General features: G+C 67.7%; 48 protein-coding genes and 1 pseudogene. 30 read left to right on the top strand and 19 right to left on the bottom strand.

Features of this window, described 5'->3' with window-relative positions; all coding sequences use genetic code 11:
- Nucleotides 1-790: acyl-CoA thioesterase (locus ACFU53_RS16310; RefSeq protein ID WP_383991827.1), on the bottom strand; the 790-nt coding region annotated here is incomplete at its 3' end.
- A gap of 19 nt (nt 791-809) precedes the next feature.
- Entirely contained in the window at nt 810-3,323 is a 2,514-nt protein-coding gene (locus ACFU53_RS16305) for a DEAD/DEAH box helicase (protein ID WP_383991825.1), read from the bottom strand.
- A 166-nt stretch (nt 3,324-3,489) separates the two neighbouring features.
- Here ACFU53_RS16305 and ACFU53_RS16300 point away from each other — a divergent pair, with 166 nt between their 5' ends.
- Nucleotides 3,490-4,284 carry a metal-dependent hydrolase gene (locus tag ACFU53_RS16300; RefSeq protein ID WP_383991822.1) on the top strand — a complete coding sequence of 265 codons (795 nt, stop codon included), beginning with the start codon at nt 3,490-3,492 and terminating at the stop codon, nt 4,282-4,284.
- Nucleotides 4,285-4,322: 38 nt separating this feature from the next.
- On the opposite strand, the gene ACFU53_RS16295 is transcribed toward ACFU53_RS16300, so the two are convergent.
- From ACFU53_RS16295 to ACFU53_RS16285, 3 genes are all read right to left on the bottom strand, one after another.
- On the bottom strand, nt 4,323-4,793 hold the full coding sequence (locus ACFU53_RS16295; protein WP_383991819.1) for a DUF5709 domain-containing protein: 471 nt from the start codon (nt 4,791-4,793) through the stop codon (nt 4,323-4,325).
- Between the two features lie 442 nt (nt 4,794-5,235).
- Nucleotides 5,236-7,017 carry an ABC transporter ATP-binding protein gene (locus tag ACFU53_RS16290; RefSeq protein WP_383991817.1) on the bottom strand — a complete coding sequence of 594 codons (1,782 nt, stop codon included), beginning with the start codon at nt 7,015-7,017 and terminating at the stop codon, nt 5,236-5,238.
- A complete protein-coding gene (locus ACFU53_RS16285) occupies nt 7,014-9,059 on the bottom strand; it encodes an ABC transporter transmembrane domain-containing protein (RefSeq protein WP_383991813.1) in 2,046 nt (681 codons plus the stop codon). The genes ACFU53_RS16290 and ACFU53_RS16285 overlap by 4 nt, the downstream gene beginning before the upstream one ends.
- 297 nt (nt 9,060-9,356) lie before the next feature.
- Between ACFU53_RS16285 and ACFU53_RS16280 the strand changes: the two genes are divergently transcribed.
- The 3 genes from ACFU53_RS16280 to ACFU53_RS16270 all read left to right on the top strand — a co-directional run bounded on the left by ACFU53_RS16280 (nt 9,357) and on the right by ACFU53_RS16270 (nt 13,494).
- Nucleotides 9,357-10,106 carry a hypothetical protein gene (locus ACFU53_RS16280; RefSeq protein WP_383991834.1) on the top strand — a complete coding sequence of 250 codons (750 nt, stop codon included), beginning with the start codon at nt 9,357-9,359 and terminating at the stop codon, nt 10,104-10,106.
- A gap of 100 nt (nt 10,107-10,206) precedes the next feature.
- Nucleotides 10,207-11,898 (top strand): peptide-N4-asparagine amidase, encoded by a 1,692-nt coding sequence (locus ACFU53_RS16275; protein ID WP_383991811.1) that lies wholly within the window; start codon nt 10,207-10,209, stop codon nt 11,896-11,898.
- 144 nt (nt 11,899-12,042) lie between these two features.
- On the top strand, nt 12,043-13,494 hold the full coding sequence (locus ACFU53_RS16270) for a cation:dicarboxylate symporter family transporter (protein ID WP_383991808.1): 1,452 nt from the start codon (nt 12,043-12,045) through the stop codon (nt 13,492-13,494).
- A 130-nt stretch (nt 13,495-13,624) separates the two neighbouring features.
- Here ACFU53_RS16270 and ACFU53_RS16265 read toward each other — a convergent pair whose 3' ends face one another.
- The gene (locus ACFU53_RS16265) at nt 13,625-14,080 is read right to left on the bottom strand and encodes a MarR family winged helix-turn-helix transcriptional regulator (RefSeq protein WP_383991805.1); all 456 of its coding nucleotides are present in this window, start codon (nt 14,078-14,080) and stop codon (nt 13,625-13,627) included.
- 113 nt (nt 14,081-14,193) lie between these two features.
- Here ACFU53_RS16265 and ACFU53_RS16260 point away from each other — a divergent pair, with 113 nt between their 5' ends.
- Entirely contained in the window at nt 14,194-16,059 is a 1,866-nt protein-coding gene (locus ACFU53_RS16260; RefSeq protein WP_383991803.1) for an ABC transporter ATP-binding protein, read from the top strand.
- A gap of 43 nt (nt 16,060-16,102) precedes the next feature.
- On the top strand, nt 16,103-16,984 hold the full coding sequence (gene mltG / locus ACFU53_RS16255; RefSeq protein ID WP_383991800.1) for an endolytic transglycosylase MltG: 882 nt from the start codon (nt 16,103-16,105) through the stop codon (nt 16,982-16,984).
- A gap of 26 nt (nt 16,985-17,010) precedes the next feature.
- On the opposite strand, the gene ACFU53_RS16250 is transcribed toward mltG, so the two are convergent.
- From ACFU53_RS16250 to ACFU53_RS16225, 6 genes and pseudogenes are all read right to left on the bottom strand, one after another.
- On the bottom strand, nt 17,011-18,087 hold the full coding sequence (locus tag ACFU53_RS16250) for an NAD(P)-binding domain-containing protein (RefSeq protein WP_383991798.1): 1,077 nt from the start codon (nt 18,085-18,087) through the stop codon (nt 17,011-17,013).
- A 59-nt stretch (nt 18,088-18,146) separates the two neighbouring features.
- Nucleotides 18,147-18,749, bottom strand: a pseudogene (locus ACFU53_RS16245) (LLM class flavin-dependent oxidoreductase); the annotation flags it as partial.
- 36 nt (nt 18,750-18,785) lie between these two features.
- Nucleotides 18,786-19,817: an ABC transporter substrate-binding protein gene (locus ACFU53_RS16240; RefSeq protein WP_383991795.1), complete on the bottom strand. Its 1,032-nt coding sequence runs from the start codon at nt 19,815-19,817 to the stop codon at nt 18,786-18,788.
- 45 nt (nt 19,818-19,862) lie between these two features.
- The gene (locus tag ACFU53_RS16235; protein ID WP_383991792.1) at nt 19,863-20,648 is read right to left on the bottom strand and encodes an ABC transporter ATP-binding protein; all 786 of its coding nucleotides are present in this window, start codon (nt 20,646-20,648) and stop codon (nt 19,863-19,865) included.
- A complete protein-coding gene (locus ACFU53_RS16230; RefSeq protein ID WP_383991789.1) occupies nt 20,621-21,535 on the bottom strand; it encodes an ABC transporter permease in 915 nt (304 codons plus the stop codon). The genes ACFU53_RS16235 and ACFU53_RS16230 overlap by 28 nt, the downstream gene beginning before the upstream one ends.
- A 153-nt stretch (nt 21,536-21,688) precedes the next feature.
- Nucleotides 21,689-21,772, bottom strand: a complete 84-nt coding sequence (locus tag ACFU53_RS16225) for a putative leader peptide (RefSeq protein ID WP_383991831.1) — start codon at nt 21,770-21,772, stop codon at nt 21,689-21,691.
- A gap of 137 nt (nt 21,773-21,909) precedes the next feature.
- On the opposite strand from ACFU53_RS16225, the gene ACFU53_RS16220 reads away from it, so the two are divergent.
- From ACFU53_RS16220 to ACFU53_RS16175, 10 genes are all read left to right on the top strand, one after another.
- Nucleotides 21,910-22,332, top strand: coding sequence for a secondary thiamine-phosphate synthase enzyme YjbQ (locus tag ACFU53_RS16220; protein WP_383991786.1), 423 nt, complete (start codon nt 21,910-21,912; stop codon nt 22,330-22,332).
- A gap of 84 nt (nt 22,333-22,416) precedes the next feature.
- On the top strand, nt 22,417-23,940 hold the full coding sequence (locus tag ACFU53_RS16215) for a recombinase family protein (RefSeq protein ID WP_383991783.1): 1,524 nt from the start codon (nt 22,417-22,419) through the stop codon (nt 23,938-23,940).
- Nucleotides 23,941-24,080: 140 nt separating this feature from the next.
- Entirely contained in the window at nt 24,081-24,743 is a 663-nt protein-coding gene (locus tag ACFU53_RS16210) for a hypothetical protein (RefSeq protein ID WP_383991780.1), read from the top strand.
- Between the two features lie 962 nt (nt 24,744-25,705).
- Complete coding sequence (locus tag ACFU53_RS16205; protein WP_383991777.1) at nt 25,706-26,095, top strand: DUF6507 family protein; 390 nt, start codon at nt 25,706-25,708, stop codon at nt 26,093-26,095.
- Entirely contained in the window at nt 26,095-26,763 is a 669-nt protein-coding gene (locus ACFU53_RS16200) for a hypothetical protein (RefSeq protein ID WP_383991775.1), read from the top strand. Before ACFU53_RS16205 ends, ACFU53_RS16200 begins: the two co-directional genes overlap by 1 nt.
- Before the next feature lie 353 nt (nt 26,764-27,116).
- Complete coding sequence (locus ACFU53_RS16195; protein ID WP_383991772.1) at nt 27,117-28,601, top strand: hypothetical protein; 1,485 nt, start codon at nt 27,117-27,119, stop codon at nt 28,599-28,601.
- 13 nt (nt 28,602-28,614) lie between these two features.
- A complete protein-coding gene (locus tag ACFU53_RS16190; RefSeq protein ID WP_383991769.1) occupies nt 28,615-29,481 on the top strand; it encodes an immunity 49 family protein in 867 nt (288 codons plus the stop codon).
- Entirely contained in the window at nt 29,478-30,923 is a 1,446-nt protein-coding gene (locus ACFU53_RS16185; protein WP_383991766.1) for a DUF6177 family protein, read from the top strand. Before ACFU53_RS16190 ends, ACFU53_RS16185 begins: the two co-directional genes overlap by 4 nt.
- A gap of 288 nt (nt 30,924-31,211) precedes the next feature.
- A complete protein-coding gene (locus ACFU53_RS16180) occupies nt 31,212-31,778 on the top strand; it encodes an ATP-binding protein (protein WP_383991763.1) in 567 nt (188 codons plus the stop codon).
- 675 nt (nt 31,779-32,453) lie between these two features.
- Nucleotides 32,454-33,047, top strand: coding sequence for a non-canonical purine NTP pyrophosphatase (locus ACFU53_RS16175; RefSeq protein WP_383991760.1), 594 nt, complete (start codon nt 32,454-32,456; stop codon nt 33,045-33,047).
- Between the two features lie 96 nt (nt 33,048-33,143).
- Here the strand turns inward: ACFU53_RS16175 and ACFU53_RS16170 are convergent, their stop codons facing one another.
- From ACFU53_RS16170 to ACFU53_RS16145, 6 genes are all read right to left on the bottom strand, one after another.
- Nucleotides 33,144-33,845 carry a class I SAM-dependent methyltransferase gene (locus ACFU53_RS16170; protein WP_383991828.1) on the bottom strand — a complete coding sequence of 234 codons (702 nt, stop codon included), beginning with the start codon at nt 33,843-33,845 and terminating at the stop codon, nt 33,144-33,146.
- A 96-nt stretch (nt 33,846-33,941) separates the two neighbouring features.
- Nucleotides 33,942-35,336, bottom strand: coding sequence for a hypothetical protein (locus tag ACFU53_RS16165; RefSeq protein ID WP_319263240.1), 1,395 nt, complete (start codon nt 35,334-35,336; stop codon nt 33,942-33,944).
- Complete coding sequence (locus tag ACFU53_RS16160) at nt 35,336-36,103, bottom strand: hypothetical protein (protein WP_383991755.1); 768 nt, start codon at nt 36,101-36,103, stop codon at nt 35,336-35,338. Before ACFU53_RS16160 ends, ACFU53_RS16165 begins: the two co-directional genes overlap by 1 nt.
- A gap of 40 nt (nt 36,104-36,143) precedes the next feature.
- The gene (locus ACFU53_RS16155) at nt 36,144-36,725 is read right to left on the bottom strand and encodes a hypothetical protein (protein WP_383991752.1); all 582 of its coding nucleotides are present in this window, start codon (nt 36,723-36,725) and stop codon (nt 36,144-36,146) included.
- Between the two features lie 152 nt (nt 36,726-36,877).
- A complete protein-coding gene (locus ACFU53_RS16150; RefSeq protein WP_319263235.1) occupies nt 36,878-37,177 on the bottom strand; it encodes a hypothetical protein in 300 nt (99 codons plus the stop codon).
- Nucleotides 37,178-37,251: 74 nt separating this feature from the next.
- Nucleotides 37,252-37,761 carry a nucleoside-diphosphate kinase gene (locus ACFU53_RS16145; protein WP_319104645.1) on the bottom strand — a complete coding sequence of 170 codons (510 nt, stop codon included), beginning with the start codon at nt 37,759-37,761 and terminating at the stop codon, nt 37,252-37,254.
- 805 nt (nt 37,762-38,566) lie between these two features.
- Between ACFU53_RS16145 and ACFU53_RS16140 the strand changes: the two genes are divergently transcribed.
- The 4 genes from ACFU53_RS16140 (at nt 38,567) to ACFU53_RS16125 (ending at nt 40,709) form a co-directional block, all read left to right on the top strand.
- Nucleotides 38,567-39,244, top strand: coding sequence for an NUDIX domain-containing protein (locus tag ACFU53_RS16140; RefSeq protein WP_383991748.1), 678 nt, complete (start codon nt 38,567-38,569; stop codon nt 39,242-39,244).
- On the top strand, nt 39,222-39,635 hold the full coding sequence (locus ACFU53_RS16135) for an NUDIX hydrolase (RefSeq protein ID WP_383991745.1): 414 nt from the start codon (nt 39,222-39,224) through the stop codon (nt 39,633-39,635). Before ACFU53_RS16140 ends, ACFU53_RS16135 begins: the two co-directional genes overlap by 23 nt.
- A 59-nt stretch (nt 39,636-39,694) precedes the next feature.
- Nucleotides 39,695-40,171 (top strand): hypothetical protein, encoded by a 477-nt coding sequence (locus ACFU53_RS16130; protein ID WP_383991742.1) that lies wholly within the window; start codon nt 39,695-39,697, stop codon nt 40,169-40,171.
- 64 nt (nt 40,172-40,235) lie between these two features.
- Complete coding sequence (locus ACFU53_RS16125) at nt 40,236-40,709, top strand: hypothetical protein (RefSeq protein WP_383991739.1); 474 nt, start codon at nt 40,236-40,238, stop codon at nt 40,707-40,709.
- Between the two features lie 52 nt (nt 40,710-40,761).
- Here ACFU53_RS16125 and ACFU53_RS16120 read toward each other — a convergent pair whose 3' ends face one another.
- Nucleotides 40,762-42,114 carry a hypothetical protein gene (locus ACFU53_RS16120; RefSeq protein WP_383991736.1) on the bottom strand — a complete coding sequence of 451 codons (1,353 nt, stop codon included), beginning with the start codon at nt 42,112-42,114 and terminating at the stop codon, nt 40,762-40,764.
- A gap of 510 nt (nt 42,115-42,624) precedes the next feature.
- On the opposite strand from ACFU53_RS16120, the gene ACFU53_RS16115 reads away from it, so the two are divergent.
- The 10 genes from ACFU53_RS16115 to ACFU53_RS16070 all read left to right on the top strand — a co-directional run bounded on the left by ACFU53_RS16115 (nt 42,625) and on the right by ACFU53_RS16070 (nt 52,298).
- Nucleotides 42,625-43,254: a class I SAM-dependent methyltransferase gene (locus tag ACFU53_RS16115; RefSeq protein ID WP_383991734.1), complete on the top strand. Its 630-nt coding sequence runs from the start codon at nt 42,625-42,627 to the stop codon at nt 43,252-43,254.
- A gap of 836 nt (nt 43,255-44,090) precedes the next feature.
- Nucleotides 44,091-45,329: a helix-turn-helix domain-containing protein gene (locus ACFU53_RS16110; RefSeq protein ID WP_383991731.1), complete on the top strand. Its 1,239-nt coding sequence runs from the start codon at nt 44,091-44,093 to the stop codon at nt 45,327-45,329.
- Nucleotides 45,330-45,438: 109 nt separating this feature from the next.
- On the top strand, nt 45,439-45,879 hold the full coding sequence (locus ACFU53_RS16105) for a hypothetical protein (RefSeq protein ID WP_383991728.1): 441 nt from the start codon (nt 45,439-45,441) through the stop codon (nt 45,877-45,879).
- On the top strand, nt 45,879-46,073 hold the full coding sequence (locus tag ACFU53_RS16100; RefSeq protein WP_383991725.1) for a hypothetical protein: 195 nt from the start codon (nt 45,879-45,881) through the stop codon (nt 46,071-46,073). Before ACFU53_RS16105 ends, ACFU53_RS16100 begins: the two co-directional genes overlap by 1 nt.
- A 209-nt stretch (nt 46,074-46,282) precedes the next feature.
- The gene (locus ACFU53_RS16095) at nt 46,283-47,287 is read left to right on the top strand and encodes a hypothetical protein (RefSeq protein WP_383991722.1); all 1,005 of its coding nucleotides are present in this window, start codon (nt 46,283-46,285) and stop codon (nt 47,285-47,287) included.
- Nucleotides 47,288-47,362: 75 nt separating this feature from the next.
- Nucleotides 47,363-48,892, top strand: a complete 1,530-nt coding sequence (locus ACFU53_RS16090) for an amino acid permease (protein ID WP_383991719.1) — start codon at nt 47,363-47,365, stop codon at nt 48,890-48,892.
- Entirely contained in the window at nt 48,892-50,322 is a 1,431-nt protein-coding gene (locus ACFU53_RS16085) for a glutamine synthetase family protein (RefSeq protein WP_383991716.1), read from the top strand. The genes ACFU53_RS16090 and ACFU53_RS16085 overlap by 1 nt, the downstream gene beginning before the upstream one ends.
- 31 nt (nt 50,323-50,353) lie before the next feature.
- The gene (locus ACFU53_RS16080) at nt 50,354-50,851 is read left to right on the top strand and encodes a LuxR C-terminal-related transcriptional regulator (protein WP_383991714.1); all 498 of its coding nucleotides are present in this window, start codon (nt 50,354-50,356) and stop codon (nt 50,849-50,851) included.
- Nucleotides 50,852-50,984: 133 nt separating this feature from the next.
- Nucleotides 50,985-51,869, top strand: coding sequence for a phosphotransferase enzyme family protein (locus tag ACFU53_RS16075; protein ID WP_383991711.1), 885 nt, complete (start codon nt 50,985-50,987; stop codon nt 51,867-51,869).
- A gap of 201 nt (nt 51,870-52,070) precedes the next feature.
- Nucleotides 52,071-52,298 carry a hypothetical protein gene (locus ACFU53_RS16070; protein ID WP_383991708.1) on the top strand — a complete coding sequence of 76 codons (228 nt, stop codon included), beginning with the start codon at nt 52,071-52,073 and terminating at the stop codon, nt 52,296-52,298.
- Nucleotides 52,299-52,348: the final 50 nt, after the last annotated feature.

Raw genomic sequence — 52,348 nt, 5'->3', positions numbered from 1 at the left:
GCCCGCGGCCGCCCACCGCGATCGGGGACTCCTGGTCGTACAGGAACCACTCGTCCGCGCGGAACGGCCGGTGGAACCACATGGCGTGGTCCAGCGACGCCATGTCGAAGCCACGGGGCCCCCAGAGAGGCTCGACCGGGATGCGGACAGCGTCCAGAAGGGTCATGTCGCTGGCGTACGTCAGCGCGCAGGTGTGCACGAGCGGGTCGTCCCCCAGGGGTCCCACGGCCCGCATCCACACCGCGCTGCGCGGCTCGGCGTTCTCGACCTCCTCGGGCGTCCAGCGCAGCCGGTCGACATACCGGATGTCGAAGGGCTGACGCCGGGCCATGCGCTCCAACTGCTCTGGAAGCGCGCCCAGATGCTCGGTGATCTCCTGCGACACCGTCGGCAGCGACTCGGGATCCGGCACCTTCCGGGACGGCGGCAGCTGGTGCTCGAAGCTCCCCTCTTCAGGCTTGTGAAAGGAGGCGGTCAGATTGAAGATCGTGCGGCCCTGCTGCACGGCGGTGACCCGGCGTGTGGTGAACGACCGCCCGTCGCGGACCCGCTCGACCTGGTACACGATCGGCACCCCCGGACGGCCCGGGCGCAGGAAGTACGCGTGCAGCGAGTGCACCGGCCGGTCGCCTTCCGTGGTGCGTCCGGCGGCGACCAGCGCCTGGCCGGCGACCTGGCCGCCGAAGACCCGCTGCAGGGACTCCTGCGGACTGCGCCCACGGAAGATGTTGACCTCGATCTGCTCCAGGTCGAGCAGGTCGACGAGCCGCTCGGCGGGGTTGGTCGTCATGTACTGGCCTCTCCTGTGCTCACAGCTGACCGACGTCGGTGACCTTGACGACGGCGCGTCCCTCGGCGTCGGAGGCCGCGAGGTCGATCTCCGCGCTGATGCCCCAGTCATGATCGCCGTTCGGGTCGGCGAAGGTCTGCCGGACGCGCCACAGCCCGTTCTGCGGCTCCTCCTCGATCATCAGCAGCCGGGGGCCACGGGCGTCGGGACCGGTGCCGAGGTCTTCGTACTCGTCCCAGTACTTGTCCATCGCCTCGCCCCACCGCTCGGCGTCCCAGCCGGACTCGGCGTCCATCTCACCCAGCTCGCCCACCTGGTCGAGGGCGGCGAGCTCGACACGGCGGAACAGGGCGTTGCGGACGAGGACACGGAAGGCGCGTGCGTTGGCGGTGACCGGCTTGACCTGATCGGCCCTCTCCTGGGCCTCCTCGGCCGTCATCTCCTCGGGGTTGGCCAGCTTCTCCCACTCGTCGAGAAGGCTGGAGTCGACCTGGCGCACCATCTCGCCGAGCCAGGCGATCAGGTCCTCCAGGTCGTCCGACTTGAGATCGTCGGGGACTGTGTGGTCGAGGGCCTTGTAGGCGCCGGCGAGGTAGCGCAGCACGATGCCCTCGGTGCGTGCCAGTTCGTAGTGAGACACCAACTCCGTGAAGGACATGGCCCGTTCGTACATGTCCCGGATCACCGACTTCGGCGACAGCGGATGGTCGCCGACCCAGGGGTGGCTCTTGCGGTAGGTGTTGTACGCGTGGAAGAGCAGCTCCTCCAGCGGCTTGGGGTAGCTGACGTCCTGGAGCCGCTCCATGCGCTCCTCGTACTCGACACCGTCCGCCTTCATCGTGGCCACGGCCTCACCGCGCGCCTTGTTCTGCTGGGCGGCGAGGATCTGCCGCGGATCGTCCAGCGTCGACTCGACGACGGACACCATGTCCAGGGCGTAGGACGGCGACTCCGGGTCCAGCAGTTCGAACGAGGCCAGCGCGAAGGTGGACAGTGGCTGGTTGAGCGCGAAGTCCTGCTGAAGATCGACCGTCAGCCGGACGATGCGTCCCTCGGCGTCCGGCTGGTCGAGCTTCTCGACGATGCCGCCGTCGAGGAGCGACCGGTAGATCGCGATCGCGCGGCGGATGTGACGCAGCTGCTGTTTGCGCGGCTCGTGGTTGTCCTCCAGCAGATGGCGCATCGCCTCGAAGGCGTTGCCCGGCCGGGCGATCACGGACAACAGCATCGTGTGGGTGACCCGGAAGCGGGAGGTGAGCGGTTCAGGGTCGGAGGTGATGAGCTTCTGGAAGGTGCTGTCCGTCCAGCCGACGAACCCCTCGGGCGCCTTCTTGCGGACCACCTTGCGGCGCTTCTTCGGGTCGTCACCCGCCTTGGCGAGCGCCTTCTCGTTCTCGATGACGTGCTCGGGCGCCTGCCCCACCACGTAGCCCGCCGTGTCGAAGCCGGCCCGCCCGGCGCGGCCCGCGATCTGGTGGAACTCACGGGCCCGCAGCGTCCGCACCCGGTTGCCGTCGTACTTCGTGAGGGCGGTGAACAGCACGGTGCGGATGGGGACGTTGACACCGACGCCGAGCGTGTCCGTGCCGCAGATGACCTTCAGCAGACCGGCCTGGGCGAGCTTCTCCACCAGCCGCCGGTACTTGGGCAGCATGCCGGCGTGATGGACACCGATGCCGTGGCGCACGTAACGGGAGAGGTTGCGGCCGAACTTGGTGGTGAAGCGGAAGTTGCCGATCAGCTCGGCGATCCGGTCCTTCTCCTCCCGCGTGCACATGTTGATGCTCATCAGCGCCTGCGCCCGCTCCACGGCCTGCGCCTGAGTGAAGTGCACGATGTAGACGGGAGCCTGCTTGGTGGCGAGCAACTCCGTGAGTGTCTCCGTCATCGGGGTCAGTACGTACTCGTAGGAGAGCGGCACCGGGCGGATCGCCGAGCGGACCACCGAGGTGGGGCGGCCGGTTCGCCGGGTGAGGTCCTTCTCGAACATCGAGACGTCGCCGAGCGTCGCCGACATCAGGATGAACTGGGCCTGCGGCAGCTCCAGAATCGGGATCTGCCAGGCCCAGCCGCGGTCGGCCTCTGCGTAGAAGTGGAACTCGTCCATCACGACCTGGCCGACGTCGGCGTGCTTGCCGTCTCGCAGCGCGATGGACGCCAGCACCTCGGCGGTACAGCAGATGACGGGGGCGTCGGCGTTCACGGAGGCGTCGCCGGTGAGCATGCCGACGTTATCGGTGCCGAAGATCTTGCACAGCTCGAAGAACTTCTCCGAGACGAGTGCCTTGATCGGGGCTGTGTAGAAGGTGACCTCGTCCCGGGCGAGGGCCGCGAAGTGCGCTCCCGCCGCGATCATGCTCTTGCCGGAGCCGGTGGGCGTCGACACGATCACGTTCGCGCCGGAGACCACCTCGATGAGCGCCTCCTCCTGATGCGGATAGAGGGTGAGACCGCGCTCCTGGGCCCACGACTCGAAGGCTTCGTAGAGGGCGTCGGGGTCGGCGGTCCGCGGCAGCTGATCGATGAGGGTCACGTCCCCATCTTGCCTGCCCGCGCACCCGATGGGGGAATCGGATGCCGGACCGAAGATCGCGAACGCTACGCTGTGGCACCGACGGAACGTCAGCGCACCTGGACAACTGGACAGCGGCACAAGGCGCCTGGACAGCGGCACGAACGGAATGGGACGGGGCACGGCCATGATGGGACCAGCACACTCACTGTCGGGAGCCGCGGCCTGGCTCGGCGTAGGGGCGGCAGCGGCCGCCGCCGGGCACATGATGCCTTGGCCGGTCCTCCTGGTCGGTGCGCTGATCTGCGCGGGTGCCGCGCTCGCCCCCGACCTGGACCACAAGGCGGCCACGATCTCGCGGTCCTTCGGTCCGCTGTCACGCTGGGTGTGCGAGATCGTCGACAAGCTCTCCTACGCCGTCTACAAGGCGACGAAGAAGCAGGGCGACCCGCGCCGCTCGGGTGGGCATCGCACGCTCACGCACACCTGGCTGTGGGCGGCACTGCTCGGTGCCGGTGCCTCCGTCACCGCCATCACGGGCGGACGCTGGGCGGTGCTGGCCATCCTCTTCGTTCACATGGTGCTGGCGATCGAAGGGCTGCTGTGGCGGGCGGCCCGGGGCTCCAGCAGCGATGTGCTGGTGTGGCTGCTGGCGGCGACCAGCGCCTGGATCCTCGCGGGTGTCCTGGACAAGCCGGGCAACGGGGCGGACTGGCTGTTCACACAGCCGGGCCAGGAGTACCTGTGGCTCGGGCTGCCGATCGTGCTCGGTGCGCTGGTGCACGACATCGGGGACTCGCTGACCGTGTCGGGCTGCCCGATCCTGTGGCCGATACCGATAGGGCGCAGGCGCTGGTACCCCCTGGGCCCGCCGAAGGCCATGCGGTTCCGGGCCGGCAGCTGGGTGGAGCTGCGGGTGCTGATGCCGGTGTTCATGGTGCTCGGGGGAGTGGGCGCGGCGGCAGCGCTGAACTTCATCTGACGCGCTGTTCGACCTCGGCCGACGTCTTCGAAACCGGGTCAGCCCGAAGGGGAATCCTCGTCCACGATGTGCATCGCCGCCTCCTCGGCGGAGGCGGCCGCCCCGTCGATGCCCACGTCGGTGGCGATCAGCCCGCTCTCCTCGTCCTCGTGTGCGCCCTCGTCGGGAGCGACGAGACGGCCGGAGCGGAGGTCTCCCACCTCGTTGTCCAGGGGCTCGCCGTCGGTGTCCTGGGAGTCGCCGATGCCGTCCCCGTCGGGGGAGGCGATGTCCGGGAGCTCCTCGGCGAGGCGTTGCTCCAGGGTCTCGCCGCGCAGCCGCTCCGCCGCCGTCACTCCGGTGTGCTCCACCGCCCATGGCCGATCCGGTGGGGACCAGCCCCGATCGAGGGGGTCGGCCACACCGTCGGCGACCAGGGTGTCCTCGGCGTCCAGCAGCCCCGCGTCGTCCTGGATCTCGGATCCGTCTGGCTGGTAGACGTCGTCTCCCCATCCGCCGGCTCTGTCCACGGGTACCTCCAGTGGTGGGACGGGCCCGGTGCCACCGCTCGGCGACGATGGGCCCGCGGACCGCTGGGCGACGGCCCGAACCCCGCGAACCGGGCGGCTCACGGGCGTCCCCCGAATCAGTGCCCACCACCAGCCTTCCACTCGCGTTCGCCACCGCGCAACGGCAGGGGACCGGCAGCCGCAGGACGACCCGACCGCTGCTCGTCCGGGCCGCGTCCGATCCGGGGCCGGCGCCAGGGCGCGGCGCGTGGCCCCGCAACCGCCCGTGGCCCGGGTGTGGGCTGCGGTGCCCCTGCCGAAAGCCACCGCACGCGCGAGGGCTGCGGCGCCGCGCCGACCGACCACGCCCGGGACTATGACGGCTCCGGGCAGGTTCACCGGGCACGAGCCGGTAGCCCCGCGTCCGCCGGCCGCACCCGCGACGGTCCCGGCCCCGCCCCGGTCAGCCGTGCCACGACCTCCACAGGGCGGCGTACGCGCCGTCCGCCTCGACCAGTTGGTCGTGGCTGCCCAGTTCGCTGATGCGGCCGTTCTCGACAACGGCGATGACGTCGGCGTCGTGGGCGGTGTGCAGCCGGTGGGCGATGGCGACGACGGTGCGGCCGTCGAGGACGCGGGCGAGGGAGCGTTCCAGATGGCGGGCCGCGCGCGGGTCGAGGAGCGAGGTCGCCTCGTCCAGGACAAGCGTGTGCGGGTCGGCGAGAACCAGCCGGGCGAGCGCGATCTGCTGGGCCTGCGCCGGGGTGAGCGCGACCCCGCCGGAGCCGACCTCGGTGTCCAGCCCCTCGTCCAGTGCCTGTGCCCAGGTGTCGGCGTCGACCGCGCCCAGCGCCGCCCACAGCTCGGTGTCCTGCGCACTCGTGCGGGCGAGGAGCAGGTTGTCGCGCAGGGAGCCGACGAACACATGGTGCTCCTGGTTGACCAGCGCCACGTGGGAGCGGACGTCCTCGGCGGGCATCCGGGACAGCTCGGCGCCACCCAGGGTGATGCGGCCGTCGCGGGGGGCGTAGATCCCGGCGAGGAGCCTGCCCAGGGTCGATTTGCCAGCGCCGGACGGGCCGACGAGAGCGAGTCGGGTGCCGGGCGAGACCTCCAGGGACACCTTGCGCAGGACGTCGACGCCTTCGCGGTACCCGAAGCGCACCCGGTCGGCGTGGACATGGCGTCCCTCGGGGGTTACGCCCCGGTCTCCCGCGTCCGGCTCGATGTCCCGCACCCCGACCAGACGGGCCAGCGACACCTCGGCGACCTGCAGTTCGTCGTACCAGCGGAGGATCAGGTTGATCGGGTCGACGAGCATCTGGGCGATGAGCGCGCCCGTGGTCAGCTGGCCGAGCCCGATCCAGCCCTGCAGGACGAACACCCCGCCGATGATCAGGACCGAGCCGAGGACCGTGGTGTGCGTGAGGTTGATGACCGGGAAGAGCACCGACCGCAGCCACAGCGTGTACCGCTCCCAGGCGGTCCACTCGCGGACACGCTGGTTCGACAGATCGATGCGGCGCGTGCCGAGGCGGTGGGCCTCGACCGTGCGGCCGGCGTCCACGGTCTCCGCGAGCACGGCGGCGACGGCGGCGTACCCGGCGGACTCCGAGCGGTAGGCGGAGGGGGCGCGCTTGAAGTACCAGCGGCAGCCGAGCACCAGCAGAGGCAGGGCCAGCAGTACGGCGAGGGCCAGTGGGGGTGCGGTCACGGCGAGCCCGCCGAGGAGCAGCGCCACCCACACAACGCCGATCGCCAGCTGGGGCACGGCCTCGCGCATGGCGTTGGCGAGCCGGTCGATGTCCGTGGTGATGCGGGAGAGCAGGTCACCCGTGCCGGCGCGTTCCAGGACGCCCGGCGGCAGTCCGACCGACCGTACGAGGAAGTCCTCGCGGAGGTCGGCCAGCATCCGCTCGCCGAGCATGGCGCCGCGCAGTCGCACCTCTCGTACGAAGACGGCCTGGATGACGAGAGCGACGACGAACACCGTCGCCGTGAGTTCCATATGGAGCTCACGCGCACCGTCGGAGACCCGTTCGACGAGTGCGCCGAGCAGGTAGGGGCCCGCCATCGAGGCCACCACCGCGACCGTGTTGACGGTGATGAGCACGACGAAAGCCCGGCGGTGCCGGCGGAACAGTTCGGCCACGTAGGCGCGTACGGTCGCGGGGGCGCCGACGGGCAGGGTGTTCGCCGTCGTCGGGGCGGCAGGGTCGTAGGCCGGTGGCGCCACGCCGATCATGCGGTTTCCTCGATTTCTTCAAGCTCGTCCAGCACGTCGTTGAAAGCGGCCTTGTGGTCTTGCGGTCGGCCGGCGAAGGCAGCCTTCTTGGCGGGTCCGGTGGCCGGGACCGCGTTCTCGTCCGGCCTGCCGGCCGACGCGGCATTCGCGTCCGGCCCACCAGCAGTCGCTGCCGCCTTCGCCTCTGGCCTCGCCTCCGGTCCACCAGGCACAACGGCCTCAGCCCCCGCCCCGTCCGTCATTGCCGCCTGCGCCTCCGCCTCGTCGGTCATTGCCGCCTGCGCCTCCGGCCCGTTGGCCCGGGCGGCCTTCTCGTCGGTCTCGCGGGTGACGACGGCCCGGTACCGGGGTTCGTTGTGCACCAGGTCGCGGTGCAGGCCGACCGCCGCTACCTCGCCCTCGTGCACCAGGACGACGCGTTCGGCGAGGTCCAGGAGGAGGGGCGAGGAGGTGAAGACGACCGTCGTGCTGCCGGCCCTCAGCGACCGGATGCCGTCGGCGACCCGGGCCTCGGTGTGCGAGTCGACGGCGGAGGTCGGCTCGTCCAGGACCAGTACACCTGGGTCCGTGATCAGGGACCGGGCCAGTGCGAGCCGCTGGCGTTGGCCGCCGGACAGGGACCGGCCGCGCTCGGTGATCCGCGCGTCCATCGGGTCCTCGGCGTCCAGAGACCCCTGGACCAGGGCTTCCAGCACGTCACCGCACTGCGCGGCGGCCAGCGCCTCCTCGGCGGTGACCGCGCCCGAGGCGGGGACGTCGAGGAGTTCGCGCAGCGTCCCGGAGAGCAGCACCGGGTCCTTGTCCTGGACGAGGACGGCCGTGCGGGCGGAGTCGAGGGGCAGTTCGTCGAGCGGTACGCCGTCGAGGAGCACGGAGGTGCCCTCCTCCGAGGCGTGGCCGCCCAGTCGTTCCGCCAGTCGTCCGGCCGCGTCCGGGTCGCCGCACACCACTGCGGTGAGACACCCGGCGGGCGCGAGCAGTCCGGTTGCCGGGTCGTACAGGTCCCCGGTGGGCACGACGGCCTCGCGGGACCCTTCGATGTCCGTGGCCCGCTCCAGCGACAGCACCCCGGCGGCCCGCTTGGCGGACGGACGGGAGAAGGAGTACGCCATCGCGATCTCCTCGAAGTGCCTGAGCGGATACGCCAGCAGCATGACCGCGCTGTACACGGTGACCAGCTGGCCGACCGTGATCCGGCCCTCCTGGGCGAGACCCACGCCGTGCCAGACGACCGCGATCATCAGCAGCCCGGGCAGCAGGACCTGGATGCCGGAGATCAGGGCCCACATACGGGCGCTGCGGACGGCGGCGTGGCGGACCTCTTGGGAGGCCCGGCGGTAGCGGTCCAGGAAGAGGTCCTCACCGCCGATGCCGCGCAGGACACGCAGGCCCGCGACGGTGTCGGAGGCCAGCTCGGTGGCGCGGCCCGCCTTCTCGCGCTGGAAGTCGGCACGCCGGGTCGCGCGGGGCAGCAGTGGCAGGACGGACAGGGCGAGGACGGGAACACCCACGGCGACGACGATGCCGAGCGCGGGCTGGTAGACGACCAGGCCGACACAGACCAGCATCACGGATAGGGCGGCGGCGGCGAACCGGGAGACGGCCTCGACGAACCAGCCGATCCTCTCGACGTCGCCCGTGGAGACCGCGACGACCTCACCGGCCGCCACCCGCCGCGTCAGCGCCGAGCCGAGCTGGGCCGTCTTGCGGGCCAGCAGCTGCTGGACGCGCGCGGCCGCCGTGATCCAGTTGGTGACAGCAGACCGGTGCAGAAAGGTGTCGCCCAGCGCGATGGTGAACCCGCACAGCACCAGCAGCCCGCCCGCGACGGCGAGTCGGGAGCCGGAGCGGTCGACCACGGCCTCGATGGCGAAGCCGACGCAGAACGGCAGCCCGGCCACGGAGGTGAAGTGCAGCAACCCCCATGCCAGCGCCTTGAACTGCCCGCCGAGCTGATTCCGGCCGAGCCACCACAGGAATCGGGGACCCGAGCGTACGTCCGGCACGCCCGGGTCTTTATACGGAAGGTCTTGAATCTGCATGACGTCCCAGAGGCTCGTGTCAGGGTGGGGGGAGAAGTGGGGAGAAAAGGGGCGGTGAGGTCCAGCGACCGGCCGTGAAAGGTTCGCGTCGCAGCCTGGTCGGAAGCAAACGGTTTTCCGGTGCCGGGCAAAGTTTCGGCCTTGACCACCCGTGTGAGGCCCGGCGAGCGGGACGGCGGGCGCATGCGTCCGGTGCGCGGTGCGACGATGGAGCGCATGCGAATAGGCGGTACGAGGCGGGAACGAACCGGCGTGGCGAGCGATGTGGACGCGGGCGGTGCGCACAACGGCGGTGCGATGAGGGGGGCGGCTCGTGTCGGGCTCGCGGCGGTGGTCTGCGGTGCGCTGGTGATGTCCGTGGCGGCGTGCGGCGGTTCGGGCGACATGACCGACGGAGCCAAGGCCGACACGAACGCCACGAAGTCCGGGGACAAGGCCGACCGTGCCGAGGCGCGGACCGTGGACCTGACCCGTGTCCCGGACGTCGGTGACCGGCTCCAGAAGCAGATCCCCGCCGAGTCCCGCCAGGTCGTCGCGGTCTACGGGGAAGGCGAGAATGACGCGGACGCCACGGTCGTCCTGTACACGAAGAGCGGTTCCACCTGGAAGAAGACCCGCAGCTGGGAGGGCCACAACGGCAAGAAGGGCTGGAGCACCGACCATCGGGAGGGCGACCGGCGCAGCCCCGTCGGTGTGTTCACGCTCAGCGACGCGGGAGGCGTCCTCGCCGACCCGGGTGCCAAGCTCCCGTACAGCCGGTCGGCGTCGTTCCAGGCCCCGCACTACTGGGCCAAGTCGCACTGGCACGACTTCGACTACGTGATCGCCATCGACTACAACCGCGTCAAGGGCACCTCGCCGATCGACCCGACGCGCCCCGAGGGCCAGACGAAGGGCGGCAGCATCTGGCTGCACATGGACCACGGCAGCGGCACCTCGGCCTGTGTCAGCCTGTCCAAGTCGGGCATGGAGTACCTGTTGCGCACCCTCGACCCGGCCCAGCACCCGGTGATCGTCATGGGGGACAGGGCGGAGCTGAAGGCCTGAGACGCAGGGCCCTGTCGCTCGCTCGCCAGGCGCTTCCGCGCACTCTTGTGGCCGGAGATCTCATTGTGGCGGGGTGCCGACTCCCCGTAGAACTCCGACCATGAGAAGTCGGATCATCATGTCCATGCTCGCCGGAGCGGCCCTCCTGGCGAGCACCTTCCTCGGGGCCACCCCCGCCCAATCCGCTGCCACCCCCACCCAAGGCGCCACCCTCCGGACTGCTCAGTCCGCTCAGTCCACTCAGTCCGCCCAGTCCGCCGAATCCCTCGACGTCTCCGCCGAGTTCGGCACCGACTGGCACGACCCGATCACCGCCGCCCCGCCCGTCACCAGACCCGAGAACACGAAGTCGTGCGAAGTGACGGTCGCCGAGGCGCAGTTCAAGGACTTCACGCCGTACCGGGGGACCTATACGCCACCGGGGGACTGCGGGAAGAGGTGGAGCAAGGTGGTCCTGCGTCTCGACGGCAAGGTGAAGGGCCGCCAGTTCGATCGCCTCGGCTATCTGCACATCGGCGGTGTCGAGGTGTTCCGGACGTCCACCCCGCAGCCGTCGCCCGACGGCATCGAGTGGTCCGTGGAGAAGGACGTCACGCGCTACGCCGACACCCTGCGCACCGCGCAGCCCGTGGAGATGCTCATCGGGAACGTCGTCGACGACACGTACACCGGAATCCTTGACGTCAAGGTCACACTGACCTTCTACGCGGGCAGGCCCGACGCGAAGGCGGCGAGGACCATCCCCGACCGCGTCCTCACCCTCCAGGACGGCGACACCCTCACCACCCCGCGCAACAGCGAGCGCGTCATCGCCGAGGTGTACGCGACCGGGTCCGGCGGCGGTTGCGAGGAGTACTGGTACCTGACGGTGCCCGATGAGGCGCCGTACTCCTGCAAGGCGGACGAGGGACCGTACCGCGAGGTGCAGATCGCGGTGGACGGGCAACCGGCCGGAATCGCCGCGCCGTTCCCGACCGTATGGACCGGCGGCTGGTCGAACCCCTTCCTCTGGTACGTCGTCCCGGGGCCCCGCGCCTTCGACATCCAGCCCCTCCGCTTCGACCTCACCCCCTTCGCGGGCCTCCTCAACGACGGCCGCCCGCATCGGATCGAGGTCTCCGTCGTCGGCGTGCCCGAGGGGCAGACCGGCTGGAGCACCCCGGTCAACGTCCTCGTCTGGCAGGACGCGAAGAGCGAGCACGTCACCGGCGCCCTGACGAAGGTCCGGGCGGGCGACCTCGCCGCCTCGTCCACGTACACGCCCGGCGCGGAGCACCGTCTCGACACCGAGGGCGGCCACCGGCTTACCGTCGCCGGGTACGTCGACACCTCGCACGGCCGGGTGACGACGACCGTCCGCCGGAGCCTCGCCAACACTTCCACGCACACCTGGTCGGACGGCGAGAACCCCGACGCGCTCGACGCGGGATGGAGCGATGACGAGACGGTCACCGTCGACGGACGCGGACCGGCACTGGCGACGCGCACACAGCGGTCGTACACGATGGACGGAACCACGACGCTCGGTGCGGGCGACCGGCTGCGGACCGTGCTCACGCTCGGCGACCGGGCGACGGTCACCGAGACGCGGGACGGGCGGCGCGCGGCCTGGTCCCGGCTCGACGACACCTACACGGGGGACGCCACGTACACGGCGTTCGTGCCACGTGACCAGCGGCATGCGGTCGGGACGACGAGTGAGCGCTACCGAACGTACGGAACGGGCGGATGCTACGACCGTTCGCTGGTCTCCGTACAGGGAGTGCTGACGGAGGACCGAATGGGCTGTTGATGCCGAATGGGTGCGATGTGACGTCTGTTCGATGATTTACATCAACGAAACGCGGCGGTCTTCCCCGCGAGCGGCAACTCCTCGATAGTGATCGACGCGGAAGTGCTTTTCCGCATACCAGAAAGTTCCTTCGGAGGAGTGCCCGTGCCGCAGTCCGTACCGTCCCTGCCGCGACGCGTCGCACGCATGCTGCGTACCTCACTGTTCGCACAAGTCGGAGTCGCGCTTGTGCTCGGAATCGTCGTCGGAAGGTTGTGGCCGGACACGGCCACGACCTTCCAACCGCTCGGCGACGGTTTCATCCGCCTCATCAAGACGGTCATCTCGCCCCTGGTGTTCTGCGTGGTCGTCGTCGGCATCGCCAAGGCCGGCAATCTGAAGGCCTTCGGGCGGATCGGGCTCAAGGCCCTGATCTGGTTCGAGGTCGCCTCGACGGCCGCGCTGCTCATCGGTCTGATCGCCGCCAACGTCTTCGGTCCCGGTTCGGGCATGAACGTCGACCCCTCGAAGCTCGACACCTCGGCGGTCGACGCGAAGACCGCCGGCGGCGAACTGCCGACGACCGGCGAGTTCATCCTGAACGCGCTGCCGCAGAGCGCGATCGGAGCGTTCGCCGAGAATTCGCTGCTCCAGGTGCTCGTGCTCGCCTGCCTCACCGGCGCCGCGCTGCTCCACCTGGGTCACACCAAGGTGCCCAAGATCCTTCCCGCCATCGAGCAGGCCCAGGAGGTCATCTTCGCGATCGTCGGCTTCGTCATGAAGCTCGCCCCGCTCGCCGTGTTCGGCGCGATGGTCCACCTGGTGGGCGAGTACGGCCTCGGCGTGATGAAGACCTACGCCAAGCTGATCATCCTCTGCTACGCCGTCGCCCTCGTCTTCCTCGTGCTGCTGAGTGTCGCGCTGAAGCTGGTGACCGGGCTGAGCCTGTGGAAGTTCGTCCGCTACACCCGCGCGGAGATGCTGCTCGCGCTGGGCACCGCCTCCAGCGAGAGCGTCATGCCCCGCATGATGCAGAAGCTGCGGCAGGCCGGCGCCCGTGATGACGCCGTGGGTCTGGTGCTGCCCACCGGCTACTCCTTCAACCTCGACGGCGCGTCCATCTACCTCTCCATCGGCACGCTGTTCATCGCGCAGGCCGTGGGTGTCGACCTCAGCCTCAGCCAGCAGATCACCGTCATCCTGGTCCTCATGCTGACCAGCAAGGGCATGGCCGGCATCCCCGGCTCGGCGTTCCTCGCCCTGTCGGCGACCGCCTCCTCGCTCGGCGCCATCCCCGCCGGAGCCGTCGCCCTCCTCCTCGGCGTCGACCGCATCATGGACTCGATGCGCGTCGTCACCAACCTCCTCGGCAACTGCGTCGCCGTCTTCGCGGTGTCGAAGTGGGAGGGTGCGCTGGACACCGACCGGGCGAAGAAGATGCTCGACGGGGAGATTCAGTTCGTGGAGGAAGAGGACGAGCCCGCCGCCGAAGACGAAGGCGAAGACGGGGCCCGGACCGCCGAGACCCCCGCGAAGACCGCCGAGGCCCCTGCGAAGGCAGAGGTTCCCGCGCTCTCCAAGGTTGAGGCGAAAGAGCCTGTACCTGAAGTGAGTTGACCGCTCCCTTTCCGATCTCCCGGATACGAGGGGCCCGGGCGCAGCACTCTGCGCCGGGCCCTTTCGTACGCCCTCCGGCCGGGCCCTTTTCGTGCGCCCTCCGACGCGCCCTCCGGCTCAGCAGTACCGCTCAGCAGCGCCGCTCCGCCGCCGGCGCCCCGTCGAACAGCGTGTCGAGCAGCCCGCCGAGCACCCCCCGCTGATCGTCCGAAAGCGGTGCCAGGATCTCCTCCGCCGCCGACCGTCGCGCATGGTGCAGCTCCCGCAGGACCTTGCGGCCCTCGTCCGTGACCTCTATCCGGATCACTCGCCGGTTGGTGGGGTCGGGCGCCCGGCGCACCCGGCCGCTCTCCTCCAGCGCGTCGACCAGGGTTGTCACGGCCCGGGGCACGACCTCCAGCCGCTCCGCCAGATCGGCCATGCGAGGCGGCGTGTCGTAGTGCGCGAGGGCACGCAGCAGTCGTGACTGCGCCGGGGTGATCTCCAACCCGCTCTGCTGGAGGTGGCGCTTCTGGATGCGGTGCACACGGCGGGTGAGCCGCAGCAACTGCTCGGCGAGCAGCCCGTCGGCGTCGGGGTTGGTCATACGGGAACAATATCAGGACCATGTTCATTGTGAGCATAGGTAACAATGAGCTAAGCTCCGTAAGTCCGTTTCGGCGCACCCTTCCCCATCCGCCTCACCTCCCGTAGGAGCCCATGCATCCCGACCACGAACCCGCCTGGGGACCGTCCGGCGACTCGCAGGAACAGCCCCGCCAGGTACGCCGCATCCTGAAGCTCTTCCGCCCCTACCGCGGCCGGCTCGTGATCGTCGGCCTGCTCGTCGGCGCCGCGTCGCTCGCGTCGGTCGCCACGCCCTTCCTGCTCAAGGAGATCCTCGACACCGCGATCCCCGAGGGCCGCACCGGCCTGCTGAGCCTGCTCGCGCTCGGCATGATCGTGAGCGCGGTCCTCACCAGCATCTTCGGCGTTCTGCAGACGCTGATCTCCACGACCGTCGGCCAGCGCGTCATGCACGATCTGCGCACCGCCGTCTACGGCCGGCTGCAGCGCATGTCGCTCGCCTTCTTCACCCGGACCCGCACCGGCGAGGTCCAGTCCCGCATCGCCAACGACATCGGCGGCATGCAGGCGACCGTCACCTCCACGGCGACCTCCCTGGTCTCCAACACCACCAGTGTGGTCGCCACGGTCGTCGCCATGGTCGCCCTGGACTGGCGGCTCACGGTGGTCACCCTCCTGCTGCTGCCGCTGTTCGTGTGGATAAGCCGCCGGGTCGGCGACGAGCGCAAGAAGATCACCACCCAGCGCCAGAAGCAGATGGCCGCCATGGCCGCGACGGTCACCGAGTCGCTCTCCGTCAGCGGCATCCTGCTCGGCCGCACGATGGGCCGCGCCGACTCGCTCACCAAGTCCTTCGCCGAGGAGTCCGAAGGGCTCGTCGACCTGGAGGTCAGGGTCAACATGGCCGGGCGCTGGCGCATGGCCATCATCACCGTCGTCATGGCGGCCATGCCCGCCGTCATCTACTGGACCGCCGGCATCGCGCTCCAGCTCGGCGGCCCGTCCGTCTCGGTCGGCACGCTCGTGGCCTTCGTCTCGCTCCAGCAGAACCTGTTCCGGCCGACCGTGAGCCTGCTCTCCACCGGCGTCCAGATCCAGGCCTCGCTCGCCCTCTTCCAGCGCATCTTCGAGTACCTCGACCTGCCCATCGACATCACCGAGCCCGAGCGCCCGGTCCACCTCGACCAGGTCAAGGGCGAAGTCCGCTTCGAGAACGTCGAGTTCCGCTACGACGGAGACGCCGACCACCAGAGCGGCGACAGCGCGGCGCGCCCGATCCTCGACGGCATCGACCTCGCCGTCCCGGCCGGCGGCAGCCTGGCCGTCGTCGGGCCGACCGGCGCCGGCAAGTCCACGCTCGGCTGCCTCGTGCCGAGGCTGTACGACGTCACGGGCGGCCGGGTCACCCTCGACGGGCACGACGTACGCGACCTGGACTTCGACACGCTGGCCCGGGGCATCGGAGTCGTTTCCCAGGAGACATACCTCTTCCACGCCTCGGTCGCCGACAACCTGCGCTTCGCCAAGCCGGACGCCACCGACGAGGAACTGCACGCGGCGGCGCGGGCGGCCCAGATCCACGACCACATCGCGGCCCTGCCCGACGGCTACGACACGGTCGTCGGCGAACGCGGCCACCGCTTCTCCGGCGGTGAGAAGCAGCGGCTGGCCATCGCCCGCACCATCCTGCGCGATCCGCCGGTCCTCATCCTCGACGAGGCGACCAGCGCCCTCGACACCCGTACCGAGCACACGGTGCAGCAGGCCATCGACGCGCTCTCCGCCAACCGCACCACCATCACCATCGCCCACCGGCTGTCCACCGTCCGGGAAGCCGACCAGATCGTCGTACTCGACTCAGGCCGCGTGGTGGAACGCGGTACGCACGAGGAACTGCTGGAGAGTGGTGGGCGGTACGCGGCGCTCGTACGGCGGGACGCGCGGCTGAAGCCGGGTCGAGAGGTGGTTGAGGCGCCGAAACTGGAACCGACAAGATGAAGATATGCCGGGTTTGAGGTGATATGCGGGTTACCGTGCCCGCATGCAGATGAACACTCCGCCACGGAGCAAGATGCGACTGACGCGCCGGGGCCGGGCCGCCCTCATCGCGACCGGGGCCGTCGTGGCGGCCACCGCCGTGGCGGTGCCGCTGCTGAGCGTGGAGATCGTTGACGGCGAGGCCGGGCGCCCGACGTCCCTGGTGATCCCGGAGGGCTGGCGCTCCGGCCAGGTCTACGCAGCCGTCGACAAGGCCCTCGCCCTGCCCGCCGGGTCCACCAAGAAGTCCCTGGTCAAGGCCAAGCTGATGCTCCCGGCCGACGCCGAGGGCAACCCGGAGGGCTACCTCTTCCCGGCGACGTACCCCCTGCGGGAGAAGTCGACCCCCGAGTCCCTGCTGACGTTCATGGTCGAGACCGCCAACAAGAGGTTCAACGGCGGTCAGGTCACGGCCGGGGCCCAGCGCAACGCGATGAACGTCTACCAGGCGGTCACCATCGCGAGCATCATCCAGGCCGAGGCGGCCACCGAGGAGGACATGGGCCGGGTGGCCCGGGTCGTCTTCAACCGCCTGGAGCGTGGCATGCCGCTACAGATGGACTCCACCATCAACTACGCGTTGAACCGCTCCACGCTGGACACCACCGTCGACGACACGAAGATCGACAGCCCCTACAACTCGTACCGGCGCATGGGCCTGCCGCCCACGCCGATCGCCAACCCGGGGGAGGCGGCGATGCGCGCCGCCGTCAATCCGACGCAGGGCGACTGGCTGTACTTCGTCACGGTCAAGCCGGGCGACACCCGCTTCACGGCCGACTACCAGGAACACCTGCGCAATGTCGCCGAGTTCAACCAGAACCGGAAGAGGCCGTCGCCGACCGCCGGGGCGAGTACCGTGCCTCCCTCGCAGGCGGTCGGCTGAGGGCCCTGCCGAGTCGGCGCGGAACGTCAGGCGGCGGCCGGCTCGTTCGCCAGCAGTCGCCTGATGTCCCGCACCGCCGCGCGGCCGGCGCGGTTGGCGCCGATGGTGCTCGCCGAGGGGCCGTAGCCGACCAGGTGGATCCGTGGGTCGGCGACCGCTCGGGTGCCGTCGACGCGGATGCCGCCGCCGGGCTCGCGCAGCCGCAGCGGGGCCAGGTGGTCGACGGCGGCGCGGAAGCCGGTCGCCCAGAGGATGACGTCGGCGTCCACGCGGCGGCGGTCGTCCCACTCCACGCCGTCGGGCGTGATCCGGTCGAACATCGGCAGCCGGTCCAGGACGCCGTCCGCGATGCCCTGCCGGATCGCGTCGTTGAGCGGCAGCCCCGTCACCGACACGACACTCTTCGGCGGCAGCCCCTGGCGCACCCGCTCCTCCACCAGGGCGACGGCCGCCCGCCCCACCCCCTCGTCGAACGGCCCCTCGCGGAAGACGGGCGGACGCCTCGTCACCCATGTCGTCGCGGAGGCGTACGGCGCGATCTCCAGCAGATGCTGCGTCCCGGACGCGCCCCCGCCCACCACGACCACCCGCAGTCCCGCGAACTCCTCGGGCCCCGGGTACTGGGCGGTGTGCAACTGCCGCCCCCGGAACGTCTCCTGACCGGGATAGCGCGGCCAGAACGGCCGGTCCCACGTACCCGTCGCGTTGATCAGCGCCCGTGTCGACCACACACCGTCCGAGGTCTCCACGAGCAGCCGCCCGCCCTCGCCCTCTCGCACTGCGCGGACGTCCACCGGACGCCGTACCGGCAGATCGAAGGTGTGTTCGTACGTGGCGAAGTACTCCCTGATGACCTCGGCGGACGGCCGCGAAGGATCGGCCTCCGCCAGTTCCATGCCCGGCAGCGCGTGCATCCCGTGCACCTTGCCGTACGTCAGCGACGGCCAGCGGAACTGCCAGGCGCCGCCCGGGCCGGGGGAGTGGTCCAGCACCACGAAGTCGCGCTCCGGCTCGAAACCGGTCCGGCGCAGGTGATAGGCGCCGGCCAGACCTGCCTGACCGGCGCCTATGACGACTACCTCGACCTCGCGCGTGTTGTTCACGCTTCTACTAACGGGGAGAAGGTCGGGGATCTTCCCGGACGTCGGACGTCCTCTGGAGGTCAGCGCCCGCCGGCCACGAGAAGCGGAGCCCCGGCCGTCATGGCGGCGTTCGCCAGCAGGCCGCGCGCCGCCAGCTCCGGGATCACGCCCTCCCCGAACCAGTACGCCTCCTCCAGATGCGAATAGCCGGAGAGCACGAAGTGCTCGACGCCCAGCGAGTGGTACTCCTCGATCAGGTTCGCGACCCTCGGCAGGGCTGCCGACGAGCGCGGTGCCGGCGCCGCCACGGACGAGACCGACCCCCGCCCAGAGATCGGGGTGGATCTCCAGTTCACCCCGGGAGCCGCCGTGCAGGGCGAGCATCCGCCGCTGACCCACCGACTCACTGCGCCCGAGCGCGGACTGCGGCCGCAACCGTGTCGGCGTCGAGGTCGTCGAGCAGCCGGTTCGCCGTCGACCAGGCCTCCGCCGACGAGTCCCGCGAGATGGTGTGCAGCCGGATGCCGAACCGGACCGTACGCCCCTCCCACTGGGCCAGCGACCGGATCCCAGTCGATTTTCTCCTTGACCTTCGCCAGAGGCTCGCCCCGCGTCAGATACATATCCGCGTGCCGTGCCGTGCCGCGACCGGCCGCCGCCGACGAGCCGCCGAAGAAGAGCTGCTCGTCGGCAGGAATGAGTGGAGACGGACGGTCATGTCACGACCCTTCCGAGGGACGGGGAGCGGTGGTCGACGCCGGGAGGTCGCCGTTGAACCGCGTGTCGGTGAAGTCGCCGAAGTCGACGTTGTTCGGGATGAGCTTCAGCTCGGTGAAGGTGTCGGCGATCTGCTGCTCGGAGGCGATGACCGGCTCGTCCACGGCGACCGGGACCCGGGTGGTGTAGGTGCGCTTCACCGCGGCCAGCGCCACGTCCTCGGGCAGCCCGGTGTCCTTCGCCCAGACCTTCGCCCACTCCTCCTCATGGGAGTACACCCACGTGTAGGCGCGCCGCAGCCGCTCCAGGTAGTCCTTGATGGCGGCGGACTTCTTCTTCTCCGCGAGCGCGGTGGGCGCCGCCACCTGGAAGGTGAGTCCGTTGGTGATCCCGTCCCCCGTGGTCAGAACGCGCCCCTGCTGCGCCTTGAGCACCTGTGAGGTGTACGGGTCCCACACCGCCCACGCGTCGACCTTGCCGGAGGTGAACGCGGCGAGCGCGTCGGCGGGCTGGAGGTACTTGACCTTGACGTCGCTGAACTTCAGCCCGGCCTTCTCCAGGGACGCAACCAGTTGGTAGTGCGCGGACGAACCCTGCGCCACGGCGACGGACCTGCCCTTGAGCTGCGCGGTCTTCGTCAGCTTCGAGTCGTTCGGTACGAGGACGGCGTCGCCCTTGGACGTGCCGTGCCAGGCGGCCACGACCGTGATCCTGGACTTGGCCCCGGCCGCGAAGACCGGCGGTGTGTTGCCGACGCCGCCGATGTCCACGGCCTTGGCGTTGACGGCCTCCAGCAGGGGTGGCCCCGAGGTGAACGTCGACCATTTGATCTTGTAGTCGAGATCGTCCAGCTCTCCGGCGGCCCGCAGGATCGCCTCCGAACCGCCCTTCTGGTCACCGACGTTGAGCGTGAGGGAGCCCTTGCCGTCGGTCCCGTCGCCGGTCGAGGTCCTCGCGGAGGAGTTCCCGCCGCAGGCGGAGAGCAGCAGGGCCAGGGGGAGGAACAGGGCGGGGGCGAGAAGGCGTCGTCGCATGGGGGATCCGTTCGGTTGGTTCAGATGAGGCGAATTCAGGTGAACTCAGGCGGCTTCGGCGGTGGTGTCGACGCCCAGCCGTTCGAGCAGCAGGCCACGCAGCTCGGCGAAGCGGGGGTCGGTGATGTCGCGGGGCCGGTCCAGGTCGACCGGCGTCTCGTACGCGATGACGCCGTCGTCCATCACCAGGACACGGTCGGCGAGCAGCACCGCCTCCTCGACGTCGTGCGTGACGAGCAGCACCGCGCAGCCGCGCCGCTGCCACAACTCACCCACCAGACGCTGTGCCTTGATACGGGTGAGCGCGTCGAGGGCGCCGAACGGCTCGTCGAGCAGCAGCAGATCAGGTTCGCGGACCAACGCTCGGGCCAGGGAGGCGCGTTGGGCCTCGCCGCCGGAGAGCGTCTTGGGCCAGGCGCCGGAGCGATGCTCCAGGCCGACCTCCGTGAGCGCCCGCTCCGCGAGGGGGCGTTCGGGCCTGCCCGGCAGACCGAGCAGCACGTTCCGCCACACCTTCTTCCACGGCATCAACCGCGGTGCCTGGAACGCGACGGCCTTGCGGCGTGGCACCAGGACGGTGCCCTCGATGTCGCGGTCGAGCCCGGCGAGGATACGCAGCAGGGTCGACTTGCCGCAGCCGCTGCGGCCGAGCAGGGCCACGAACTCGCCCGGCCGGACGTCGAGCCGGAGGTCGTCGATGACGGCGCGGCCGTCGAAGGAGCGGGTGAGTCCTTCGACGTGCACGGCGTGGGCGGGGGCAGGAACCGCGGTGGTTACGGGGGCCGGGTGGGCCTCCTTCGTGGTCACCGGCCGGTGAACGTCGGTCGCCATTGCAGCAGCAGCCTTTCGAGGGAGCGGACGATGAAGTCGGCGAGCAGGCCGAGGAAGGCGTAGACGATCAGGCAGACCACGATCACGTCGGTCCGCAGGAAGTCCCGGGCCTGCACCATGAGGAAGCCGATGCCGGCGTCCGCGTTGATCTGTTCGGCGAAGACGAGTGCGAGCCAGGCGATGCCGAGGGAGTACCGCAGGCCGGTCATGGCGCCCGGCAGAGCGCCCGGGAGCACGACATGCCGTACGAGCCCCCAGCGCGACAGCCCGAGCGACTCCCCGGCCTCGATCAACTGGGAGTCGACGCCGCGGATACCGGCGTACACGTTCAGATAGAGCGGGAACGACACACCGAGAGTGATGATCGCGATCTTCGGGGCCTCGCCGATGCCGAACCAGATGATGAACAGAGGGATCAGACCGACAAACGGCACGGTACGCAGCATCTGCACACTGGCGTCCACGAGGTCTTCCCCGACCCGGAACAGACCTGACACCAGGGCGAGTCCGGTGCCCACGACCGTCCCGAACAGCAACCCGAACGCGACCCGCTGCAACGACGTTCCCATCGCCGAGGGCAGCGAGCCGTCGGCGATCAGATCCCCCGCCACCTGCGCGATCCGCCCCGGAGAGGCGAGCACGTCGGCCGTCAACACGGCGGTGGTGCTGAGGAGTTGCCAGAGCGCAAGCAGCAGGAGGGGCCCGGAGGTGCGTCGCAGCCAGCGGGGGACCCGGGTGCGGCGGGCGGAACTGGGGACGACGGGTTCGAGGTCGAGTCCGAGTCCGGGGCGCAGGCAGCCGGGAGAGCCGGAAGAGCCGTTGCCGGTATCGGCTATAACCGGAATATCCGCCTCATTGGAATCGGGTGGGGCATGGCTGATGCTCATGAGAGCTCCGCGTGGAGGAGAGCGCCGGTGGGCGGGGCGGCCGTGCGGTGCCACCGCGTCGGACACCGGTCGACCGATCGCTCAGTGGACCCGGCTGGTCAGACTTGCGGTGCGGCGGCTCGCAGGCCGAGGGGAAAGAGAGGTGAAGAGGCGTCAGCAGCCGCGACGACACGCGGCGGAGGCCACCCGCAGCAGGTCGATGTGACCGCGCGAAGTGAGCAGGGCTGAACGCAACATGCGGCGAAATTAGCCAGCCGGTCTGTGCACGGTCAATGGTGTCTCGCCAAGTGGACGCCGTGTATCACCGAGTGGGCCGCTACCGGCCCGGACGGTCGCTCGCGCGTGGCGCCCACGGGGTGCGCGAGGATGGAGCCATGTCCGATGCCTTCACCACCCGAGTCCTGAACGTCGCCTCCGGCTCCCGCGAACGGGTCGTCGACCTCACCCACGACTGCGAGGCGTTCCTCCGCGAGGCGGCCGCCGGCCGGGACGGTCTCCTCAACGTCTTCGTCCCGCACGCCACGGCCGGCATTGCCATCATCGAAACAGGCGCCGGCAGCGACGACGACCTCCTCGCCGCCCTCCACACCCTCCTCCCCGCCGACGACCGTTGGCAGCACCGCCACGGCACCCCCGGCCACGGCCGCGACCACGTCCTCCCCGCCATCGTCCCGCCCCACGCCACACTGCCGGTCATCGCCGGGAGGCTGGAACTGGGGACCTGGCAGTCGGTGTGCCTGGTGGACACCAACATCTCTAATGTCAACCGTCAGGTTCGACTGAGCTTCCTGGGGTGAGCAAGATCATCCTGGGTGTGGCCGCCAAATCTCCGTACCTTGCGTGTTCGAAACGGAGAAGTCTTGCGCGGTACGGACCTGAACATGATCGAACGCCCCTACGACGGATGCGGTAAGTGCCTGCTCGGCGTGCGGCGGCTGTCGCGGATGAAGCTTGCGACGTCGTCCCCGGAGCGCCAGCGTGAGGACGTCCTCACCGCGGCCGGCTCCGTTGGCGGCCACATCATCGGCTGGGCCGATGACTGGGAGGTCTCAGGCGCCACCGACCCGATGACCAGGCCACAGCTGGGCCCCTGGCTCCGCGATGAGAGGGGTTCATACAACGGCCTGGTGGCCGCGGCTGTCGACCGCCTCGGCCGCAACGTCGTGGATTGTCTGAACACCGGCTACAAGATGAGGGACGAGGGAAAGCTTCTCGTCACTTACGGCCATGAGAGCCCGTGGGACCTGGACGACCAGGTCGACGAGAACCGCTTCACCATGGAGGCGTGGGGCGCGCAGATGGAACTGCGCGCCATCCAGCGCCGCAATCGCAGCGCCACGGAGAAGATGAGGGCGGCGGGGCGTCCGAAGGGAAAGCCCTCCTACGGATTCCAGTACGTACGGACTGTAATGGGTGGCAAGATCGATCACGTCGAACTGCACCCGCACGCCTCGTCTGTGATCCGTACCGTCGCTCGCCGCATCCTTGCTGATCCCGAGCGTGTGACCCCGAGCAGCGAGGCCGCCCGTCTGTCTCGTGCGGGAGAGCTCTCACCCGCTGACCACCTGGCGGTCATGTATGGCAAGCCGGCGGGAGGCCACCCTTGGCAGCCTACGAGCGTGAAGAACATCCTTCTTTCCGAGGCCACCCTCGGCTACCTCATGCACGCAGGCAAGCCCGTCATCGGCAAGGACGGAAATCCTGTACGCCTGTGTGAGGGCTTGTGGGACCGCCAGACGCATGAGGCCCTGAAGCAGGCTCTGATCCCTCGGAAGACGCCCTGGGTCGGCCGTCGTTCGAACCGGGCGTACATGCTCACGGAAATGGCCCTGTGCGGGCAGTGCCACAACCGGCTGTACACCCAGACTTCGGCCGATGCGCCGCCGAGGTACGTGTGCAACGCGCGGAACAAGGGCTGGCTGAGCGCGCAGGAGTGCAGGCCCGCACCGCTCATATACGCGAACATCCTCGACGCGTACGTCGAAGAATGGTTCCTGCAGGAGTTCGGCGATGGAATGATCTTCGAGACGGTCTACGACGAGGGCAACGGCGTGGCTGAACGTATGGCCGAACTCCGTGCCAGCCGGGAACGGTTGCGCGCTGACCGTGAGGCCGGGCTGTACGACGATGCTGACGATGCGGCCTGGTTCCGAGAGCGGTACGCCGCCATGGGGCAAGAGCTGGAGAAGCTCGGGCTCGAGCCGCAACGCGCCCCGGGCATGGTGCGTCGGGCGACCGGAGAGACCGTCCGAGACCGCTGGGACAAGGCGTTGGATGTCCAGGCCCGCAAGGAGATGCTCACGGACTTCGGCGTGAGGGTCACGCTCTTCCCGGTTGCTGCGCCGGTGCGCTGGGTGGCTGGAGTGGTGCACGGGCCCGAACGCGGTCTGACGGGAGTCGTGTAGGAGGCGTAGGGCGGCGATCGGTTAGAAATTTCGGCCGAGCGCGTTCTCTGGAGGCCTACCTGAGAATGGCGGCGCGGCCAAACTCACCATCCGCCGGATTCTGAGACTCTCGAATCTTCAAGGGGTCGGAGGGGCCGGGTATGGAGCAGATGTCCAGGCGCGAAAACGTTGTCGGCGGACTTGTGGCGGATGAGTGGCATAGCGGTCGGCGAGTAGGGCTTCCTGGCTGGCTCTTGATCACCAAGAGCAGGGACGTTGCCGAGATGGTGGCCGAGTTGTATCAGGGAACGGTGTCGCGAGCAGGTTCTGATGGGCACCTCAATGTCCAGATGCCGCACACAGAAAGCTTCGTGGTCGATGTTGCCGACAGTGCTCATATAGAGAACCGTCTGATTCTGGTAAATAAGCTGGGCCTGGCACACGTCTGCAATGGCTCGACGTTTCTTGCCCCGGGCCGGGGAGCGGGGGACCTCTGTGGGTGCCCCGATGATCTTTTCGAACGTAAGGCAGCTGCACGGGTCGGGACTGGACCAAGGCCCGATGCCTCTCTTGTGTTTCGCCTGGCAGTTGCTCCGAAGGTAGGTGATCTCTCGTTCGCCTCATCGGCGTGGCAGCTCTATGAATCGCTGGAAGCAGTGTCAACCGAGACGGAAGGGGCTGAAGGAGTCGTGCGGATGGTGTTGAGTCTTCGAGAACGGCGATTGGTGACCAGGTCCGGGGCGGATGTCGCCTTTACGTATCCCGAGGCGCATTCCGTGAAGTTGATTCCCCGAATGCCAGCTGATCTTCATCTGGCAGCTTGATGGATGTACGCAGTGCGGCCGGCAGAGACCGTACTGTCAGTCTGTCTCGAGCTGATCCTCGTCCTTGACGTTCATGCTGGTTCCGAAATCCTCACCTCCCAGGGCGAAATCTTCCTCCTGGCGTTGCTTGAGGTCGACCGCGAACTTGTAGCAGATTCGGAGGCGCCGACGGATCGCGTCGTCCGCGGACCGAGTCCAGATTTTCGACTGCCGCCCCTACACCTTTGAATGACCCAGCCCCACCTATCTCTAAGGGTCAGCAAGACGTTCAGGAGGCGTGAGTAGTTGGGGGTGAAACTTGTGATCGGAAATGGCGCGTTCCTGTCGGTGGAGGATGTCGGCTGGATCCCAGGTCGGACTGAATCCGGCGTACAGCCCGACTCGTCTGCCGCTACCTGCCGCTTTGCCTTGGAAAGGGCCTCTGATCTGCGACGGAGGCCCTTTCTGATCTTTCAGGAGCTTGCCGTGTTAGGCGGCGAAAAGTCCCTCGGAAGTCCCTCGGACAGAGCTGAAAGTCCCTGAAAAGTCCCTGGGACGGGGGCGCGCACAAGGCCTCTGGGATGGGCCTTTGCGAGGGCCTCCCGTCGGGTGCATGGTGCTTGAGCCGCAGCCATCGGGGCGGTCTTGGCTCGGCGGGACTACGCGGTCTCGGGGTTGACGGTTGTGTCGGGCCGCGTTACCCGTTCGGCACGAGCTGCGGCCGAAAGGGGCGGGGCGGCTTGCAGGCATCCCGGTGTCGGCCAACTGCTGGATGCGGCTTCGGCTGAAGGGGGGCGAGTCGCGCTCGAAGTGACTGGTTCCAGCCTCTTGCCGTGGTGCGATGTTGTGTTTGCAGTGGTGCACGCGAGAGCATGTTCGATGATCGATAGGGCGTAGGTCTTGTCGGGACACTCGGTGCGGTGGCAAGAATCGGCGCCCTGCATCGGGTGGCTCTTGGCGTGTACGGGGGTTGGGGGAGCGGTGTGACGGGGTGGGACATAGACCCGGTCGGGGTGCGCGGTGTTCTGGAGACGTCGGGTACGCATGGGAAGAACCTGTCGGAGGCGGGTTCGGCGATGCAGGGGAACCTGGAGGAGGCGGCCTCGGCCGCGGGGATGATCACCAGTCAGTACGGCCCCTACAGCAGCACCGTAGGAGTTGTGGGCGCGGCGCTGGGTGAGTTCCTGCAGCAGTGGAGCCATGACCTGCTCTATATCGCCGAGCGGGCGTCCAAGTCGCTGAGCGGCGCGGCGGAGGCCACCGGGCATTATGTCGAGGGCGACCTGACTCTGGCGGCCAACGCGCAGCGTGAAGCGGCCAAGGAGCCGAAGGTCGAGCTGCCTGGTGTCGATGTGCCGGCAGAAGGTCAGTGATGGCCGACGAGGCGAACCTGATCGACCCCTCCGGGATACCGCAGTTCCTCGGGGATCTGCCCACGCTGGGCGTCGACGTGATGCTGCTGTACGCCAACGCGGGCCAGTTCCGGGCTTCGGGCGCGGATCTGCACACCGCCTTCCAGGGCTTGTCGGCCTTCTACCGCGCCCCGGAGGCCCATGACCTGTTCTCGTCCACGCAGCCGGTGAAGGCGAAGGCGGACGCGTTCGCGGACGATCTGGAGAAGGTCGCCGGGGCGCTGGACGAGTACGGCGTCGAAGTCAGGCCGCTGGTGGAGAAGTTAGCGACGCTCAAGGCGGACGCGCGGACGTTCGTGGACTCGTTGGCCGGGGACGACGACTGGCGCAAGGACAAGGACAAGGTCGGCACCAACAACGGCCTGTGGCGTGACGTGAATTCCACGGTCGCCGCCTTCCAGGCTGCTGAACGTGCCTGCCACAACAAGATCACCGCTCTGGTTGGCGGTACCGCGCTCACCGTCGATGACGGTTCGCACGGCGAGAACATGTACGGCTATCGCGCCGAGGACCTCGATCACGCCGGGGAGACCCGTGGGGCGCGGCTGTCGAGCAGGAGTACGAGGGCTGGGACTGGTTCACGCACACGTCCGGGCAGGTCTGGGACGGTTTCTGGACCGACGGTGTGATGGGCACGGTCCATGGCGTGGGCACCCTGTTCGGCGCGGACGGCTCGGACGCGGCGGGCGAGGCGTGGACGGGCCTGGCCAAGCTCGGCACTGCCTCTTTCCTGACCAGCGCCACCCTCGGCACCTGGTGGCTGGTGCCCGACGACAAACTCCCCTCGTGGCTGCGCGATTCCCGCACCACCTACAAGCAGACCGTCAAGGGATTTGTCGCCTGGGACACGTGGGAGAGCAACCCGGCCCGGGCTGCTGGCGCCGTCAGCTTCAACGTCCTGGGCCTGCTGGGAACCGAAGGGGCGGGCGCGGCGGCCACCGGTGCCGGCCGGACCGGAGCGGCCGCTCGTGCCGTGTCGGCCGTGGGCAAGGTCGGCCGGGCCGTCGACCCGTTCACGTATGTCGGCAAGGCGGGCAAGTTCGCCTACGTCAAAGTCGGTGACGCCTTCAGCACATTGAAGAGACTGGACTCCGGGGCAACACTGGACCTGCTCGAGCGAGGCGATGCCCTCCGGTCGCCCAAGGTTCCCGACAACGCGATCCCGTACGTCGACGACGCGACCGGAAGAGTCGTCTACCTCACCGACAAGGGCCACCTCCTCAACGCCGACGGCACCCTTCACCAGCACGCCTCCCAGGCCAAGGCCGAGCCCTCGGCCGCCGCCCGCGCCGGGGACAACCCCACGTCCCGCGCCCCGGTGACAGGAGCCCGGGAGCCAGAACTCGTCGGCGCTCACGCGGGGACGAATTCCGTCGCCGACGTGGGCCGGACGGGTGAGCGCGCTCCGGGCAACGGTGTCGGGCATGGTTCGGGAGACGGTCCGGGAACGGGCAGGGGGACCCCAACCGGTTCCGGTCCTGGACATGGCGGGCCGCATGACCGCGCCACACGGTCGGCAGGGCCCGATGAGCATCGGGCGGATCGGGCGGACGGCGACGGCTCCCGTGACGAAGGACAGCGGAAGCTGACTCCTGCCGAGCGCAAGGCCATTCAGGACGAGCATGTCCGGAGGGCCAACGAAGACCCGGAGTGGCGCAAGAAGCACTACGACACCCTCGGACGCAGGAGACCCCATATCGGACTGGTGGACGGCGTCGAACTTCCCCAGCTCGCGAAGGATGCGCAAGGGCGCTTCGTGGCCAAGCACGACCTGCCGAGTGGTCCGTCCGAAACCCGGTTCGGTGCGAAGCCGCTGCCGCGGAGTACCGCCCCCGACGACGTTCTTCCGAGGCTCGACAGAAGGACCGCTGACCGTCGCGCCTATATGGACCTCATGAACGCGCAGAAGGTTTTCGACGAGACGCCCTCGACATCGAACCGCGAGGCCCTTGCCGCTGCTCAAAAGGCCTATGGAAAACAGCTCGGAGACGTGCCTCCGAACAGCAAGATCTCCGAGAAGCTGGGTGAGGACGCCTCCAGGCTCCACGCCGTTCGACGCGAGTTCCCGGACGCTCAGGAGATCGACCTCCCCAAGACGCCCACCGGGGCCCACATGTTCGACGGCGCATACAGGCTTGAGGACGACAAGATCCTGATCGTTGAGGACAAGGCGCCGGGAAACGATCTCCAATGGCGACAGGGACGAGCCGACCCCGAGGATCCTGGGCGACCGCACGTCAGCGACGACGGCGGGGCGGCCGGTATGCGAGTGAAGCAGGGAACGTATCTGTACCTGCGGACCATCCTGGGCGAGATGACGAAACGTGGCGGTCGGGACGCCGAACTCGCGCGAGAGTTCAGACAGGCGCTGAAGGACAGGAAGTTGCAGTACGTCCTGGTCAAGGTCCAGGAGCCAGACGGCACCCTCTATGCTGGCGTCGTGATCGAACACATGAAAATCAACTGAGAAAGGGAGGGGCGTGGTCATCCATATTTCCCGTCACGACTTCCCCGTGGACAACGTGGCCGAAGCCATGGCGCCGATCGTCCAAAGCAACGACGAAGCACTTGCTGAACTTGAAACGTCAGAGTTTGACCGCTTCGATGCCTTGGACTATTCACTGACTGTCGCCAAATGGAACTGCCTGACGGATCCCTCGGGTGAGGAATTTTCGACGTGGGAGGCATGGGTCACCGCGATGCAGGTCGGTTCGGGCCTGTTCATCTCTGGAGCGGCTGCGGAAGGCCCTGTCCCATGCCGAATCGGAGGAAAAGGTGAGATCAAGAACCTTCCGGCAACCGGCCCGCAGGAATATCTGCACGCCGGCAACTGGCTCACCACGTACTACTTGGCGGTGATCTGCCGGGAGAACGAGCGTCTCGACCAACTCGCCCGTGTGCCCGTCTCGTTCCTGCGCGCATCAGGTGTGGAGTTCGACGAGTACATCTACGCCTGGGTGGAGACCCTGCAGAATGCCTGGTTCGGCCGCCCGGAAACCTGGAGTACCCTGGTCGCCGCGATTGATGGGACGGACCCCGCCGCTCCCCACATCGCCAGTGCCGAACTGATGCTGAAAATCCTCTACCCGCCGCTGGAGATCTTCCACCGCTACCAGCGGCAGGAGCCGGAGCCGTTCAACACAGCTCTGGCGGAAGCACTCACCTGGCATCGCGAGTACTGGACCGACAACGCGACACGGTCGAAGAGCAGCGAGGGCCTGGTGGCTCTGGCCCCATTGGCCGTCGCCTGCATGGCGTTCGACGCGGACATCCCGGTCGACGTCGAATCCGAGTACCTGCCCAAGCACCTCCTCGAACGTTCCTGGGTGGGCGAGTTCCCGACGTGACCAAAGCCGTCATAGCTCTCACCCCGAAGATGCCGGACGCCCGCTCCTTGATCGCCGGCCTCTCCGCAGGCGGCCCCGACCTGGGACTGACCTCCACCGGTGACGGCGGCGTCCTTCAGCTGTGCACAAGCGTTGGCCGTCCGCTGGTCTCCGTCGAGGCACCGCTCCTGATCCACATACCCGGCGAAGCGGAACGCCTCCTCGGCCCCGATGTGTCAGCGCCCCCGCCGCCGTACTGGTGGACCGAGGCCCGCGCCTCGACCTCGGTACCCGAGGCAGAAGCTCTCGCTGAATCGTTGTGCGGACGCCTGACCACGCTGCTCGGCGGGACAGCGTGGCCGCGCGCCGCAGGTACGACACGCGTGGTGGCCATCCCGCAGAAGCAGCCGCCCGAAGACGCACAGGACGTCGTCGCTTCGTCCGCTCCCGCCGTTCCCTCGGTCGACGTCCTGACCGACTCCACGGCGGTCGTCATCTCCGACCGTCCCGTCCTCGCCTTCACCACCTGGCTCTCCGAAGTACTCCGCACTACGAGCGCCACCAACCGAGCGCTGCACCTGGTCACCCCGCCCCAGGCCCGGCTCACTCTCCCCCTGCGCACGGCGCTGCGGGGCGCCCCCAACCGGTGGGTAGTCCAGGACCCGGCCGGCGGTTACTACGACGGCCTGTCCGGTGTCCCCCTCGCCTGGCAGCAGGGCACATTTCTCCCGACCGGCACCACGGTCGCCGACGCGTTCACCCAGCTCACCGAGCCCACCCCGGAACGCCAGCTGACCCTCACGTTCCGCACGCTCCACGCCCCCACCGCCGACCTGGTCCTCGGCCGCGGTCTGGAGACCGCCTGGCGCCATCTGACGGGCTCGGCGCCGGTGGGGTGGAGTACATCGGAGCCCGTCAACCTGCCCTGGTCACCGCGCCAGTTGACGGATCTCGCCCGCGAACGGTCACCTGCTCCGACCCACCTGGTCGCGATCGGCGCAGCGGATCATCCGTCCATCGCCACACTCCGCACAGCGCGTACGAAGGCCAGCGTTGCCCAGGACATCACGCTCACCCTCGGATACACGTCCGCTGCGGACGTCCCTCTGGACGCCGTCGAATCCCTTGCCGCCGCGTTGGTCGACGAGCACGGCCTGGTGTCGATGCTGACCACGCTCCGGGCAGCCCTCGCGGACCTGACGCTGACCCCGCGTCTGGAAGCCCCGCCCATCCCGGTGTCCTTCACCCTCGGCGCCCGGGACGTCAACGCCATCGGCCTCACCCACGCCCGAAGACCACCCCTCGCCCCGCGCCCGCGACAACTCGGCACACACACGCACCCAGCCCTCTACTACCGCTTGGGCGACGGAACCGACGCCGACGCATGGACTGTGCTCCAACATCTCACCACCCACCTCAAGGCCACTCCTGGAGCGGAGCGAATCGGCCTGATGCTGAAATGAGTGAGCGTGACCGAGCGCAATGTAGGCAGTGACGGGACCGAAAAATCTACTTCGGACGGAATACCCCTGTTGTTCCAGCGACGGTCGGGGAGAACTGAGTGGCCGTTGACACGAAGGGGTACGGTTCACTCGACGGACAACACCTCGGCTAGGCCGGACACGTATCACAACTCGCCGAAGCGTCAAGGTGTCTTGCATTAGGAGCTATGGACAGACTGTCCTCACACGGCTCTTGCCGGGTGGAAGGCTTCTGCTCACTGAGGCCGCTACCAAGGTGAGGTTGTCGTCATGGCACGTCGCGATCCCGAACGTACGAAGTACGGATTCACGGTTGCGGCGGCTGTCGACGCTGTTCCGGCCGCGCGCCGCCAAGTCATCGTGCTCGCCCAGGACTTGGGTTTCCTTTTGTCGGACCAAACGCTGGAGAACGTCGAGCTGTTGGCGAGCGAGGTGATCGCCAACGCAGTCCTGCACTCAGATGCTCCGTGCGACGTCGCTGTGACGCGGACTGATGAGCGGCTCCGCGTCGAAGTCACGGATGCTGCTGCCTGCTTGCCGAGTGTTGTTGCGGCTGGGCCGGACGACGAGAGTGGTCGGGGCCTGCTGCTCGTGAATGCCTTGGCTGACGCGTGGGGGACGCGATCGGAAGCGACGGGCAAGACGACATGGTTTGAGATCGCTCCGGAGTCCTCGGTTGAGCGCGCGGGGAACAAGGGTGTGGATGTGCCGCCTTCACCTCACACGGATGACGCTGACGTGCGACGGCCTGAGTGCCATGCCCGCCCCAGCTCGTCGGCCGACTCGCGGTTGTCGCTCGGCGCAGCAAGTGTTGGGAAGCGACACCAGGCTGCCTGACAGCCCCGTTGCCCACCGACAGTCCCGTCGACCGCTTGGTTCGGAGGCGTCGTCTGGAATGACGTAGCTGAGACGGCGTGGCGCGCCGATGAGACTTGGCTTCTCCCCGGGGCTCCGTGAAACCGGGTACTGCATTGACTCCTTCGGATGAGTGGTGGGCGGTGCTGAACACCTCACTGGATGTGCTTGCCGCCCACCACACGACGCGCTTCGCTACGCCGGACACCGAGACCGTCACCCAAGCACGGGTCACGGAGTCCATCCAGCCTGTGTTTCCGGGCGCCCTCGACACGACGATCCGGAACCGGGCGCCGACGCACGCGGATCTCACCTGGGCGAACGTGACAGGCCCGCAGTTCTGCCTGTTCGACTGGGAGACTGGGCAATGGCTCCTCTCGGACTGGACGCTGCCTGGCTGTGGGGGAACTCGTTCGCCATCCCCGGGTCGGCCGCGCGAGTGCGCCGTGAGCGGTTCCTTCGTCGCTTCGAGCTCATTTCGGCCTTGTCCACAGGGCCACGAGGCCTCTCGCCTTCAGGAAGTCGCTGCGGTGGATCGTCGGCCGGGTCCACAATGATCACTTCCACGTCATGTCCCCGAGCGCAGCGCTGGCGTTCGCAGCGTCAACTAGCCCCCTGGGACGTGGATGCTGCTCTCCGAGAAAGGGTCTACTGCTCATGTCGGGTATCAAGGTGGCGATGTGTACGGGGAATCCGGGCAAGTTCCGTACGGCTCAGGAGCATCTCGCGCCTTGGGGCATTGAGGTGGAGCAGGTGGCGTTGGAGCTGGACGAGATCCAGACCACGTCCGTCGCGGAAATCGCCCAGCACAAGGCCCGGCAGGCTTTCGCGGTCCTCGGGCGACCGCTGTTCGTCGAGGACTCGGGGTTCTACATCGAGGAGTTCGGCGGCTGGCCGGGGCCCATGGTCAAGCAGGCCCTCGAAGCCTTCGGGCCCGGCGGATTCACGCACCTCGCAGACCTCACGGAGAAACGGACGTGCCGCTTCGCGAGTGCCGCCGTGTACGTCGACGCGCGAGGCGAACTCCGCACCTTCGCGGATGACTCCCGGAAGCCGGGCTGCATCGCCTCTGCCCCCGATCGCGGTGATGGGCCGCGGTCCTGGTCGGATCTGTGGTCGATCTTCGTCCCCGAGGGCGCCACGTCGACGCTCGCGGCCCTGCCGGCCGCTGAACAGGAGCAGGTGTTCGCCGAGTGGCGGGCGGACTCGGTGGTTGCCGCGATGGGAGCCTGGCTGTCTGGGCGCCGATGACTGATTTGACGGTGCCCAACACCCAGTGATCTGTTCGACGCGTCGTGCTGGCCGGTGGCCCGCCGCTTTCAGCTCTGCTGTCCAGCGGTCCGGCGGCTACTTGGTCGCGATGACGTAGACGCTGCCCCACTGGCGCTTCGGGTTGGCGATCTGCGGGTCGAAGTTCCAGGGCTCAACGGTGGTGAACCCTGCCTCGGTGAACAGCTGGACGAGCTTGTCGTGGTCGTAGGCCCAGTAGTGCGGGTTATAGGTGGGGTCGTCGTCCTGGTCACGGAAGACGTAGTTGATCAGGTCGAGGTGTGTGTTGATGTCGTCGAGGCAGTCCCGTTTCCCGTACCACTTCTTGATCATCTCTTCGCTGTCGGCTGTACCCTCCGGGTACTGGGCCAGCACGAAGGCGGCGTCGGGTACACCGGTGATGAGACGGCCGCCGGGGGCGAGTACGCGGTGGGTCTCACGGGCGTAGTGCTTGGCCGAGCGGGGGTAGTCGATGTGCTCCAGGAAGTGTTCGGAGAACAGTTCGTCGACGGTCGCGTCGTGGAGCGGTATGCCTTCGCGTACGTCCCACAACAGGTCTGCGGGTGGTACGGCGTCGATGTTGAAGAAGCCGGCGATCCGATGGGCCCCTCCGCCGATCTGCACCTTGCGGGGCGTGTCGTCGATACGGCCGTTGGGCCAGGCCCCCTGGCTGGCCCGGTGGGCGCGGTGGAGTTCGAGCTCTTTGACGGTGGCGCGCAGAGCCCGGCCAAGGCCATGTGTAGTGGTCGGCTGTCGCAGCAGCCGCGTTATCTGCTCCATGACCTGGTCCGGACTGGCTGTCTCGATGTTCTGCTGAGGCGTCACGGTGATCTCCTCGGAGGTCGTCGCGGGCGAGTGGGGCTGCGGTTGCGTTCCTCAGGCGGCCGTCGGTGACGGGCTCGCTGACCGGCTGTTGCGCATCAGGGTGTACTTGATGTCGACGAGTCGCGGGGCGATGGTCACGTCCAGTTGCTCCGTCGGGTGTAGCCGCCCGAGGTCGTCTTGTTCGGCGCGCCACACCCGGTACTCAAGATCGGGGTACGCGGGGTTGATGCCGATCTCGCCCTTCGGGATCGTGCCGTTGAAGGGCGTGATGATGTCCATGTGGTTCCAGTAGTTCCAGGCCTGGAGTGCCTTGTGCTGGTCGAAGTAGAAGTAGAAGTCGGGGTATCGGCCGAAGGTCCGCAGTTCGCGGTGGATGAGGTGGCCCAGTAGTGGGCCCAGGTGGGTGGCCAGGCTGTCGAACTCCCACCGGGTGTGTCGCCACTCCTCCGGTACCTGGCCGGGCGTGAAGAGGCGGGCGGCGACGAGGTAGCTGATGCGCTCGACCAGGTAGCTCCGGGCGTGCTGGGGATTGATCGTCCGGTCCACGCGAGTGAGGAGGCTGTCGAGCTTGTCGGGGGAAGGGCGGAACTTGGCGAGGTCGAACTTGCCGGCCATCGCCAGTTCGGAGGAGAAGATCATCTCCTTGTAGAGCCAGTTGTTGAACTCGCCGAGTTCCGCCAGGCGCCGGGTCTCGTCACTGGTGGAGTGGAGCATCAGGTACTCGGCGAGCACTTCGAAGTAGACGTAGCCGAGGATCGGCAGGCGAGGGATGGTCTCGTCGAGCAGTTGGAGGAACGACCCGGCTGCGACGGTGGCACCTGTGTGGGCGATCGCCGAGGCGAGGGCGAGGAAACTGGCGGAGTTCCTTGTCCTGCTGGTGATCGTCTCGCGCAACTGGTGCCGTTCGGTCTTGGACAGCAGGTATTCGAGGTGGCTGTAGATACTCAGGTGGATGGCGCCGAGCCGCAGGTAGTCGACGCCGGCGAGGCCGCGGTACGCCTGGCGTGGCACGTCGATCTCGAAGAGCAGCGGAGTGGGCGTTGCCTCGGCCTTTCCGATCCTCTTCAGGAAGGCGGGGGCTTCCCGGTTGAGGACGTACGAGGCGAGATTGTGCATGCGGAAGCCCTGGTCGGCCGGGGTGAGCGGGGCGCAGTAGATGCTGCCGACGAGGCAGCCGCCCGAGGGATACAGCACGCCGTGCTCGTTGATCTCCTCCAGAGCATGGGTGACGTGCAGCAGGTGCAGCTTGGTGCTGCTGTTGAGGGCGTCGAAGAGGGCGTTGCTGCGCAGGAGAGCGCCGTGGGGGGTCCGCTCGGCCAGGCGGGTTTCCCAGGCGGCGGTCTGCTCGGCCAGCGGGTCGGTGGCCTCGGCCGGGTTGGGGATGATCGAGGCCTCGTAGAACTCGTGGGCGTCGGCCCACAGGTGGTACGCGTCGAGGAAGTCCATCAGCCGATCAGCTCCCGCTGTTCGAGGGCTTTGAGGACAGCGTCCGCGCTGTCGAGTCCTGCCAGGTGGCCGGCTTCGGACCAGAGGACGAGGTCGAAGGCGGCTGCGCGGAGCTGGTCGAAGCCTTCGACGCGCAAGTGTTGTGCGTCTGGCCACCAACTGAGCTTCGGCAGCCGGTAGCGGTCGAGTGCGTCGGCAGCCTTCACCAGATCGCTGGTCTTCCGGGCGCGCGAGTAGTCGGCTTCGTCTTCCGCGGTGAAAGCCGCGTACGGCACGTCGTGGAGACGAACGGAGGTGGCGGCCTGGGCGACGGCTGATGCTGTCGCCGGCACGTGGAAGTGTTCCCAGACGAGGTCCGTGTGGCTGGTGAGCCATCGCGCCGCGCGTGCTCCGTGGCCTCGGTCGTCCTTGTCGTGGAGTCGCCGGCAGTCGTGGACGGCGGCAGCGACGATCAGCGTGGCTGTATCCGGTTCGTCGAGACCGGTGGTTTCGGCGAGGAGGGCCGCGAGTGCGGCGGTGCGCATCGCGTGCCGAACTCCGTGCAGGGAGTCGCGCAGGCGGGGTTCGGCGAACCAGGCCGTCGGTATCGCCGCGCGTGTGAGGAGCCCGCGGGACGATTCCCGGATCTTCGTCGGCGCGCCGTCGACCAGGCGCGGTCGGTTCTCCTCGATCCAGCGTACTGTCGCGTGGTCGACGAACTGGTGGTGCGGGAGCTGCTTGCGTGCGGCGAGGTCCACCAGGCTGGTGGCCGGCGGGGTCGTGCTCATCTAGTCCACCCCTCTCGGTGGTCTATCGCGACGAGTAGGCTCAGGTGGCGGGCGCCGCGTGTGAGGAGCGGTCGGCGGCCTGCTGCGTTGCTTCGAAGGCCGCGGTGAACTGGGCGAGCTCCTCCTCACTCATGAGGTGGACACCAAGCTCGCGTGCCACCGACTCGATGCGGTCCTGGGCCACCTGAACTGCCGCCGGGCTCGGTTCGTCGCCCAGGAGCACTTCGAACTCGGCGTGGTGGCCCCACGCTTCGCTCCACTTGACCGCGATCTCGACTCCGCCGAGGCGGAAGTTGCGGCGTTGGTTGTACGCCTCGTGCATCGTTTCCTCGAAGCCGAGTGCGTTGAAGACACGGACCGCGGCTTCAACGTCCTCGCGGGCGATGGGGATCTCGGTTTCCGGGAATGCCGTGCCGTGCCCGATCTTGCTGGTCTTGAGGGTGATCTTCGCCGTGTTGGTGGCGATGTTGTCGGTTACCTTCAGCAGCTGATCGGGCAGCACGTAGAAGTAGATGTGCTTGTCGTCGGGGCCGAGGTCTTCGCCGTCCTGTTCGAGGCGCGAGATGAGCTGGTCGTGGGCTTCCTGGCTGAAGCGGGCACGCATTTCGATCTCGACAGGCACGGTGTCCTCCTTGTTCGGGCATGGGTGATCCAGCCGAACCAAGTGGGGTGGAGCCCGGCTGGTCCGGATCGGTAGCGATGTTCGGCTGTTTGCGCTGGTGCGGGCGGCGCGGGCGCCGTTTGGCGTCGACGCCGCCCGTCAGACGGAGATCGTCAGGCGATATCGCCGAAGCGGTCTCTTACGACGCCGTCATGCAGGTAGGTCGGGAGCTGCACGCCGCCCACCGAGAGACGCTTGGTGGCCACCTGGTCCTCGCTGTCGCTCGGGAACCCTTCCAGAAGGCGCAGGCACTGCTGCACCCATTCACGGGACTGGTCCCAGTCGCCGTTGTCGCGATGCCTCACGGCCAGCGCGTACGCGGTCTCCGCCGCCGCCCATCGGTTGGTGCCCAGTTCCCGCTGGAAGCCGGTCTCCAGTTCTTCGACGGAGGCGACGCGGGTTTCGCTGGTCATGTTGTCCTCTCTCATCCGGTGGATCCCCGGTGGTGTTCAACGCGGCGACGACCAGCTGGTGACGTGGAGGTCGCCTAGTAAGTGAAGATCTCAGCGAGGGTGCGGTAGTCCTGGAGCTCGTCCTTGTCGAACCAGAGGTCCACTTCCTGATCCGCTTCCTCCTTGTTGCCGGAGGCGTGCACGAGGTTCGCGGCGGCCTTGCCGGAGGCGACGCTGGCGGCCTTGCTGTAGTGCGAGAAGTCCCCGCGGATCGTGCCGGCGGGCGCCTCGTTCGGGAAGGTGCTGCCGACGATCTTCCGGACGGTGGCGACGGCGTCGGCTCCTTCCAGAACGAGTGCGATGACGGGGCCCTGCTGCATGAACGTGGCGGTGATGTTGTAGACCTCGGGACCGAAGCGTTCTTCGAGGTCGAAGTAGTGGCGTCGCGTGAACTCGGCGTCCATCTGCTTCATCTTGATGCCGACGATCTTCAGTGCCGCATCTTCGAATCGGGAAATGATCTTCCCCGCGAAGCCACGCACAACGGCGTCGGGCTTCAGTAGTACCAGAGTGCGCTCCACCGGCTGCTTCTGATCCTGGGCCATCGGTTCCCTTTCAGCGTTCAGGCAGGCGATATATGACGCACCCTCAGTGCGTCACGAGCCTGAGGTTACCTGCGCTTCGAGGGCTCCCCTCGGGATCATCCGAGATCGACAATCTCGACGAGTACCTTGATCGCTTCGCCCCGAACGTCACCAGTTCTCTGTTCGTCAACGACATCTCACTCCTCCCCCTTTCGTGAATCCCGCCTTCGCCGTTTCGGTACCGCCTCCGTTCGCGCCCTGACGCAGCAGAGTCCTTTGCGTCCGAGCCATCAGCGGCGTCTGGGGACTCGGGGGAACGGCCAGTGGGCGGCCGCTGGAAGAGCCTCTCAACCTGCGCCGCCCATGAGCGGACAGGCTGTCCGCAGCCTCGTTCCTCAAAATGCCGCATCCTACGCGGCCGTTGTGGTAACAGCGGGCCAACTGCCGTTCGATACAAAGAAGTTGGTCGGCGACGGCGACGAGGTTGGGAGGCAGGCCTGCAACATGCTTGCTCGCCTCGCCAGAACGGCCCATGGCCCAAGGGGGTGCTTGCCCTGGAACCGAGAGCCAGGGGCCCTGCGATGGCCGACAAGGTGAACGGCCAGGCGTCGTCAACTAGGCTTCTGCGAGAGTGCTCGTCTTGCTCAACGCGCCTTGCCGCACAAGGCTTTGCCCTCGTGAGGTTGCGTGTGGGTCCTGCGCGGGAGTCCATGCAATGAGTGAACCGACTCCCGGGCAGGCTCACCAGGTATCCGCACAGCAATGAAGGTGCAGTCGCAGTGCAGTGATCACGCATGCCGCTACCCCGGTGTGCCAGGAGGCCGGCATGGACGTGGTGGAGGTCTGGAACGGTCATCACGCGTGCGCTCTTCAGGCGGCCCTGAGGATGACCAACGAGGCCTTCGCGGATCATCTTGATATCGCTCCACGGACGGTCGCGACATGGCACACGAACTCTGACGTCGTACTGCGCCGTGAAACGCAGCAGCTGCTCGACGAGGTCTACGAAACCGCATCGCCAACCGTGCGAAAACGGTTCGCGTTGATGCTCACCTCTGACCAGCCTGCCGCCGGTCGGGGCAACTCCGCGGCTCAGGCGCTGAGGGTCGCTATCGCGGTGGTCGTGCGCGAGGACCAGGTTCTGCTGGTCTGCCGCCGGGACGATGGCGCCTCCGGGATCACGTGGCAGTTTCCAGCCGGAGTGGTCAAACCGGGTGTCCACCCTGACAGTGCCGCGGTCCGAGAGACGCTGAACGAGACCGGCGTTCGCTGTGCCGTCATCCGCAATCTCGGCGCCCGACTGCACCCTGTGACGGCCGTCGAATGCGAGTACTTCCTGTGCGAGTTCCTCGCTGGTGAGGCCACCAACAGCGACGTCGTCGAGAACGTGGACGTGATGTGGGCACCGAAGGCGTCGGTCACCCGCTTCATCCCCGCCAGTAACATCTTCCCGCCCATCCTGGCAGCTCTGGAGGAGCCACATGACGCAGCAGACCACCGATGACCGGCCGGGAATCGCGGCGGCGGTCATCGTGAGTGAGGGGCGCGTCCTGCTGGTGCGGCGGCGAGTGAAGGAAGGGCAACTCTCCTGGCAGTTCCCTGCGGGGGAAGTGGAGCCCGGGGAAGCTGAGGAGGATGCCGCGGTCCGCGAGACGCGGGAGGAGACGGGCCTGGAGGTGAAGGCACTCGAGTCGCTTGGGAGCCGGATCCACCCCAAGACGCAGAGGCGTATGTCCTACACGGCCTGTGAGGTCGTCTCAGGGACAGCGCACGTCGCCGATCTGGACGAGCTGGCGGAGCTGGCGTGGTGCTCGCACTCCGAGATGCCGAAGTACGTCCCTTACGGGCTATATACGCCGGTCCAGCAGTATTTGGACGAGATCTTGCCCCAGTAATCCATGGCATCCCTCTTTCCAGTACGTTCGTCTATCCGTTGGGGTCTCAGGGAGGTGTGGTGCTGGACGCGCTGGTGACTACGGCCGCGGGGGCCGTTTCCGCCACGGTGGGTGTTCTGGTCGGCGGTATGGTCACGCGCCGCGCCCAAGATCGCCAGTGGCTGCGTGACCAGCAACTTGTCGCCTATCAGGAGCTGTTCAGCCACTACGCCAAGTTCACGATGGAACTCAGGCGAGCGCACGGTGACCGGCGTGGCTGGGACTACGACTGGGGCGAGTGGAACGCGGCCTTGATGCGCGTGAGTCTGATCGCTCCCGCAGAAGTCGCGACGGAGATCGACGACTTCGGCCGCGCAATCAACGCGTTTCTGGATCAAGTGGCACGAGGGCGCGACCCGTTGAATGACCCGTTGAGTCCGGAGGGCTTCGAGCAGGCCAGACAGGCACCTGCCGAGGCGCAGGTAAAGCTGGTCAACGCCATACGGCGGTCACTGAGTCGTGATCAAAAAGTGCTGCCCTTCGGAATCGGTGGATAAGTCGGACCATGTCTTTGGAAGCTTTCCTGATGTGAGTGCCCGATTGTTGAGGAGTAGGAGTGCTATGCCTGAGCCCCGGATGGTGAGGGAGCAGGAACTCGAACCCGAGGTGGATTTCTACGGGATGTGCCTACAGGATGAGGAGTCTGCCCAGGTTGCGTATCCGGGTGGCCGTGTCATGGACGAGGGCGTGTTCTTGACCGCTCACCCTGGGCGGGTCGATATCGAGAGTGCTGGTCATACTCACACGCCGACGATGACCGCTCAGGTCTGGGACGGCGAACCGCCCGTTGACACGAGCCGCGCATGGGAGCAGCGGGCCGATACAACTGTGCGGTCCGCGACGGGCACTCTGCAGGTATGGGCGGTGGCGTATGGCCCGATTGAGGACGTGATCGAACTGGGGGCTCCCGACCGGGACTGGCACGTGCGGGTCTACAGCTCTGGCCGGGACGAGGTGGCTCGCGTCATCGAGGAGGAAGGGATTGCCGAGGGCGTCGAGCGCTACCTCGTGCAGTTCTGGCCCCAGCAGGCATGAGAACCGGCCCTGAGGGCGTACGCCCCCAGGGCCCTGCCTGGCACTTGCTCCGCTATTTGATGGTTACGTAGAAGCCGTCGTCGTCGCCGTCGAGTATGCGGTTGAGCGTCATGAACTGCCCGAGAAGACTGCCGGCGTTACCGTTGTCCTTCTTCGCCAGCGGCAAGACGGAGAAGTTGTTCTTCGGGGCGGAAGGCTCGTACGTGTTCTGAGCGCAGCCCTCATAGGTGGTCGCGAAGGGGTACTCGTCGCACTCCTTCTCGCCCTTGGCGTAGTCCTTGCCGAACACCTTCTTGCACGCGCTCACCGCGGTCGACCGGTTCTTCTTGCGTCGTGCGTTGTCGTGGTAAAGCCTGCGCAGAGGCGACTGCGCGCTCGACCCGGGCACCTTCTTACTGGCGTTGACCGGCTTGGTACTGCCCGGTTTGGTGAACGCGGTCTTTATGTGGTTGGCGACGGCTCTCTCCGGAGAGCCTGCCTTGGTGCTGTAGACCAGCGGGACGAGATAGGTGAAAACTGCTCCGCCTTGGGCTTTCTTGGGGAGATACGAAGCCTTGTCCCACCGCGGCGGCAGGAAGAACAGCGTCCCGCTCAGCTCCCCTGCGGCTGTGTAGCCGGGAGGCGGAGTGATCACAGTCGACGCTTCGAAGACAGAGGCGACAGAGTCAGCAGGCTTGGACCCCTGTCCTGCGGCAGCCTTCAGGACGCGAGTGAATCCTGCAGGCTGTTGAGCGGCGATGACATCGAAGCTCCGCGCCCCAGGCACCGCGCCGGTCTGGGTGACCTTCGCGGTCTTCGGCCACACCTTGGGTATTTTCACCGATGGCTTGATCATCATGGCCGACGTGGGTACCGCACCAGTTTTCTGCATCTTGGTGAAGTACTGCGTGATACGTACGTCGCGGCTGTCCTTCGCTATCGTCCCGACCGACAGGTAGACGAACTGAGTCTCACCCATGGGCCGGCCGTTCTGCGACCACACAGTGAAGAACACCGCACCGGAGCAGGAAGCGAAACGCGACTTGAAGAAGAACTTCTTGTCCGTGCCCAAACCCTTGATGCACTCCTGCGGCGTCATCGTGCGGGCGGGCTCGGGATAGGTCACCGGCGGATCCGCTACCGCAGAGCGCTGGTTGCTGACGCGGCCGTACGTGGCCGCCGGACCGACAACCTCCGGCGCGTGCTCGGAACCAGAGAAGGCTTCACGTCCCTTGAGGAGCAGGTCTTTACCTCCCGCCCGCTGCAGATCGGACAGTGAGGGAAGCCGCGTCCCCACCGGCAGGACACTTGTGTGCATTTCTCTGCTTGGCGGTGTGGCCGCGGCCGGTGACGCCACCGGCAGAACAGAAGCAGCTGCCAGAACACCAATCGCCGCAGTGATGGAAAAGGTCCGACGAAACGTCACTTTCATAGTCCCCGTTTGCCTGATGAGGCTGCACACCACCACGCCCCGCGGAACAGTCGGCACGGAGGCTCATCTGGTGCGCAGCAAAGGATGACGACAGTCCCAGGGGGCTCAGGCCGCCCTGAGAACGCCACAGTCTCATCGAACACACGCGCTAATCAAGGCAATTTGAGACATCTGTTCACCACGGCGTGGCTGGCGGCCGGTAGGCCCGCAGACGGCGGGCCGCATCTACGAGGGCGAGCACCCGAACTCTCCGATGCAGTCGCTTGCACGTGAACCCGAGGGCAAACCGCGATCCTCGACGCGTCACCGCCAACCATGCAGGGGCTCAATAACCGCTGGGGTGGTCGCGCCCTTTCGGCGGGTGACGGTCGTGATTCTGGGCGGCGGCCAGCGCACGCTAAGGGGTGCCCCGTAAACGGGTGACGGGACGAGCAGTCCCGAGAGGAAGGGCCGGTATGGGGCCGGAGAACGGCTGCGAACGGCGCGGGTGTTAGTTTCCTGCCCGTGTTAAAACACCAGGACGAGACCAGGGCGGCCTACGACGGGGTCGTCGAGCTCTATGCGTCGATGTTCACCAGTCGGTTGGAGACGCGGCCGTTCGCACGGAACATGATCGGCACCTTCGCCGAGCTCGTGCGTGATACGGGAAACCTGCGGGTAGCCGACGTCGGGTGCGGACCCGGTCATCTGACGGCCATGCTGCACGACCTGGGGTTGGACGCCTTCGGGATCGACCTCTCCCCGGCCATGGTCGACCATGCTCGGCGGGCCCAGCCGGCGCTGCGGTTCGACGAAGCGCGAATGGAGGCCCTGCCGGTCGAGGACGGCGCACTCGGCGGAGTGCTGGCCCACTACTCGATGATCCATACCCCACCTGAAGAACTGCCCGCACTGCTCGCTGAGCAGATGCGTGTCCTGGCACCAGGGGGCCTGCTCCTGGTGTCCTTCTTCGGAACCGAAGGGCCTGAGCCGGTCCGCTTCGACCACAAGGTGGCACCCGCCTATAGCTGGCCGGCGGAGCAGTTTGCCGAGTTGCTGGCCGGTGCCGGACTCATCACGGTGGCTCGGCTGCTCCACGACCCAGCGACCGAGCGGGGCTTCCTCGACACTCACCTGCTGGCCCGCCGCCCGTAGAGCGTGGCCCGGGGCGGGGTGGTGGGCCCTCCGTGTGGATGAACCTCGTCCGATGCGGTGCGTTCTGTGCCAGCGCCCACTGCGCATCGCCGGAGGTGACAACCGTCCAGGTCACGAAGGCTCCGGCGGTGCGGCCACCGCAGTGGCGAGAGCAACGATCTCCCGGAAGGCGGGAATTCCCAGGTCGACGGACACCTGCTTCCGGGAAATTTGCACGTCGAGTTGTGCAAGCTTCTCGTTGGCGTGACTCAGACTGCTTTGCAGGCCCTCAACTTCGCCTAAAGCGTGACCAGACACCCCAACAGGCCAGCTCAGGCTGCCTACCAGCGGCCTTCTGCAACACGCTTTAGCCGAGGTCCCGCTCAGTTCGGTGTCGGATGCGGGGGAGAGGCGTAGCGTACGGTCGCCCAGTCTCAGCCACTCCCGCCTCCTTTCTCGCATGAGATAGCACCGGCGCCAGCACTTCACGAGAGAATGAGGCAGCACGCTCAAGTGGTTCCGTCGCGCGAAGTACCCAGTCACCCTCTGTGACGGCTACGACTCGTTGATCGCAGTAGGAGAAGAGGGGCGCGGACAATCTGTCCGTAAGTAATTGTTCGCCAGCTCTTGACGGTTGAGCCGCGACGACTCTCACTGTGTGGCCTACTTTTTGCCTATCGCCCCCTTTTGGTCCATTGTCTGGAACCGCACTGAGGGCCTCGAACACGGAGCTACGGGGCTTCACTTCATGGTCGCGCCGCTGCCTGCTCTGTTAACACTTGGTGACTAGGGGTGCGGGTTAGGGCATTTTCCGTACTCTGATCCGAGTGCTTCATCGCGAAGGGACAGATCCACCGATGAGTGAAAACCTGACGCTGGGAGATCGTCTCCGTACGGCACGCAGGACACGGAAGCTGTCTGCCGCTCAACTGGCACAGAAGGTCGCAGTCTCCCCGAGCTATGTGCAGAAGCTGGAGTCCGGTGCGCGGAAGGCTTCACCGTCGCTGACGCCGGCACTCGCGAAGGCGCTGCGCTTCGGCCCCGAGGTCCTGACCGGCCAGCCCTACTACGGTGAGCCGGAAGCCGAAGACGGCGTCCACGCCGTCATCCCTGAGCTGCGCCGTCTCCTGCTCTGCTACGACAGCCCCGACGACCTGGAGGTCGCGCCCCGCGCGCTTCCCGTGCTCGCCTCGGAAGTCGACCAGGTGGCGGCCCTGCGCCGCGACGCCCGCTACGCCCCGATGGGCCCCCTGCTGCCGCCGATCATCACCGAGTTGACGCACGTAGCCCTCGGGGGCGGCAACGGCGACCAGAGCAAGGCGTTCTGGCACTTGGCGCGCGCCTATCGTGCCGTGAACTCCTTGGCTCACAAGATGGGCCACCACGACCTGTCGAACACGGCGCTGGAGCGCGTTCGTTGGGCGGCCGACCGCTCCGGCGACCCCCTGATGCAGTTCACGGCCGGTTACCTCGTCGCGGGAGCGATGCTCCGCCAAGGCGCGTACTCGCCGGCACGTCGCAAGCTCCTCGCGCTGCGGACCGAGCTGGAGCGGTTCCAGCCGGAACGCTCCTTCACGCAGGATGCGCTTGCCGTCGACGGTGCGCTGCTGCTGAAGCTGGCCGTTCTCGAAGCCCGTGAGAACAACTCCGATCGCGCCGACGCGTACCTGAGGGAGGCGGAGCAGGTCGCGGGCATGGCAGGCAACCGCGACTCCCTGGCTTACGAGATGTCGTTCGGCCCGACGAACATCCGCATCCATGAGGTGCACGCGATGATCGACATGGGTGACACCGAGCAGGCTCTCGCCCGTCTCACCGAATGGTCTCCGGTTTCCGGAGGCGAGTGGGCGCCGCCCGCCACGACCGTCGGCGAGCGGTCGAGCCACCACTTCATCGACGTGGCCTCCGCGAAGCTCGCTGGGGGTGACCGGGCTGGTGCTTTCGCGGATCTCAAGCGAGCACGGAAGGTCGCGCCCAACCACACACGGTTCCATCCGTCCGTTCGCGAGACCGCTGCGGCGCTGCTCAGGATGGACGCGCACCCGTCCAACGAGCTTTCTGCATTCGGTAGTTGGACAGGTATTAGCACAACCTGAGCTTGTGTCAAGGGCTTTGGCGGGCGGACCCCACGGACAGTCTGTCCGCGCACAGTAGCTTGCTGAATGGAATGGTCTCCTCACACGCAGTGGTGAGGAGGCCTTTTCCATGTCCGACGACAATCCCGCAGCTCGCGCGATCCCGCCGCGCTGGATGCCCATCGGTGAGGAGCCGGAACTGTGCTCGGCGGGCGAGTGGTGGGATGCCGTACGCGCCGTGGAGGCCGTGGGCCGACGCGCGATCGAGATCCTCCACGAGGGCGACGAGCCGGTCGGCCCGGTGATCCTGGACCACGAGGGTCCGGAGCCCCGGCTGTACTTCCTGGTTCCCGTGGGTACTGCGGCTCGCTGGGAAGAGCAGGGGACCGTTGCCCTGGGACAGAAGTGCCACGTAGTCGTGCCGTCCGCTGAGAACACGACCCCTCCGGGGATGCACTGGCATGTCCTCCCCAGAGGCCCACGATCGCTGACCCAGCCCGAGGTTCTTCGCCGTGCGCTGAGCCAGGCTCGCAGGGAGCGGCAAGGGGCCTCGGAGGAATCGGCCTCCTGATGGCTCTGAGCATCTCGTTCGTGCTGTTGCTCGGCATCGTCGTGGTTGTTCTGATCCGCAGCAAGTCCGTGAAACCTGGGCCCGCGATCGTCTGCGCGCTCTTCGGGTTCTTCCTGTCGAGCACTTCGATGGCCCCGAGCATCAACCGGTTCATGACCAGCATCACGAACGCGATCGGCCAGATTCGCTTCTAGGCCAGCCGGCTTGGCGCCCGAGCAGCCGTGTCTCCAGCGGCGGGCACCCCCACCCACTTCGCGGCCCACCCCCCAACTCGCCTGAGGCCCCCGATGACATTGACGTTCAACCCAGAGAGCACGACGCCACCTCGCACAGTTCGAAGCCATCGGACGAGCAGCCTCGATCTCGCGCTCCGCCACCGCCCCGTCCATGGCGAGGGACTCTGATGCGCCTCGTGTATCACCCCGCCGGCCACGACGACGACTTGGGCGTGGCCCTGATCGAGTTGCAGGCGGGCCGTTGGAGAACGGCACGGCAACTGTTGCTGGCTACGGCCACGCATTGGGCGCTGCGAACGTCACGCACCCAGCTGCTGGCGGTGGCGGCCGCCCGGTCGGATGTGGTGGGCGTGTGGCTCGGCGAAGAGCCTGGCAGCTATGACGCGCAGGTGATGGGTGCCCGCGTGGCTGTCGAGCGGGCGTTGCGCGCGCACAAACAACGGCATCCACAGACGCTGGAGTTCGAGTTCAGGGCTCGCCGTGATGCGCTGCTGGCGGCTCGTCGCGCGCCGCATGATCCCGTGCCGTGGGTATGTCTCCTGGCTCTTGCGCAGATCGACACGCGGCAGCTGCGCCAGGAACACCGCGTGAACCCCGGCGAGCCGATGCTGCCCAGTGGTCCATGGGGCCTGTTGTACGAGGTCAACCGGCGTGATCCGTACAACCGGGAGGCCTACCACCGGGTGCTGCAGTTCATGCTCTCCCTGGATGGCCCGCCGGGGGCTTCCCTGGCCGCGGTCTTCGACTTCGGTCGGTTCGTAGCCTCGCAGCGGCCTGTCGGATCGTCCCTGCTGCTTCTGCCCGCGTATGCGCAGGTCGAGCAGCGACGGCGATCGCGCGCCGACCCGTTGTGGCGGCGGCAGTGGGCGCAGGAGTCGACGCTCGACTACACGCTCACCGCCTTCCACGGCTGGTTCCACAAGACGCACGGCGAGCAGCGCTCAGTGGCTGACCTGAGCCTTCTTGCCTACGCGTTGTGGGCTGGCCACCAGTATCTGGAAGCCGCTGAGGTGTTCGAGGCGATGGGCCCGTACGCGGCCCGCGAGCCGTGGGCGTCGGTGCATGAAGGGACCGCAGGGCCAGACCCGGGTGAGGCACTGCTCCTTCGAGCGCGCGCCGAGTCCCTCTCTTACGCCCGTACCCGTAGATCGCGCGCCGGACCGCACCCGTGACCGGCATCCGCCGCCCATCAAGTCCGATTTGGCATGAACCTGTCTATTTGATTCTCTGAGTTTGGAGGCTGACCCGTGTCTCGCTTGAGTCCGAACCGCCGTGCGACGTCCCGGATATCCGATGACGCGTACTTGCGGGAGCTGGGCTACGAGCCCGTGCTGACCCGGCGCATGGGGCCGTTCGGGAATTTCGCGATCTCGTTCAGCGTGATCAGTGTTCTGTCCGGCTGTATGACCTTGTACGGCTTCGGCTTGAACACCGGCGGCCCGGCGGTGATGCTGTGGGGCTGGCTCATCGTCGGGGCCATGGTGATGTTCATCGGCGCCGCCCTCGCCGAAGTGACCTCCGCTTATCCGACCTCCGGGGCCCTGTACTACCAGGCAGAGCAGCTCGGCGGGCGGAAGTGGGGCTGGTACACGGGCTGGCTGAACCTGCTGGGCCTGCTCGGCGCGATCGCCGGCATCGACTACGGGGCCGCGCTGTTCGCGGGCGCCCTATTCAACCTGCAGTGGGGATTCGTGCCGACGCCGGGCAAGATCATGGTGATCTTCCTGTGCATCCTCGCCCTGCACCTGGCCCTGAACCTGTTCGGGGTCCGGCTGGTCAGCATCCTCAACAGCATCAGCGTCTGGTGGCACCTCGGCGGCGTCACGGTGATCGTCGGCGCTCTGGCGATTGTCCCCTCCCACCACCAGTCCTCGGACTTCGTGTTCGGTGAGTTCGTCAACAACACCGGCTGGAGCCCTCTCTACGCGGCGGTGCTCGGTCTGCTGCTGGCCCAGTACACGTTCTGCGGTTACGACGCCTCCGCGCACCTGTCGGAGGAGACGACCGACGCGCAGGTGTCCGCATCCCGAGGGATCATCCACGCGATCGGCTGGTCGTGGCTGGCCGGGTTCGTCCTGCTGGCCGGGCTCACGTTCGCGATCCAGGACTACGCGGGCACTGTGGGCACGGCGACGGGGGTGCCGCCGGCGCAGATCTTCCTGGATGCCCTGGGCGTGGCGGGGGCGAAGGCACTGCTCCTGGTCGTGATCATCGCGCAGTTGTGCTGTGGCAATGCCGAGACCGCCGCGGCAAGCCGGATGGTGTTCGCGTTCTCGCGTGACGGGGCGTTGCCTGGCTCGCACCTGTGGCGGCAGGTCGACCGCCGTACCGGCACTCCGCGCATGGCCGTACTGCTGGCGGTCGTGTGCGCCGCCGTGCTGGCCCTGCCGAGCCTGTACAGCCCGGTCGCGTACGCGGCGATCACCAGTATCAACGTGGTCGGCATCACCCCGGCGTACGCGATCCCGATCTACCTGCGCATCAAGAACCGGGACCGCTTCCGGCCAGGCCCCTGGAACCTCGGCAACTGGGGCGTGGCCGTCGGCACGATCGCCGTTGTCTGGGTGGTGTTCGTGACGGTGCTGTTCTGTCTGCCGCAGACGCGCCCCGCCGGCGGCGGCCTGGTGTCCGTGGAGACCTTCAACTACGCGCCGATCGCTCTGCTCGTCGTCCTCGCGCTGGCCTGGGCGTGGTGGCGGAAGCAGGGCAGCTTGTACGAAGTGCCGGCCCAGAACTTCGACCGCTCGGCGGCCACGTACGAAAACGAGGTCGTCTGATGACGAGAACCACGAGCGGCAACGGCACCGTGGCACGCCTGGCTGCCGCGTCCGTCCCCGAGCACGGCGGGCGCTCCGAGAAGGCCTTCTCCCTGTCCGACCTGCGGAACCTCGTCAAGGCGGGTGCCATCGACACGGTGCTGCTCGCCGTCCCCGATCTGCAGGGGAGGCTGAAGGGGAAGCGTTACGACGCGGACCACTTTCTCAAGCGCGTCGCGCATCACGGCGCCGAGATGTGCGCCTACGTCCTGGCCACCGACATCGACATGAGCCCGGCGGACGGCTTCGCCCTGACCTCGTGGGAGACCGGCTACCAGGACCTGTCCGTGCAACCGGACCTGTCGACCCTGAGCATCGTGCCGTGGCTGCCACGCACCGTTGTCGTACTCGGCGATGCCGTCCACCACGACGGAACGCCGATCGACATCGCACCCCGCCAGATCCTCCACCAGCAGCTGACCCGGCTGTCGCGGCACGGTCTGCACCCCAAGGCGGGGATCGAGACCGAGTTTGTCCTCTACAGGGGCACGTACGAGGACGCGGAACAGGCCAACTATCAGGGCCTGCGGCCGTTGACGACGGAGAACCTGGACTACGCCCTCGACCACGACCCCGTATCCGACCGGTTCCTGCGCCGTCTTCAGCGGGCGCTCGCCGGCGCCGGGATGCCCGTGGAAGCGATCAAGACCGAGGCCGGTCCCGGCCAGGTCGAGGTGACCTTCCCGTACGGGGGCGCGCTCACCGCCTGCGACCGGCACCCACTCTTCAAGCACGCCGTGCGCACCCTGGGTCTACGCGCCGGTCTGGCACCCACGTTCATGGCGGCCCCGGAAACCGACCGGGCCAACGGCCTGCACCTGCACGTGTCGCTGTGGTCGAAGGCCATCAGCCAACTCAACGAGCCCGGCAGCGAGTACGGACTGTCCCAGACCGGTCAGCACGCCATCGCGGGTCTGCTCGCCGGCCTGCCCGAGTTGGGACCGTTCTACGCGCCCAACGTCAACTCCTACAAGCGGTTCACGACCGGCTCGTTCGCGCCCACCACGTTCACCTGGGGCCGCGACAACCGCACCTGCGCGGTCCGCGTCGTCGGCCGCGGTGAAGGGCTGCACCTGGAGATCCGTGTGCCGGGCGCGGACGCCAACCCGTACCTGGCGCTGTCGGCGGTACTGGCGGCCATCGACCACGGTCTCGAGCAGAAGCTCACCCTTGGTCCCGAAGCGACCGGCAACGCCTACCGCGCAGGCGGAATCCCCGTGCCACCCACCCTCGGACCGGCTCTGACCGCCTTCCAGAACAGCGTCTTCGCGCAGGAAGCCTTCGGCGCCGGGGTGGTCGAGCACTATGCCCATCTCGCCCGCCTGGAACTCGCCCACGACGAGTGCCTCGTCACCGACACCGAGCGGCAGCGATGGCTGGCCCGCGCCTGACAAGCCCGCCTCACCGAAAGGACGCACAACCGTGAGCGCCCGCCCGACCCGCCCGCCCGCGACGCTTCCGCTGACACCCGCACAGCTTCGGATCGCCCAGAAGGTCGCGGAGGGCGAGAACACCCACGCGATCGCCTCCGAGCTGTCCATCACCGTCGGCACGATCAACGTGCAGCTGAAGCACTGCGGACAGAAGCTCGGCGTGAGAGGCCGGGCCGCCGTCGTCCACGCCTGCATCGTCACCGGGCAACTCCAGCGTCCCGAGACGGCCACCTCCCCGGAGGCCTTCTCGGAAACGGAGATCGAGACCTGGCGGATGGTCGCGACCGGTGCGACGTCACAGGAGTTCGCGGACCGGGCCCGCATCAGCCGTGACAGCGCGCTGGCGCGGGTCAGGGCCCTGCGGGAGCGCGTCAAGGCCGAGAACGACCCGCACCTCGTGACGCTCGGCTGGAGCTGTGAGGTGCTCGACGAGTCCCTGACCGAGATGGCCTCCGGGACCGTCCTCTGCGTTCCCACCCCCAGATGACCAGCTCAGGCCGCAATGTCAGTGCCCACTGGCAAGCTACCCACCCACAACAGGACACTGAGTGCATCCGACACGTCACCCATCGTGGCGTGGTCGGAGGGCTCGGCGAGCGGAAGGGCGCACCGTGACCGACATGCCCAGCGCACTCCACCACCTGGTGGAGTCGGTGACCGACACGTACACGGTGGTCGCCGAGCACCCCAGGCCCGGCGACATCCGGCCTTCCGTCTGGGAGGTCAACGGGCCTGACGGCGAGAGGTGGTTCGGGAAGCTCCACGCGGGCGCGAAGCTCCACCACCGCGAGGTGACCGCGTACCAGAAGTGGACCGTGGCCATGGGCGCCGGCCGTGCACCCGAACTGGTCGCCGCGGATACGCAGACGCGCACCGTCCTGATCACCGCCGTGCCCGGAGGCGGTCTCGACACGCTGCGCCTGCCGGCCGAGCAGGAACGGGCGGCCTACGAGCAGGCGGGCGAACTGCTCGCCCGGTTCCACACCGCGGCAGCCGACGAGCCGACGCCGGTAGCGACGGAGGAGGCGTGGGACGAGGCGGTCGCCCAACTGTTGGACCGTACGGCGGCGTACGTGCCGGAGTACGACCTCGCGATTGTGCGCACGCTCGCCGAGGAAGTTCCTCCGAGCCTGCCCCAGGTATCCCAACACGGCGACTACATGCCCAAGAACTGGATGTGGGACGAGACCGAGCAGCGTCTGCGGGTCATCGACTTCGAAAGGGCCGAGCTTCGGCCCGCCGCCTACCGGGACCTGAGCCGACTGCGCTACCGGATCCTGCACCACCGCCCCGACCTCAGCGCCGCCTTCCACCACGGATACGGCCGGCCCCTCACCACGGAGGAACTCGTCGCGTGCCGGGCCTACGGGGCACTGGATGCTCTGGACTCGCTGAACTGGGGGATCAAGCGCCGCGACGGCGGCCTGGTCGACGAGGCGCACATCATGCTGGAGAACCTGCGCCTGGAGATCCGCAAGAGGGTGTGGGGCGGGTGGCGTACGTGAACGTCTTCGCTGGAACCGCTGCGGCTCCGCACCTGTTCGGCGTTCGGTGCTATGCCTCCGAACCGACCGTCGCCACCTCACCCCGTTCGTCGACAGGGGAGTGCTCACGGAGGACAACGACTTCACCCTCCTCACGGCATGCCGTCCGTCCGCACGCGAAGGCCGGTGATCTGTATGGACGAAGCAGGCTAGGGCGAGACGTTGACCGCTGACGTGCTGGAAGACCGGTACGGGCTGGTCGCCGACATCGTCGAACCAGTACACATGGGCACGGACACCATCAACCGGCGAGTCCTGACGGACGACGGGCTGCGGCTGTTCGTCAAGCAGTACCCCTCGATGGCCGACCTGGACGAGGCGCGCAACGCGTGGGATATGTCGGAATTGAAGTTTCCCCGTGATGCTGGACACTCGATGCTTACGCCGTGAGGGCGTGTCCTTGTTCGTGTCGCTGTCTGATCTCCAGCGGGGTGAGGTAG

The sequence above is a fragment of the Streptomyces sp. NPDC057474 genome (assembly GCF_042802555.1).
Taxonomy (GTDB): Bacteria; Actinomycetota; Actinomycetes; order Streptomycetales; family Streptomycetaceae; genus Streptomyces.
This window is presented reverse-complemented; position numbering and strand designations above follow the sequence as displayed.

Bases quoted from the DNA above. Each gene is read 5' to 3' on its own strand.
- ACFU53_RS16300 (WP_383991822.1), top strand. From the start codon at position 3,490: ATGATGGGACCAGCACACTCACTGTCGGGAGCCGCGGCCTGGCTCGGC.
- ACFU53_RS16290 (WP_383991817.1), bottom strand. From the start codon at position 7,017: ATGATCGGCGTGGCGCCACCGGCCTACGACCCTGCCGCCCCGACGACG.
- ACFU53_RS16285 (WP_383991813.1), bottom strand. From the start codon at position 9,059: ATGCAGATTCAAGACCTTCCGTATAAAGACCCGGGCGTGCCGGACGTA.
- ACFU53_RS16280 (WP_383991834.1), top strand. From the start codon at position 9,357: ATGAGGGGGGCGGCTCGTGTCGGGCTCGCGGCGGTGGTCTGCGGTGCG.
- ACFU53_RS16275 (WP_383991811.1), top strand. From the start codon at position 10,207: ATGAGAAGTCGGATCATCATGTCCATGCTCGCCGGAGCGGCCCTCCTG.
- ACFU53_RS16265 (WP_383991805.1), bottom strand. From the start codon at position 14,080: ATGACCAACCCCGACGCCGACGGGCTGCTCGCCGAGCAGTTGCTGCGG.
- ACFU53_RS16260 (WP_383991803.1), top strand. From the start codon at position 14,194: ATGCATCCCGACCACGAACCCGCCTGGGGACCGTCCGGCGACTCGCAG.
- mltG (WP_383991800.1), top strand. From the start codon at position 16,103: ATGCAGATGAACACTCCGCCACGGAGCAAGATGCGACTGACGCGCCGG.
- ACFU53_RS16240 (WP_383991795.1), bottom strand. From the start codon at position 19,817: ATGCGACGACGCCTTCTCGCCCCCGCCCTGTTCCTCCCCCTGGCCCTG.
- ACFU53_RS16235 (WP_383991792.1), bottom strand. From the start codon at position 20,648: ATGGCGACCGACGTTCACCGGCCGGTGACCACGAAGGAGGCCCACCCG.
- ACFU53_RS16230 (WP_383991789.1), bottom strand. From the start codon at position 21,535: ATGAGCATCAGCCATGCCCCACCCGATTCCAATGAGGCGGATATTCCG.
- ACFU53_RS16225 (WP_383991831.1), bottom strand. From the start codon at position 21,772: ATGTTGCGTTCAGCCCTGCTCACTTCGCGCGGTCACATCGACCTGCTG.
- ACFU53_RS16220 (WP_383991786.1), top strand. From the start codon at position 21,910: ATGTCCGATGCCTTCACCACCCGAGTCCTGAACGTCGCCTCCGGCTCC.
- ACFU53_RS16215 (WP_383991783.1), top strand. From the start codon at position 22,417: ATGATCGAACGCCCCTACGACGGATGCGGTAAGTGCCTGCTCGGCGTG.
- ACFU53_RS16210 (WP_383991780.1), top strand. From the start codon at position 24,081: ATGGAGCAGATGTCCAGGCGCGAAAACGTTGTCGGCGGACTTGTGGCG.
- ACFU53_RS16200 (WP_383991775.1), top strand. From the start codon at position 26,095: ATGGCCGACGAGGCGAACCTGATCGACCCCTCCGGGATACCGCAGTTC.
- ACFU53_RS16180 (WP_383991763.1), top strand. From the start codon at position 31,212: ATGGCACGTCGCGATCCCGAACGTACGAAGTACGGATTCACGGTTGCG.
- ACFU53_RS16175 (WP_383991760.1), top strand. From the start codon at position 32,454: ATGTCGGGTATCAAGGTGGCGATGTGTACGGGGAATCCGGGCAAGTTC.
- ACFU53_RS16170 (WP_383991828.1), bottom strand. From the start codon at position 33,845: ATGGAGCAGATAACGCGGCTGCTGCGACAGCCGACCACTACACATGGC.
- ACFU53_RS16165 (WP_319263240.1), bottom strand. From the start codon at position 35,336: ATGGACTTCCTCGACGCGTACCACCTGTGGGCCGACGCCCACGAGTTC.
- ACFU53_RS16160 (WP_383991755.1), bottom strand. From the start codon at position 36,103: ATGAGCACGACCCCGCCGGCCACCAGCCTGGTGGACCTCGCCGCACGC.
- ACFU53_RS16150 (WP_319263235.1), bottom strand. From the start codon at position 37,177: ATGACCAGCGAAACCCGCGTCGCCTCCGTCGAAGAACTGGAGACCGGC.
- ACFU53_RS16145 (WP_319104645.1), bottom strand. From the start codon at position 37,761: ATGGCCCAGGATCAGAAGCAGCCGGTGGAGCGCACTCTGGTACTACTG.
- ACFU53_RS16140 (WP_383991748.1), top strand. From the start codon at position 38,567: ATGGACGTGGTGGAGGTCTGGAACGGTCATCACGCGTGCGCTCTTCAG.
- ACFU53_RS16135 (WP_383991745.1), top strand. From the start codon at position 39,222: ATGACGCAGCAGACCACCGATGACCGGCCGGGAATCGCGGCGGCGGTC.
- ACFU53_RS16125 (WP_383991739.1), top strand. From the start codon at position 40,236: ATGCCTGAGCCCCGGATGGTGAGGGAGCAGGAACTCGAACCCGAGGTG.
- ACFU53_RS16110 (WP_383991731.1), top strand. From the start codon at position 44,091: ATGAGTGAAAACCTGACGCTGGGAGATCGTCTCCGTACGGCACGCAGG.
- ACFU53_RS16105 (WP_383991728.1), top strand. From the start codon at position 45,439: ATGTCCGACGACAATCCCGCAGCTCGCGCGATCCCGCCGCGCTGGATG.
- ACFU53_RS16100 (WP_383991725.1), top strand. From the start codon at position 45,879: ATGGCTCTGAGCATCTCGTTCGTGCTGTTGCTCGGCATCGTCGTGGTT.
- ACFU53_RS16095 (WP_383991722.1), top strand. From the start codon at position 46,283: ATGCGCCTCGTGTATCACCCCGCCGGCCACGACGACGACTTGGGCGTG.
- ACFU53_RS16085 (WP_383991716.1), top strand. From the start codon at position 48,892: ATGACGAGAACCACGAGCGGCAACGGCACCGTGGCACGCCTGGCTGCC.
- ACFU53_RS16075 (WP_383991711.1), top strand. From the start codon at position 50,985: ATGCCCAGCGCACTCCACCACCTGGTGGAGTCGGTGACCGACACGTAC.